The organism is Bacillus sp. PAMC26543 (genome assembly GCF_014250375.1).
GTDB lineage: Bacteria > Bacillota > Bacilli > Bacillales > Bacillaceae > Bacillus > Bacillus halotolerans.
On record NZ_CP060193.1, the window covers coordinates 2,770,061 to 2,825,843 of the forward strand.

The following is a 55,783-nucleotide window of genomic DNA, read 5'->3' on the forward strand; positions in this document are numbered from 1 at the left end:
AAAAGCTCAGGATGATCTTGGAACATGAGGTCGTAAAAACGTCCTGTAATAGATTCTCCGTGCTGCTGTAATACTGGTACAGTGCTTTTTATGATTTCGATTGTTTTGTTATCTAACATCGTTTAACAACCCTTCCGAAAAGATGTATTTAAAATATATCTTTAAAATACATGATCTTACCTTTAAAAGATATATTCAAAATGAATCTTTAATAAAGTTGTCACAAAATTATCAATTTAACGTGACAATTGTTGCTTTTTTATAGAATCCCCTAGCAAAAACGGACTAACCTTTGTAATGATCACCATTATCAGCAAATTAATAGAAGGCACAAAAAAACCCAAAACAACGTATGTTTTGGGTTTCATGTTTTACCAAGGCTTGTCTGTTCCAAGCGCATTTGCCAGCGCCTGACTGTGTTTTTTTCGGTTTTTCCGTTCACTGGCACGCTGAACCGCTGTGTTATGCAGCATGATTTCCTCTTCTGTTTCCGGTACAACTCTCGGCACAGGCACCGGCTTGCCGTTTGAGTCTAATGCGACAAAGGTCAAAAAGGATGTCGCGGCGAGCTCCCGTTGACCAGTCATCAGATGCTCTTTGATGACTTTCACAAACACCTCCATGGAAGATGTGCCGACCCAAGTCACATATGATTCCAAGCAGACAGACTCCCTTTGCCCGATCGGTTTCAGAAAATCGACAGAGTCCATCGAAGCCGTTACCGTATCACGTCTGCAATGGCGCGCTGCGGAAATAGAGGCAATATCATCGATATAACTCATCAGTTTTCCGCCAAACAGCGTATTATGATTGTTCGTATCGAGAGGGAATACCCTGCTGGTTTTCACAACCTTTGACTCTTTACAATATTTTGTTTCCTGTGCTTCCATACCTTTCTCCCCTTTGATGTCTGATCGATTAGTAAATGCACTCATATTCTCCTATTAAACAATATTCTCATCCATTTGTCTAAAATTTAAAATGATTGGTCTGTCAGGTTTTCTTTCTTAAATGTTTAATGATTTGGCTGACGAGGGAATAATATACGTATTCTTCACACGGTCAGGAGGAGAAACAAATGGATGTATCCGTTCCAAAACATCAGCACAAAACGGTATGCCAAACAGAATATGACACCTTGAAGAAAGTTATTTTATGCAAACCCGAGCATATGACAATTAAGGACGTTATTAATGAAACCCAAAAACATTTTGAAGATGACAATATTCAGGTCAAATCCGCCAAAGAGCAGCACAAACGCTTAGTAGAAGAGCTCAGGTCACACAGCATTGAGGTCATCCTTTTGCCTGTTCAGCACGGACTGCCTGAGCAGGTATTTACCCGGGATATCGGTTTTGTCATCGGGGAAAAAGCCTTTCTTTCCAGCATGACTGAGCCCATTCGCCAAGGGGAAGAAGCTGTGATAAAAGAATTTTTCCACAATCAAGGGATTCCTTATACCCGGATGCTGGATACTAGCATTGAAGGCGGGGACGTCGTCATAGATGGTGATACCGTTTATGTCGGAATCAGCCAGCGCACGGACATCTCAGCGGTCGGCCAGCTGCAAGAAGAGCTTCCTGAATATACCATCATCCCAGTTCCGCTCCATGAAAAATTTCTGCATCTGGACTGCGTATTTAATATTATTTCTGAAAGCGAAGCATTAATCTACCCTGAAGCCCTTCCGCAGCAGGAAGTCGATATGCTGGCAGAGCGTTACAATCTCATTGAGGTACCCGAAAACGAACAATTTACACTTGGCACCAACGTCCTGTCTATCGGCAGAAAAACCATCATCAGCCTGCCGGGCAATCGTCATGTGAATCGTGAATTATCCAAAAGAGGCTATCACATCATCGAAATTGACTTGTCAGAAATTATCAAATCAGGCGGTTCCTTCAGATGCTGTACGATGCCGCTCATTCGAGGCGAATGAAGAATATTCCCCTTTTTCATGTTTTGAACAGCGTATTTCTTTAAGATACGTTAATATAGAGATGACATCATTTTTAAGGGGGAAATCGCATGACAAAGTACATAGGATATGTCGGAACATATACAAAAGGCGGAAGTGAAGGCATTTATTCATTCGAGCTGGATACTGAGAAAAAAACACTCAGCGAGCCAAAACTTGCCGCAAAGCTGGGAAACCCCACATATGTGACGCCGAATAAAGACAACACGATTCTTTATTCAATTGAAAAAGCAGACGGTAAAGGCGGTATTGCTGCCTATAAAATCGATAAAAACAGCGGCGAATTAACATTTCTGAATCATCAGTTAATCGATGGCCCATCGCCATGCCACGTGAGCGTCGATGATCATCAGCAATTCGTATTGACAGCCAACTATCACAGCGGGAAGGTGCACGCTTTTCCGGTTCAACAAGACGGAGGTTTGCAATCTCCCGCTTCAGAAGCCGCCCATACAGGAAAGGGTCCGCATGAGAGACAGGAAAAGCCGCATACACACTATGCGGGCTTTACACCTGAACATAATTATGTCGTAGCGGTTGACTTAGGAACAGATAAACTGTACACCTATAAGCTGAAAGACGGTGAATTAACTGAATCCGGAAGCCATTCCTTCGCTCCCGGTGCAGGCCCTCGTCATATCGCTTTTCACCCGAAAGAAAAATACGCATATGTCATGACAGAATTAAGCAATGAAGTGATCGCGCTTGAATACAATCCGACAGCCGGCGAATTCAGAGAACTTCAAGTCGTCTCTGCCATCCCTGATGATTTCACAGATAACAGCCAGGGAAGCGCCATTCACGTCACTCAGGATGGGCGTTTTGTTTACGTTGCAAACCGCGGCCATGACAGCATCGCTGTGTTTGAAGTGAATCAATATTCAGGCGAGCTGGCATTTGTGGAAAGAGTATCGACTGAAGGAAACTGGCCTCGTGACTTTGTGCTGGATCCAACGGAGACCTTCCTCGTTGCTTCAAATGAAGAAACAGGCAATCTCGTATTGTTTGAAAGAGACACAGAGACAGGCCGGCTGACGCTGCTTCCTTCAACCGTTTCTGTCCCTTATCCGGTGTGCGTAAAATTTTTACAGCAATCATAAAAGAAAGCTGGCTCCCAACAACGGAGCCAGCTTTTTGTTTATCTTACCTTTTCTTTCGTTTCAGCATTTCGATATAAATGGCAGGCAACGAAACGGCCGGCTTCGATTTCTTGAAGCAAAGGGCGTGATTCTCCGCATTCAGGCATCGCCTCCGGGCAGCGCGTCCGAAACACACAGCCGCTCGGCGGATGTACCGGACTCGGCAGCTCCCCTTTTAAAATGATGCGCTCACGCTTGTCCTCTAATTCAGGGTCCGGAATCGGAATCGAGGACAGCAGCGCCTTCGTATACGGGTGCAGCGGTTCACGATACAATGTGCCGCTATCTGTAATTTCCATCATGTGGCCTAAGTACATAACGCCGATCCTGTCGCTGATATGCTTTACCATCGATAAATCATGGGCAATAAACAGGAATGTGAGCCCTTTTTCTTTTTGAAGCCGCTTCAGCAGGTTGACCACTTGCGCCTGAACCGACACATCAAGCGCAGAAATCGGTTCGTCCGCTACGATAAACTCCGGATTCAATGAAAGCGCTCTGGCAATCCCGATTCTCTGCCTTTGACCGCCGCTGAATTCATGCGGGTAACGGCTGCCGAAATCCGGGTGAAGCCCCACTGCCTCCAGCAGCTCGTCCACAACGAGAAGCCGCGCTTTACGGGTATTGTAAAGATTGTGAATTTCCATCGGCTCTAGAATGATTTCTCGAACGGTCATCCGCGGATTGAGCGATGCATAAGGGTCCTGAAAAATCATCTGCAGTTTGCGGTTATAGGCAAACTGCTCTTTCTCACTGAGGGCGTGAAGATTTGTTCCGCGGTATTTGACGCTTCCTTCTGTGGGATGGTAAAGACGCATCAGCACTCTTCCCAAGGTTGATTTCCCGCAGCCGGATTCTCCGACAAGCCCGAACGTCTCCCCCTCATGAATCTGGAAGGTTACCCCGTCGACCGCTTTGACTGTTCGCTTTTTCCCTGCGTCAAAATGCATTTTCAGCTGACTGACCTCTAGCAGTGGTGTCATGTGTCTCCCTCCTCATTCTGAAAAACAGCGGCGTGCCGCACAAAGCTCTTTTTCATATCCTGTATCTTTCAGCGTGATGATTTCGATCGATTTCCCTGTTTTAGGAGAATGGAGCATTTTTCCGTCTCCTATGGACAGGCCAACGTGATGAATTGCTCCTTTTCCTTCCTCATATGCAAAAAACAGCAGATCACCGGTACCGATGTCGTGAAGCGGCACTTCCTTCCCTGTTTTCGCCTGGTCTCCCGCATCTCGGGGAATTCTGTATCCATTTGCTTTAAATACGCTGTACATAAAACCAGAGCAGTCAAATCCAAACCCGCTTATACCTCCCCATAAATAAGGAAGCCCGAGAAAACTTGCCCCTGTCTGAATGATGTCTTCCGCCGTTCCTTTCTTATTCCGAACAAGCGCCGCATCAGTTTGTCGCAGGAGCCTATCTCCAAAAGGAGTCGATACCTTGAAAAAGCCGTCCTCTTCCCCAATGAGAGGCAGAGCAGTTAAGAAGCTCAGTTCAATTTCCTTATCTCCGGTATCCCCATACAAAAAAGCTGTTGGTTTGCTGACCGCCACGGTGTGATTCGATTGTGTGAGATTTGTGTTTTTCAGCTGGTTCTTTTTCATCCAGCCCGGATAACCGCGTTTATCCTTGCGGGATGACTGGCCGGGCACCACGACAGACACCCATTCATCCTGTTCTGCCGTGACCAGCACCTCCTCGCCAAAAAGAACCTGCGTCTGGATCACATTATCTGTACACAACCCAAGCCGCTGATCATAGGTCATGCTCTTCAGCCATTTTCTGATCGACACGGTTTGATCGAGCATTGTTTGATCAAATGGACGAGGTGTATCAGGTGCTGTCCATACGTTGGCAACTGCTGATATTACTGTATGGTTCATGTCTCCATCCCTCCTTTCTGATGCACGACTCCGGTAATGCCAAGACCAGGTTTGTCAGGCATCGTAATCGTGCTGCCGCTGTAAATAATCCCGCCCTTGATCAAATCCGTTTTCAGCATGAGCGGGGCGTCGAAATCAAAGCGGGTAATGTTTTTTTTGCTTGCCGCGAAATGCGCCGCAGCTGTTATGCCAAGCTTTGTTTCGATCATGCTGCCGACCATGCACTCCACCCCGCAAATCTCAGCCATGGCATTGATTTTCTCTGCACCGCTGATTCCTCCTGCCTTCATCAATTTAATATTGATCAGATCGGCGCTTCGGGTTTGAAGGACTTCGAATGCCTGTCGCGGAGTAAATACACTTTCATCAGCCATGATTGGGGTGTCCGTTGCATCCGTAACTTTCTTGAGCCCGGCAAGATCATCCTTATGGACAGGCTGCTCGACAAGCTCAATGTCCAGGCCGGCATCCTCCATTTTCCGAATGGCCGTTACCGCTTCTTTCGGCACCCATCCCTGATTGGCATCCAAACGCAGCTTTACCCCAGGCCCGACACGCTTTCTGATTTCTTGAATACGGGAGATATCTGTCTCAATGTCATCTCTGCCAACCTTTATTTTTAGCGTTTGAAAGCCTTGTTTAAGAAAGCTCTCTGCATCCGCCGCCATCTCTTCAGGCGAGTTCACACTGACGGTGTAGTCCGTTTCAAGTGTGCTTCGATATCCGCCGAGCATTTGGTAAAGCGGCTGTCCGCTCATCTGTGCCCAGCCATCGTATACAGCCATTTCTACAGCTGCTTTTGCGCTTTGATTCCCTTCCAGAAGATGCTGGATGTCATGCAGAATGGCCTCGCAGCCGGACAGTCTTCTTCCAAGCAGTGCCGGCTTTAAGACGTTGTGAATCGCACTTTCAATACTGTCCATGCTGTCTCCGGTAATCACAATCGTCGGAGGCGCTTCTCCCCATCCGATTGCGCCATTATCATAAGTGATCGTTACGATAACAGATTCAGCCGTATACACTGTGCGAAGCGCCGTTTTAAACGGCTTTGTCAGCGGCACGGCGACCCGTTTCGTGTCTATTTTTGTGATCTTCATACTCAAAGCGCCCCTTCAGAAACGCCCGCCTCAATGACGACCGTTTTTTCGGCTGTATCCATGGCAGCGTGCGCACCGATCGGAACGGCAATACTCGGCGAACAGTGGCCGATCTTAAACCCTCTAAGAGCTGGCCTTCCGGCGGACACAATATAGTCTTCGAGCACCTGCTCAAGTGTCAAAGATTTCTCCCGCTTCACCGGGATGCAGTTATGAAAATCACAAACAAGAATACCGGCTGCGTCCGCCAGCTTCCCTGCCATTTTCAGCTGATTCAGCATCCGGTCAATTTGATACGGCTCTTCATCAATGTCTTCAATAAACAGGAGCTTTCCCCTCGTATCAATTTCAAACGGCGTGCCGAGTGTCGATGACAGCAAGGAAAGATTGCCGCCGACAAGCTCTCCTTCCGCTTTTCCCGGAACAAGCACCGTCAGCGGAGAAAGCTTTTCTGTATAGATGAATACTGTCTCTTGAAACAGCTGCTCATATGACGCTTTTGTCAGGGGATGAACGTCTTCCAGGCCTATATCTGAGCTGAGCATCGGCCCGTGAAAAGTGACGAGGCCTGTGTTTTGATGGATGGCGGTATGTAAAAACGTAATATCACTGTATCCCCAAAAGATTTTAGGATGTTTGCGGAGCAAGCTGTAATCAATGCCTGAAGCGATCCGTCCCGTGCCAAAGCCTCCGCATGCGCACAGCACCGCTTTCACCTCCTGGTCTTTGAACATCTCGTGCAGATCAGCCAGCCGCTCATCATCCTGTCCAGCTAAATAGCCGTGCTGGTTTTTCAGCGCCTTGCCCAGCTTTACCTGAAGACCGAGTTCCTCTAAAAACAAAAGCGCCGTTTCAAGCTTTTTCGGATCAGGCGGGCTTGCAGGTGCGATGACACCGACTGTATCGCCTTTTTTCAGTGCGTTCGGCTTGTGATTCAACTCCGATCAGCTCCCTTCATTTGCTCTGCACCCTACGTATACGTGCAAATAAGAGAAAAAATACCGCTCCTTCACATAAAGAGAGCAGTATTTTCTCAAGCGCCGCGTTAGTTTTTATCGGCCCATTTTAAATCGATGTAGCCGACAGGGTGCCGGACGATGTCCTTTACATGTTCGTTTTGCAGATTGACCTGATTATAGAAATAAACCGGAATGATCGGCGCTTCATTGATGAGAAGCTTTTCCGCCTTATGCATGAGTGAAAAACGCGTTTTTTCATCCGCTTCATTTTTCGCCTGTTTCATCAGCTGATCATATTCTTTGTTGGTCCAGCCTGTGCGGTTCATTGAATTTCCTGTTTGGAAGGCTTCCAGAAAACTGATAGGGTCCGCATAGTCAGGCAGAAATGAGCTTTGTGAGAATTGAAACTTAAGCGCTTTTTGCTCCTCTAAAAACACGTTCCACTCCATATTGGCCAGCTTCACATCGACGCCAAGGGTGTTTTTCAATTTTTGCTGGATGGCTTCAGCAATCTTTTTATGCTCCGGTTTCGTACTGTAAGTAAGCGTGACCGCAGGCAGCTTGTCATACTTCTCTTCCTTCATTCCTTTTTCCAGCAGCTGCTTCGCTTTGTTTTCATTTGGTGTGATCAGGTCTCCGCCCCCTTCCCGAAAGTCCTTGCCGTCAGGCTGTGTAAACCCGGGCGAAACAAAAGCGTGTGCCGGTTTTTCATTGTTTTTCGTGACGTATTTTACGATTTCCTTCTGATCAACAGCCATTGCGAAAGCTTTTCTGATGTTTTCATTTTGAAACGGCTCCATATTGACATTAAAGCGGTAAAAGTATAAACCCGCCTGATCAACGATGTGCACGTTGTCTTGATCCAGCAGCTGGTCACTTAGCTCAGCCGGTACGTATGCGGTGTCCAATTCACCGGACTGGAACATTTGGTAATCTGTATTTCTGTCACTCACCATTGCCCATTTCACTTTGTCAAGCTTCACGGTTTCTTTATCCCAGTACGTATCGCTTTTTTCCATTGTGATGCTGTCATCATGCTTCCATTCTGACAGTTTAAACGGGCCGTTTCCGACAAATGTATCGGCTTCAGCAAACCACTTTGGATTTTCTTTGTCGACTTTTTCGTTAACCGGAAAATACGCCGGGTTTGACACCACGCTCAGGAAATATTTTTGCGGTGCGGCAAGCGTCACTTCAAGGGTGTGATCATCCTTTGCCGTCACCTTCACATCGTCTCTTTTCCCTTTTCCGCTGTTATAGGCTTCGCCGCCTTCAATAAAATAGCCGAGAAACGCGGAAGAAGCTCCTGTTTTCGGGTCAAGCATCCGTTTCCAAGCGTATTCAAAATCTCCGGCTGTCACAGGGTCTCCGTTCGTCCATTTCGCATTTTCCCGAATCGTAAATGTGTACGTTTTCTTGTCTTTCGACACAGACCACTTCTCTGCCATCGCCGGCTCCGGTTCATTGTCTTTGCCGAGGCGCGTTAACCCTTCCATGATGTTATTTAACGGCTGCCAAGACACGTTATTAAAACCGATCGGCGGATCAAACGAGGTCGGTTCATTTTCATTATTTAAGTACAGTACCTTTTCTCCGCTTGTCTTTGCCTTATCTTCTCCGCTTTCTTTTCCAGCCTGCTCATTAGCTGTACATCCCATCAGCGCAAATGAAAGTCCCAGTGCAAGGCCCATTCCCCATAGCTTCTTCACTCTCTTCATCCTCTTCCCCCTTTTTCGTTATTCATCCTTCGCTCCCGGCAGCACCGCGTGCTCAGCCCGTTTATCCTGAAGCCAGCAGTGAACAGCGTGCGTGCCGGATCGAACGGTTTGATCAGGGTATACCCTGTCGCACACGATCATTCTGCTCGGACAGCGGGCGGCAAATGGGCAGCCCGGCGGCGGTGAAAATAAATCCGGCGGCGTGCCGTCAATCGGAATCAGCTCCGCGCCCTCAAGATCCAGCCGCGGGACAGAATTCAGCAGCCCTTTTGTATAAGGGTGCTGCGGCTTGTAAAATATATCTTTTCTCGTGCCAATTTCCGCTATTTTTCCGGCATACATAACAGCCACCCTGTCAGCAACCTGGGCAACCACGCCTAAATCGTGTGTGATCAAAATGACAGAAACCTTTGTTTTTCGCTGAATCTCTTTAAATAGTTCCAGTATTTGCGCCTGTATGGTGACGTCAAGGGCAGTTGTCGGTTCATCCGCTATTAAAATATCAGGCTCGCAGATCAGCGCCATCGCAATGACAATCCGCTGTCTCATGCCGCCGCTGAATTGATGGGGGTACTGCTTCAGGCGTGCTTCAGGATCCGGAATGCCGACCAATGCAAGCATGGACAGAACCTCTTTCTCAGCCGCCTTTTTCGTCATCCTTTTGTGACGAAGAAGCGCTTCCGCCAGCTGGTCGCCGACAGTCAGCGTCGGGTTTAGCGCCGTCATCGGGTCTTGAAAAATCATTGAAATGTCCGCGCCCCTTATGCTCCTCATTTCTCTGTCAGAGAGACGGCAAAGGTCTTTGTTTTTAAATAAAATGCTGCCGTCTGTCACCTTCGCTGAATAGGGCGGGAGCAGTCCCATAATGCTTTGAGAGGTGACGCTCTTGCCGCAGCCCGATTCACCGACAATGGCAAAGGTTTCGCCTTTGTACAAATCGAAGTTCACGCCTCTGACCGCCTGAACCGTCCCGCCGTAAGTCGTAAAAGAAACGTGCAAATCATTGACTGACAGAACTTTCTCCATACAGCTACCTCCTTAGCTTAGGGTCCAGTGCATCCTGCAATCCGTCCCCCAGCACATTAAACGCGTACATCGTTAACGAGATGAAAAAGGCAGGAAAGAACAGGCGCCACCAATGCCCAGACAAAATGGTCGGCAGGCCGTCATTCGCCATCACACCCCAGCTGGCAAACGGCGCTTGAATGCCGAGACCGAGAAAGCTCAAAAATGATTCTGCGAATATGGCGGTAGGTACAGTTAAAGTCATTTGTACGATGATCGCGCCCATTGTATTCGGCAGCAAATTTTTGCGGATGATGCGAAAGGTTTTTGCACCAAAGGTTTTCGAGGCGAGCACATACTCGTAATTTTTTATTTGCAGCACTTGGCCTCTTACAATTCTCGCCATGCCGACCCATCCCGTAACAGTCAGCGCTACGATAATGGTGCCGAGCCCCGGACCCATCAAGACCATCAGCAAAATGACAACAAGAAGATACGGCAGCCCGTACAGCACTTCAATAATCCGCATCATGACACTGTCTGTTCTGCCGCCTTTATAGCCGGCAATGCCTCCGTAAATGACACCGATCAAAAAATCAATCAGTGCGGCCATCACTCCGACAAATAACGAAATCCTCGCTCCGTACCATGTTCGTGTAAACACATCCCGGCCAAGCTCATCGGTACCGAACCAATGATCTGCAGAAGGCGGAAGATTTTGTTCTGTCAGCGATTGGCGCTCGACACTGTGAGGAGATAAAAAAGGACCAATTGCTGCCATCACAAATAGAAATAAAAGAATAAAAAGCCCGGCCATCGCTAGTTTATTTTTTTTCAGCCTTCTCCAGGCATCCTGCGCATAGGATAAACTCGGCCGTTTGACTGAATCGGTCTCTTGGGTCTTTTCCTGATTCGAAACAAACCATTCGTCCGGCACCTGAGCGTGCTGCTGCGGCTGGCGTTCATCTGTTTGTACAGGGAGATTCATACGCTTCACCCTTTCTTATGCAGTTTAATGCGCGGGTCCAGCAGACCGTAGGCCAAGTCGACCAAAAACAGCATTACGATCAAAATGACGCTGTAAAAAACGGTCGTTCCCATAATCACGGGATAGTCCCGCTGATTAATGCTTTCGACAAAATATTTTCCCATTCCGGGAATGGCAAAGATTTTTTCAATAACAAAACTTCCTGTTAAAATGCTGGCAACGAGAGTTCCCAGTACGGTAATGACGGGCATGAGCGCGTTTCTGAGTGCGTGTTTTACGATAATTTTGAGCGGAGACAGCCCTTTTGCTTTCGCTGTGCGGATATAATCCTGTGTCAGGACTTCGACCATGCTTGATCTTGTCAGCCTGGCGATAATCGCCATCGGTCCAACTGCAAGCGCTGCGGTCGGAAGCACCATATGGATCGGGCTCGTCCACGTAGCGGCGGGAAATAGTTTAAAATTGACGGCAAACTGCTGAATAAGCAACGTCGCCATAATGAAATTCGGGATGGAAATGCCGAGTACCGCGAGGCTCATCGCAGCGTAGTCCAAAAAGCCGTTGCGGCGCAGCGCGGCGGTTACGCCAAGTATCAGCCCTGATATCACAGCAATGACAATCGCTGCCATCCCAAGTTCGAAGGAAACAGGAAATCCGCGTTCCAGCATATCATTTACGCTGTCTGACGGTTTTTTAATAGAAGGGCCAAAATCGAATGTAATGATGGATTTTAGATAGATGATGTATTGGATAATGAGAGGATCGTCTAAGTGATAGTAGGCTTCGAGATTTCTTTGAACCGCTTCATTTGTGCCTCTCTCCTCATTAAAAGGAGATCCGGGAATGACCTTCATCAGAACAAAAGTCAGGGTGGTAATGACCAAAATCGTAGCTGCCATTGCCCAAAAACGCTTCATTATATATCTTGCCAAAGCCTTAACACCCCTTTAGCAGAATGATGTTCGCATTGCCAGTTCAGTCATGACAAGCATAGCCTGATAGGCTTCAAGCATATCCTTCGCCTGAAATTGAACGGTTGTGGTTCCCGGTTTGATTTCTGTACCCGGCATTAGATGAGCCCACTCAGCTTGGCCGTAATTGGCAAATTCAATGCTTAATACAGGCCTGTCAGGCGGTGTAAGCGGTTTAACTTTATCTTTGTTCTGCAAGGCATATGCGGTTTTTTCTGTCAGCAGCCGGCCGGCTTTCGCAGGCGACAGACATTTGACTGCAGACCTTGAAATCGTTTGTTTAACAGCAGCTGTCGTGACATTCGGGATGAGCTCTTCAGCTTCTTTGGCCGCCCGGTCATCACCGGCTACCATTATTACCGGGACATCGTAATAACCGGCAACGTAAGCATTTAATCCAAGCTCACCGACAGGCTGATCATTTATGTAAAAATGACGGACACCGAAAATCATGCTATGAGACATGACACCGGGAGTTGAGGCTCTTGCGTGATAACCGAGAAACAAAGCACCCGTGAAAGTATCATCTAGCCCCTGCACCATTGAAAATGGTTTAACATCGCCGGAGATCAAATCTGCCTCGGGATGAAGCTTTTCAATCATCAAATTATTCATTTTCGAATGGCTGTCATTCACCAGCACCTCCGTACACCCGCTGTTAAACGCTTCGGTAATACAGTAGTTTGCTTCTTCGGTCATGATCAGCCGTCCGCGTTCATAATTACGCTTGCCGGAATCAACAAAGGTATCATCCGGAAGACCTGAAATACCCTCCATATCTACTGACATGTACAGTTTCATAACGCTCCTCCTTTTTTACTAAATTATGAATATTCTAACAGATTATATTAAAAAAAGAGGAAAAATGCAATATAGCTGGGAAAAATCACTAACGTTCAGAGATAAAAAAGAATCCTCTTTCAAGGATTCATGTTTCTTTTGCTGCCTGTTCTGTCAGCTGCTCATATTTTTCGAGTGTTTTTTCAAATACTTGATCAAAAACATGCGGCACAGAGGCACGTATCACCGCCGCTCCCTCCCCTGTAATTCCGCCTTTCGTTGCAACACGGTTCAGCGTCTCCTCAAAGGACATCTTCTTTTCGATCAGCAGCTTGCCTGTCCCATACAGTGAGTGTATCAGGAAATCAAAGGCTTCTTCTTTTGTCAGGCCGCTGTTTCTCACAGCCGACAGCGCTAATTCTTCAAACACTGCGGCGATGAAGCCCGGAGCAGAGCTCGTCAGATTACTGGCGGCATCCAAATTTGATTCTTTTATTTCTCGCACACTGCTGAAAGCCGATAACAATTCATCCAAACGTTCTTTTTTCTGTGCCGCCAGTGCTTCACTGTGAACAACCAGTGAGATGCCGGCTTCCGCTTCAGATGTAATGGCCGGAATCAACCGTGATATTACAGCTGCCGTTTCAGCCTCTAAAAGCCGCAGAGGCACACCAGCCGCAATGGATACAATATGAGTATTCCGGTTCACATACGGGTGAAGCCGGCGTACTGTTTCAATGACATGGAGCGGCGGGACACATATAAAGATCAAGGCGCACTTTTCCGCCCATATCTCAAGCGGTTTTGCCGAAACGTCTGGATAATCAGCGAGCAAAGCCTGAAGCCTCTCTCCCTTAGTTCTTGTCTCAACAAACAGCTCATTTTCCTCTACTTGTTTATGCTTCAACAGCTGCCTGGCGATCATATCCGCCATGCTGCCATACCCGATCAATCCGATTGACTCCATCGTTTCAGCCCTTTCATGTACAATATTCCTTATAAAGTGTACCGTTTTTCGCACTTTTTCACAATTTCCCATAATGTTTTCATTTTTATCCCACAGTTTTTGTTTATGATAAAATCAAGTCATAAAACTGCCATAATCAAAATGTAATGAGTTGAAAATAGAGAGAAACGGAGTGAACATGATGGATAACTATCGTGACGAAAATAGAACAGAAGGACAAGAGAATGAGGTTTTTTTAACGAAAGAGAATGATCAAAACCCGTCTTACTCAGCCCGCAATGTGATTCATGATCAAGAGAAGAAAAAACGCGGATTCGGATGGTTCAGGCCGCTGCTTGGCGGAGTCATCGGCGGAAGTCTCGCCCTTGGCATTTATACGTTCACACCGCTTGGCGACCACGATTCTCAGGACGCAGCGAAACAGACGTCCAGCCAGCAGCAAACTCAATCTGTTACAGCTAAAAGCACATCCTCTGAATCAAGCAAAAGCTCGACAAGCTCATCTGCATTTAAGAGCGAGGATTCTTCTAAAATCTCAGATATGGTGGAAGATCTTTCACCGGCGATTGTCGGCATCACAAACCTTCAGGCTCAGTCAAACAGCTCTTTGTTTGGCTCTGGCTCTTCCGGTTCCAGCTCTGATTCAAGCGAAGATACAGAAAGCGGCTCAGGATCGGGTGTCATTTTCAAAAAAGAGAACGGCAAGGCTTATATCATTACGAATAACCACGTTGTAGAAGGCGCAACTTCACTTAAGGTGTCTTTATACGACGGCACTGATGTGACAGCTAAGCTCGTAGGCAGTGACTCTTTAACAGATTTAGCCGTTCTTCAAATCAGTGATGACCACGTAACAAAGGTAGCAAACTTCGGTGATTCATCAGATCTCAGAACAGGCGAAACCGTCATTGCGATTGGAGATCCGCTCGGAAAAGACCTGTCTCGCACAGTAACACAGGGAATTGTAAGCGGCGTGGATAGAACAGTTTCAATGTCAACCTCAGCCGGTCAAACAAGCATTAACGTAATTCAAACTGATGCCGCGATTAACCCGGGTAACAGCGGCGGTCCATTGTTAAATACAGACGGTAAAATTGTCGGCATTAACAGTATGAAAATCAGTGAAGATGATGTTGAGGGCATCGGATTTGCCATTCCAAGCAATGATGTAAAACCGATAGCTGAAGAATTGCTGTCTAAAGGGCAAATTGAACGTCCGTATATCGGTGTCAGCATGCTCGATTTGGAACAGGTGCCGCAAAACTACCAGGAAGGCACACTTGGCTTATTCGGCAGCCAGCTGAATAAAGGCGTATACATCCGTGAAGTCGCTTCAGGCTCCCCTGCTGCAAAGGCCGGGCTGAAAGCTGAAGATATTATCATCAGCTTAAAAGGAAAAGAAATCGACACAGGCAGCGAATTGCGAAATATCCTATATAAAGACGCAAACATCGGCGACACCGTCGAAGTGAAAATCCTCAGAAACGGCAAAGAAATGACGAAAAAAATCAAACTCGATCAAAAAGAAGAAACACCTTCTTAAGAAAAGCGCCTCAGGCCGCAAAAGCGGTCTGAGGCTTTTTATTAGACAAAAGACCTATCTGCTCTATGAAACTTTCTGCCGAGACACCCGTATATGATACAGGCTGACATCATTCTAATCAGATGCTTGAAGCATTGTTTAAAAAGGAGGAATGACATGAAAACCGTAGGATTGAGCATAATTTGCGCAGGATTGGCTTTTCTGATGCTGAGCTTTCTCCTTCCTGAATCAACATTGGCATGGGGAGTTACACTGGGGACCAGTATTCTATTAAACATAACAGGCACTGCTGTGATTATGCGTTTCTTAAAAAACCCCTCAATCTAACAGCTGATTTCAGCTCGCGGTGAACCGCAGTGCAAGTTCACAGTCTCTTCTTCCTTCCCTATCAGCATCTTTTACTTTGATCACCATACAGCACATAAAAAACCCCTGTCCGTAATGGGCAGGGGTTTCAGGTTAGGACATATGCTGGTCTCTATAGAGTCTTTTATTTTCAATCCCGTACGATTTCTGTACGATGTAAAGCGGCCGGTCTTTGGCTTCATCATAGATTCTGCCGATATATTCACCAATCATGCCCAGTATCAGAAGTACGATGCCGCTGAACAGGAGCTGGATGACGATAAGCGATGACCAGCCGGTAATGGTGCTGTCGGTGAACAGCTTCAAATACAGTACGATAAACATATACAGAAATCCTGCGCCTGACATTAAGACCCCGACATAGCTTGCCAGTTTCAGCGGTTTATGTGAAAATGTCGTAATGCCGTCCATTGAAAGCTTCAGCATTTTCTTAAGCGGGTATTTCGTTTCTCCGGCAAGCCTTTCATCACGTACATACTCAACTGCTGTTTGTTTGAAGCCTACCCAGCTGACGAGTCCTCGGACAAAAGGATTTTTTTCCTTTAATTTTTTCATTTCATCACAGACTTTTCTGTCCATGAGACGGAAATCCCCGGTATCAATCGGGATATCAATATCTGTCATGCTGCTGAGAAGCCGGTAAAACATGGCCGCTGTCTGTTTTTTGAAAAAGGTTTCCCCTTTTCGTTTTGTCCGGACGGCGTATACGACCTCATAGCCTTCCTTCCACTTTTCAATCATGTCTAAAATTAACTCAGGAGGGTCCTGCAGATCGGCGTCAATGACGGCGATTGCATTCCCCTGTGCATAATCCATTCCCGCTGTAATCGCGATCTGGTGCCCAAAATTCCTGGAAAAATCAATGATTTTCACTCTCGGATCAATCAGACTGTGGTCTCTTAAAATCTCAATACTGCGATCTTTGCTGCCGTCATTGACAAATAGCAGCTCATAGTTTTCCTTCGTTTGATCCATGACCTCTTTTAAGCGCTGATAGGTTTCATGAATGACAAGCTCTTCATTATACACAGGTATCACAATTGAATATTGAATATGTCTGCTCATGTTTTTCCTCCTATTCATCAGCATGTAGTTCGTATAATGCAGCTGACTGGTTCATTCCGCCAGGCCCGCCGCCCATTTTGCCGGTTTGGCCTGAAGCGTTGCTCTCGCTTGACGTACCTGATGAATCAGTCTGATCAGGTGATGTCTGCTGATCAGCGCTTGACTGCCATTTATCAGAAGAAACTTTCTTGCCGTTTTCTTGAACCCATTCGACAATTTCATTGTTTCCGCCTTTCCCCATTCCTGAAGCCAAGAAGTATTTCACTTTTCCTTCTTTTACGAGCTTTTTAAATTGAGTCAGCGTGATGGCCGGGTCAGAACCGCTGAATCCGCCGATCGTCATGACGGCCTTTTTCGTTTTGATAATATACGGAGCCGCTGTGTTTGAATCAGTTGTGGCGAATAAATATTCCGCTCCGGAGTTGTTTTCTTCTAAATACTCAATTAATTTTTCATTTACACTCGACTCGTTCATTCCCATGCCTTTTCCGCTGCTTGAAGAGAGCTGCGGCCCTGTTTCAGGAAGAGAGCTGTTTCCTCCGTACAGGAGAGGTGTGCTTGCCCAATAAATCGGCATCACAAGCAATACGAGAAGACCTGCAAGTGATATATAATATGTGAGCGGTTTTTGGCGCTGTTTAAAAATCAAAAGAGCAATGGCAGATAACGCACCGATAACCCCTACGCCGATACTCCATCCAACACCGATTTGATCGTTGTAGTTTCTCAGAATAAACAATTCAAATCCTGTTGTGGCAATCATCGCCGCCGGCAAAAGCCAAGACTTCCAGCCTGTATGGTTTCGGTATAACTGAACGAGCGCAACCCATCCAGCTCCGACAAGTGCAGCAATCGGCGGCGCCAGCATAATGAGATAATAATGATGGAAAAATTCTGCTACGCTGAAGAATCCGGCAATCGGCACAAGCCATGCAACCCAGAACACCGTCTCCTTCTGCTCAACAGATAATCTTCTTCTTTCTCTCGAGCCTGCAATCAGCAAGCCTGCCATTCCAAAAAGCGCAAATGGCAGCAGCCAGCTGATTTGATCAGATAGTTCTTGTTGGAAGAGCCGAAGCGGGCCAGGTGTTCCCGTTCCGAACATTCCTGTACCTGATTGCATTTTCGATCCGCCTGAACCGCCCTTACCTCCGTCGCCGCCAGGTCCGCCTTGTCCGCCATCTCCTCCGCCGTTTGGAGGGCCTCCTTGACCGCCGCTTGGCATTTCCCCATTGGATGGCGGTGCCGTCATATTGCCATTTGCAGATTTGTCATCGTTTGATGTACTGCTGCTTGATGACTGATTAGGCGGTGCTTGAGCGTCAGATGAACTGTTCTCCGCAGAAGGCATTTCTTTTGCTGTGTCTCCGCCTGACCCGCCCTGACCGCCGCCGGAATTTTGTCCTGTCAGCCGCTGAATTCCGTTGTATCCGAAAGCCAATTCCAAAACAGAGTTGGTCTGGCTGCTTCCGACATAAGGGCGTTTGCTGGCAGGGATATTGTCAACGATGAGCGGCCATGATAACGAAACTGCCGCTAACACGACTAATGCGCTTCCTAAAGAAATGATTTTTTTCTTGATTGTGGCATTTGCCGCAATCAGGTAGAACAATAAGAAAGCCGGTAAAATCATATAAGCTTGAAGCATTTTTGTGTTGAAACCTGCACCAACGACGAAAAATGCTGCTAACAGCCAGATCAGCTCTCCTTTTCTGATGGCTTTAAAGAGAAGCCATGTAGCCAGCAATAAGAAAAATACCAGTAATGCATCAACATTGTTTGTCCGGGCCACAGCCACCGCAATCGGTGTACATGCCATGATGAAAGAGGCAATTCTTGCTGCCGTCTTACCGAATGTCGGTTTTATTAACAGATACATTAAAAGGACAGAACCTACACCAGCAAGTGCCTGAGGCAGGATGACGCTCCAGCCGTGCATACCGAATATAAGTGCGCTGATGGTTTGTATTTGGAACGTAATAGGGGGTTTATCAACCGTTATAAACCCCGCCGCGTCGAATGAGGCATAGAAAAAATTATGAAAGCTTTGCATCATACTTGAGACTGCAGCGGTGTAATAAGGATTCACCGTATCATCATTCCAGATGTTATAGATATTTAAAAATGCAGATGCGAGCAAAATGAGAATCAGGAAGATGTCCAGCTCGCGTTTTTTCTTTTCCACGTTTGTCTTCACTCCTTTTCGTCTAACTTTGAAATAGTGTAACAAGCAAATATGAAAAAACTATTAATAAACAAAGGCAATATTTTTGCCAAAACCAATTCATACGATCAGTCCATAAAAGCAAAAGTTTTCGGGTCTTTATCCTGATCTAAATCTGATATTTTGTACCTAATATCCATATGTAAGCCGTTTTTGAACAAAAATAGCCTTCCGGTGACGCCGGAAGGCAAAGAATCACAATATATCGTTATTGAATCGGCTTCAGTCTTGCTTCGATTTCCTCTCTTCTATGCTCAAGATATGGCGGAAGAGCGATGGTTTGGCCAAGCTCATCAATTTCTTCATCAACCATAAAGCCCGGACCGTCTGTAGATAATTCAAACAGAATGCCGTTCGGTTCTCTGAAATACAGCGCCTTGAAATAGTAGCGCTCAACGATGCCTGAGTTGCTAAAGCCTTCCCGGCTGATGATGCGGTGCCATCCGGCAAGCTCTTCTTCGTCTCTCACGCGAAATGCGACATGATGGACACTTCCTTTTCCTTGACGTTCGCGCGGAAGATCATTTCTTTCAATTAAATGGATTTCTGTGGCCGCACCGCCTTCTCCAGATTCTAAAATGACCGCTGTTCCCTGTCCTTCAACCGGCTCTCGGCTGACCTCTGTAAACCCAAGAATATTGGTTAATACATGTAATGTTGGTTCAGCGTACGGCACTGTCAATTCAACAGGCCCTAACCCGCGAAATGAAAATTCTTCCGGAATGCCGCTTTGTTTAACAGGCAGACCATAACCTTTGCCTTTCTCATCAGCAGTCAGCACAAGGCGCTGTCCTTCATGATCTTCGAACGCCAATATGTCACGTCCGGCTCTTTGGGCGATGCCGCTATGCGCTACCTGATGCTCTTCAAAACGTTCTTTCCAGTAATGCAGCGCTTCTGTGCTTGGAACACGTAATCCAATAGAAGAAATACTGTTTGTTCCCGCATGAAACGGCGCAATGCGGGGAATCTCAAAAAACGTCAGTTCCGTTCCCGGATTTGCCACTTCATCTCCGTAGAATAGATGGTACATCGTTGGTTCATCTTGGTTTACGGATTTTTTGACGAGTTTTAATCCTAATACTTTACTATAGAAATCTAAGTTTTTTTGCGCGTCAGCTGTTAATGCGGACACGTGGTGAATGCCGTTGACTTTCATATGCTGTCCCTCCAGGTCAATTTATCTCGATTTCGAGATATTATATCAAAGATGTATATTTATTTTCCTAATTACAAGGTATTTTATTCACATACGAAAGTCAACATATCAGCTTCATCTAGGTCCGGCATCCTGCTAAGTCCCGATGTCAGCCGTTTAATGTGCTCATTCTCCGCTTGAACACCTTTCGCAAAACACGAACTTTAGATAAGATTACACTCAATTTCATTCGTTTCAATAGATAGTAAATAGACGATTTCACAGATTTTACGAATGGAAATAAAGCAAATATCGAAAATCAGAAAATTTATTTTATTTCACTTTTCTAAAATAGGGTTTACAATATGAAAAATAGATTCTTCATCACGAAGCTTCATCATAGGAGGTTAAGGACATGCATACTGAAGAAAACGGTTTAAAAAAAGAGATAGGCCTCTTGTTTGCCCTTACTCTTGTTATTGGAACCATTATCGGTTCCGGCGTTTTTATGAAGCCCGGTGCTGTGCTCGCTTATTCAGGAGACTCAAAAACTGCGCTATTTGCGTGGCTGTTGGGCGGTATATTAACGCTGGCAGGCGGACTGACGATTGCAGAAATCGGTACGCAGATTCCGAAAACAGGCGGACTTTATACGTACCTTGAAGAAGTATACGGCGAGTTTTGGGGATTTTTATGCGGCTGGGTGCAGATCATTATTTACGGCCCGGCGATTATCGGGGCACTCGGTTTATATTTTGGATCCTTAATGGCGAATCTTTTCGGCTGGGGTTCAGGACTATCAAAGGTAATCGGTATTATCGCAGTTATCTTTTTATGTGTAATTAATATTATCGGTACAAAATACGGCGGTTTTGTTCAAACGCTGACTACGGTCGGAAAGCTGATTCCGATTGCTTGTATCATTATTTTCGGCCTTTGGAAAGGCGATCAGCATATCTTTACAGCCGTAAACGAAAGCATTTCTGATATGAATTTCGGTGCAGCCATTTTGGCCACATTGTTTGCTTATGACGGATGGATCCTGCTTGCGGCTCTCGGCGGAGAAATGAAAAATCCTGAAAAGCTTCTGCCTCGCGCAATGACTGGCGGACTGTTAATCGTAACAGCCATTTATATCTTCATTAATTTTGCGCTGCTTCACATCCTGTCCGCAAACGAAATTGTGACACTTGGAGAAAATGCGACAAGCACTGCTGCCAGCATGCTGTTCGGTTCAATCGGCGGAAAGCTGGTCAGTATAGGAATTATTGTCAGCATCTTCGGCTGTTTAAACGGAAAGGTTCTTTCTTTCCCGCGTGTGACCTTTGCGATGGCAGAACGAAAACAGCTGCCTTTTGCTGAGAAATTGTCCCGCGTGCACCCGACATTCCGCACACCGTGGATTGCGATTTCTTTCCAAATCGCTGTGGCGATCATCCTGATGCTCATCAGTAATCCTGATAAGCTTTCTGAAATCTCTATTTTTATGATCTATATTTTTTATGTGATGGCCTTTTTTGCAGTATTTATTCTTCGCAAACAAACAAAGGGAAAAACACGTGCTTACAGTGTTCCGCTTTACCCGTTCATGCCGATATTGGCGATCGCAGGTTCATTCTTTGTATTGGGAAGCACAATCATTACAGACACATTAAGCTGCGGATTATCAATTCTCATCGGCCTGGCCGGACTCCCTGTGTATTATTGGATGCAAAAACGAAAAGCCAGCTAAAAAAACGGTTCCCTTGTTTAGGGAACCGTTTTTTAGTGAATCAGAAGATAAATGTTGACAAAAAAAACACAACTTTTGATATACTTTTTACGTTAACCAGAAAGATTTTGCAAACTTGGTTCGTTTTTTTGAGGTGAAGTAGGCCAAAATAAGGAGACACGTTTTATCGAAAAAGTCAAGCCGCGTTTTTTTCGACTTTTCCTGTTTTTTTTCGACAAAAGGCTATATAATAATTTGATGTGTGCATTGTTCATTCAAACTATGGAGGGTTTTTAATGATAAGAAGAAAAAAAGATAAGTTCTCACTCCTTTTAACAGAAATTGCAAAGAACATAGACGAAACTGCAGAATATTTTTTGAATTTTAAGGTCACTAACCAAACGACGCTTAAAGAGTTTGCAGATACGTTAAAGGAATATGAAACAAAAGGTGACAATCATGTTCATGTCATGATCAAAGAGCTTAACAAAGCATTCATCACTCCTATTGAGCGCGAGGATATCCTTCAGCTGACAAACAGCCTGGATGATGTGCTTGACGGAATCGAACATTTCTCTGCCATGATGGAGATTTTCTCAATTACTTCATCAGACGAGCATATCGATAAATTCAGCGGATACATCAGAGAATGCGCGAAAGAAATTTTGATTACAATTGAGCTGCTGGCAGAAAACCGCTTAAAGGATATTCAGCCTCACGCGATCAAAATTAAAGAGTATGAGCACAGCTGTGACAACCTGCACAGAAAATCATTAAAGAATCTTTTCGGAAATGAAACAGATCCAATTAAAGTCATTCAATATCGTGAAATTTACGAAACACTTGAAGAAATTGCCGATTCGTGCCAAAGTGTTGCCAATAATCTTGAAACCATCATTATGAAAAACGCGTAACGAGGGGTAAAAATGGATATTCTATTTATATTAACGATACTAATAGTCATTTTTGCTCTGGCGTTTGATTTCATCAACGGGTTTCATGATACGGCGAACGCAATTGCGACTTCAGTATCAACAAAAGCGCTGAAACCGCGCCATGCCATTATAATGGCGGCAGTGATGAACTTTGTCGGAGCAATGACGTTTACAGGTGTTGCCAAAACCATTACGAAAGATATTGTAGACCCTTATACTTTGGAAAATGGCTCTGTTGTTATTTTGGCTGCTTTAGTCGCAGCAATAGCGTGGAACCTGCTCACTTGGTATTACGGCATCCCAAGCAGCTCATCCCATGCCATCATCGGGGCGATTGCCGGTGCAGCCGTTGCGGCAGCCGGATTTACTGCGTTAAATTATAAGGGCTTCATTAAAATCATTGAGGCACTCATCTTATCACCAATTATTGCCTTTGTCCTTGGTTATATTCTTTACAGCATCGTCAAGCTGATCTTCAAAGACAGCAATTTGGCGAAAACAAACAAGCAATTCCGCAGAGTGCAGATTATAACTGCTGCCCTGCAATCCTATACACACGGAACAAACGATGCGCAAAAAGCAATGGGAATTATCACAATGGCTCTCATCACAGCAAATTTACATACTTCTGCTAATGATATTCCAACCTGGGTGCAATTCGCCTGCGCGACAGCCATGGGTCTCGGAACTTCAATCGGCGGATGGAAAATCATTAAAACCGTTGGCGGAAAAATCATGAAGATTCGTCCGGTAAACGGTGTATCCGCTGACTTAACCGGGGCAGCCATTATTTTCGGCGCCACATTTATTCATTTGCCGGTCAGTACAACCCACGTCATTTCTTCATCAATCCTTGGCGTCGGTGCATCACACCGGGTAAAAGGCGTAAACTGGGGCACAGCTAAGCGGATGCTCATTACATGGGTCATCACGCTTCCGATTTCAGCGACACTTGGTGCTATCGCCTACTTTATTTTAAATATGATTTTTTAATGTGGAACCGCTTCTTAACAGAAGCGGTTTTTTGATGGAACAGGAAAACCAGCCGCATCTCTCGAATACAATAATCAGAACCTATTACAGATGCGAGGGATTGATGTATGCTTTTATTCTTTCAAATCATGGTCTGGTGCACTATGGCCGCTTTAGGCTTATACGTATACGCCACATGGCGGTTCGAAGCGAAGGTCAAAGAAAAAATGTCCGCCATCCGAAAAACATGGTATTTGCTGTTTGTTTTGGGCGCCATGATATACTGGACATATGATCCCTCTTCCCTGTTCACAAACTGGGAACGGTATGTCATTGTCGCTGTCAGCTTTGCTTTAATTGACGCTTTTATCTTTTTGAGCGCTTATGTGAAAAAACTGGCCGGCAGTGAACTGGAAACAGACACAAGAGAAATTCTCGAAGAAAACAACGAAATGCTCCACATGTATCTCGATCGGCTGAAAACATACCAATATCTATTGAAAAACGAACCGATTCATGTTTATTATGGAAGTATAGAAGCATATGCTGAAGGAATTGATAAACTGCTGAAAACCTATGCTGATAAAATGAATCTGACGGCCAGCCTTTGTCACTATTCGACACAGTCTGATAAAGACCGGTTAACCGAGCACATGGAGGATCCCGCTGACGTGCAAACGAGGCTGGATCGAAAGGATGTCTATTACGACCAGTATGGAAAAGTAGTGCTCATTCCCTTTACAATTGAGACACAGAGCTATGTCATCAAACTGACGTCTGACAGCATTGTAACGGAATTTGATTATTTGCTATTCACATCATTAACGAGCATATATGATTTGGTGCTGCCAATTGAGGAGGAAGGTGAAGGATAATGGAAAACGCGTTTCAAAACGGATGCCATCCGCGGGCAAAGAAACCGTTTAAAATCCTGAAAAAACGTTCAACCACCAGTGTCGCAAGCTATCAAGTCAGTCCGCACACAGCAAGAATCTTCAAAGAAAACGAACGGCTGATTGATGAGTATAAACGAAAAAAAGCATGATCACACTAAAAGGACAAGAGAAACAGCTCTTGTCCTTATTCCTTTTCTTAAGGGGTTACATATAATAAAACAAACAGAGGATAATGTCAGGTGATACAGTGAAAAAATTGGTGCGGCGTGTGAAGGTTATTGATTACGGGAGGTTTGGCTTTTCCGGGTATTCGCTTCGGGTGAGGGAGCGGAGTGCAGGAATTTTAAAAAAATTGAAGAAGAAAAAATAAATCCCGGAGCAACTCCGGGATTTTTTGTTCTACCATCAGCTAACTTGAGCTGAGATCTTCGCTTTTGTCGCAGGTCCGTAGATACCGTCAGCGGGTAGACCGTTAACAGACTGAAAACGCGCAACCGCGTCTGCTGTTTTCGGCCCGTAAATGCCGTCAATTCCGTTGTTCACAGCTCCTTTATCAGGATAAAAGTAGAGAGCCGCCAGCGCTCGTTGCACCTGAAAGACGTGTTCGCCTGAGGTATATGGTGTTGTCAGCTGAATGCGTCAGGGAGCGGATAGAGTTCTGGCTCTGCAGCGGACGATGGAGCACTTACAATTAACACTTGACCAACCTGAATGAGATTCGGATCTTCGATATTGTTCCACTCTTGCAGCTGAGCAACAGTAACACCGAACGCTCTCGCTATGGATGTAAGTGTGTCACCTTTTTTTACGACGTAAGTTTGGCTCCCGCCACCGCCAATTCCCGCTTTAAACGAGTCCCACGTATCCAACAGTTTGCGAGGGCATTCCTTCCCTGACCAATATTTGTGAGGCACGACGTTAGCGAGGCTGATACCGTGTTCATCCATCAATGTTTTGATCAGCCACTGGGCATTAGCTGTTGCTTGTGCAAAGTCGCCATCCGCATTTTCACAAATTTCAATCCCAATAGAAGCCCGATTGCCGCTTCCGTTCCCGTCTCCTGCATGCCAGCCGTTTTCATTTAACGGCAGATGCTGATAAATCTCTGTATCATCAACTGTAAAATGCCAGCTTGTTGCCGTATCAGGGTTTTTCAAATAGCGGGCATGCGCTTGGGCATCGGCGCCTGCTGCCGTATTCGCTGTATTGTGTACGGTAATATAAAGTGGTGTCATCGCGTAGCCTGGACGATTATTTGCACCGACCGGAATAAAGTCTTGAATAATGTTAACCATTTTCATCTCTCCTTATTTCGTCAGATTATTTTCCTTTAACAAGTCGCGTTGCTTTTTCCCTTTTTCTGTTACATAGTTGTTTTTAAACCAAGCTGCCAGTGTTGTCCCAATTGTGAAGATCACTGATCCTGCTGAATACAGAGCATCTGCAAGCTGATTCACCTGCTCTTCCTGTATGTCCAATGGTGATTTGCCAAACATCAGCATGCTCTGGTTGATGAGCGCAAGCAAAAGAAGCACCGTCCTAGTGACCGTGCCTTTATCATACGTTTTCATGATAATCCCCCTTAATGCTGCAGCAGGTTGTACATAATGGCGATCGCTCCGCCAATGATCCCTGTGCACACTGCTGTAATGATGGCACCTGTAATGGTGCGCTTAATCCATGTTGTATTTTCATCAATTTTGTTTAATTTTTCGTTCAGCGTCATGATTTGCTGGTCTTGCCGGTCAGACACGCGTTCCAATGCCGAAACTCTCTGTTCGAGCGCTTTTTGCTCGCCTTTCATGTCTGCTAAATCCTGCTGAAACACATTAACATCTATGTCTTGCTGCATCATTCACTCCTCCTTTACATGCGGATCACCTCCTTTCCGAGGCCAATTGCAATGGTTAAGAGACCGCGGTTCCTTTAATTGATAGACTCCCGCCGGTCATGCTGGCAATCTCCATTACGATCTCCTTAAAGCCTTTAATATCAAAGGACCAAGCCTCATCCTTGCCTAAGGTGCTGCAAGCGGAAGAAGCATCATCCGATTTCACGCCTCTGATTGGAAGTTTCTGTCCTGACACAGATTTCCCCCAAAATTTCACCTCACTCGTTTCCGCTGTGCCGAATACTTCAACGAGTAAATGCGCGGCACCGTCCACGGGTAAAGCAGTACCTTCGCCGGCGGACTCGGCATTTTCATGAAAAACAAAGTCAAACGTTTTGCCAGCTTCCACTTTCAGCCGCCCATCGTCTGTTTGGTTTTCCTTCAAATCGATTTGCAAAGGAAGATTTTCATTTAAGCGTACGTCCATTTCACCTGCGCCGACTGATTGGTATAACACAAACTCTGATTGCTGGAGATTTCCGTTAACATATCGGAATCGGTAATAGCGTTTTGTGATATACACCCATTCAGTCGCTGTCAAAACACCTGCTGCGACATTAACTACTGCTGTCGTTGTCCAGACATTGTTATTGTCGCTTTCTTCTATAAAGAGCGTGCCTTCACGATCTGCATACGCCCAGCCCTTTACTTTAGAAATCAGAACTGAGCCAAGCCGGTCTTGTCCGAGCTGACTGTATGCCTCAGTGGCCTTTAACGCGGCATTTGTTAAAATCTCCGCTACACCTGAGAGATTTGAAACAGGTGTGACAAAATCGGTTTTTTTTCCTCTATACGGCTTTACAGCTCCAGCTTTTCCAGTCTTATCGAGAGGAAACTCATATTGATACTTGACCATTTTTATCCTCCTTTTCATGTAAAAACGAGCAAAATAAAAAAGCCTACATGGCTTTACCGGTAATTTCTTCATACTGGCCAGAAGTGATCAGTTTTTTGTTCACGCCTTCTGCCAGATCCTCAAATGAACAGTCTTGATATGCGATGGCCTGTTTCACCATATCCGTTGTCGCCCACTCATAGTAGAGGGCAAGCACCCAATAATTCATTCAGCACGCTCTCCTTTCAAAGATAATAATGAAAGCTTTATATCTGACAGCTCGCTCCCCAACGTTTTGTTTAGCTCTTCAAGCTGCTTGCGTGCCAGCTTTTCCTGCGACAATTCCTGAGCAAGCAACCCCACCTGATCAGGCGGCTCGTACGGAGGATTTTTTTGCAGCTCCTCCCACCAGGATTCAAGCTCTTTTTGAGTTGGGATGGGGGCGCGCAGGTTCCATTTTTCAATGTAGGAACCATTTCCGTCATTCCGCAGCTCGAAATCCTTTCTTGGCACAGCGTCAGGGTATTTGTACATGATTGCATCGTATAATATCATTTTGCACCTCCTATAGTGTAGGGAAATTTCGGCCTCCGAGTTCTAGGATATCAAAGTAATTTTTACTAACGGACGTATCATCAACAATATACCGAGTTTCTGTACCTGTGTACCCCACATAAACGTAGATTTCGACATAATCACCCGCATTAAGCGATACCGCAACCGATCCTGTAACAGTTACATAAAATTCTTTTGAATCACTATTATCTTTAGGAGCTGGCGTTCTAAACTGATTCATTAATTTATATTGCGAACCATTCACATACGTATACAACTCAAAATTGGAATACTGTAATGTATTTTGAAAATATAAGCTGGCATTAACCAAATACATACCAGTGTGACTTGCTACAAATCTACTGTTCGATGGATCATACAGTTTATTGCTATCCTTCAATACATTTTTAAATAATATTTTATTTTGTTCCCCTTTATTCAGTGCTTGTTTACCTGTTGTTTTTGCAATCATATGCCCGAAACCAGAGATTTTTTCCCAAGGAGTCCATCCTGAACCAGACCACCAGTGACGTATCCAAGTTCCGGTACTATTTGCATATACACTTGTTTCATTACCTGTGCCATAAAAATATTGTGTAAAACGATAATCACTATATTTTTCATTTTTCACAATTCCATACCCTAGCGGATAACCTGTTGTATTTCCTTGGCCAATATCCATTAGTGTTAACCCCGGAGGATAATCATTCCCTCCAGTTCTTGCGTCTTGTATTGCATTAGAGCCTGTAAGAATGGTTAACTTTTGGTTTGTATAATTTGTGTCAACATAGTTTTTAGCATCAGCCAAAGCTTTATCAGCTTTGGTTTGAGCACTTACCTCAGTCTCGATCTTATTCCATCCTTTAAACACGCCATCTGTATGAATCGTTGCCATCCAAAAGGTTCCGTCGTAACTTCTAGATGCAAAAATGGTTTTTCGCCCGCCACCTCCTGTTTCGATAACATCATAGTTATACCATGATCCATCTCCTGAAACAGGATTGTTTGTTATGACATTCCCTAATGCATAATAAAAACCAGAGGGCAGCGTTAATAAGTCAGTTCCATCTGGGATTTTAGTCCGGCAGCCCTGAGTATCAGTTAATTTATATAGTTGTGCATTATTCCATTTGTCCTTATCGGCTTTTGTTACGTGGATATCTGTTTTATTGGCATGTGCATCTATTTTGTCCTGTGAACCTTCAACCGATTCGATCTCTCGCCAAGGTGTCCAAGCCTCTGAATTAGCCACTTTATTCCTCATGAATTTCCTTCGGCCAGTAGATATTGTGTCAATGCTACTATAAGACGTGTATTCTTGATATGCATACGTGCTGTAGTTATAAACCATTAAATAACCATTGTTATCCACTGGAGCATTTAATGCTGTAGTCACACCACTCATGTAATAGAATCCTGTTTCGGTGATCGTATTGAAATCTGCACCTTTACGGTACTTTGCGACACCGTTATCCTGAGTTATTTTAAAGAGCTGTGAGTCGTTCCACTTGTCTTTATCGGATTTTGTTACGTGAATATCTGCTTTATTGGCATGTGCATCTATTTTCTTTTGAGACCCCTCTGTAGTTTCTGATTCAATCCATGCCGTCCATGTTGTAGAATCATTTTTTCTTATTCTAAAAAGTGATTGTTCTCCCTTAAATCCGTCATAAGCTATTTGAACAAGTGTGTTTTTATAGCTCATCACAAGGAGAAAGCACATGTTTAGGCCCGGACCGTTCAAGCCGTCATTGTATATCAAGTACATACCAGTATCGATTAAATCATTATAATCAGTAATTTCGTTCACACTCTTGTAGAAGACTCTACCATCATCGCCTGATATCTTACTTAACTGCGCGTTGTTCCACTTTGACCTGTCAGTAGCAGTAATGTGTATCGTATCGTCATTCACATGCAGTTCAAAATCTTTTTTTGGTGCCTGCTGCACATTATCCACATTCCCCAGCCCGACTTGCGCCTTTGTTGTGTTGTGGGGGTTGTTCATGTCGTTTTTGTGGGCAGCCAGGTCGGTGTGGGCGTCTTTTATGCCTTTTTCCCAGCGGTTGACGTCGTCCTCGTTAATTGGATCATCCGGAAGCCAGTCTGTTTTTTCTTCGTATGCCATGTTTACACCACCTCAAAGGTAAATCTGAAATCGAGTGTTCTGTTTTCACTCACGTCCAGGTCTGTTTTTCTTTCTGTAATGATGTTGCCCAGCTCGTCTAAAATTTGTACCGTTTCTATATGTTTAATATCTTCCTCACGTTTTGTCAGAACGGTCACTGTTGCTCCTTCAATGGTGAGCTCCACTATTTCTGTTTCTTGGCCGTTAAGCAGCACGTGATGAATCCTGCTTTTGAGATCGGCAGCTGTACGTTCTCTGTATATGGTTGAAATCAAGTTAAGACCACCTCATTATTGTTAAGGGTGACAGAATAACCGACCTTCAGCTCACTGGCTGTTCGGTATCTTCGGTGATTCAGTATGACTGTGTCCTTTATTTGGAGCGTCTCATTCAATCCGCCTCTGAGCGTATACGCCAGATGTGCCGGCTTCATATTTTCCAATGCTTCGATCAGCTCATTCATGTGCTGGAGATCATCAATATTGATGTCTACATTAAAGCGGTATTCACCGGGCAGCAGGCGGACTTGTGCCGACGGTTTTTTTAAGAAACGGTTCACCGCCTGCTCAATGGCCCTGTAGGTGATCGGCGGGATGTTCGACATCTTCGAAATGAGCCGTAATCGCCTGATTTCATCGGTGTCTCCCGATTCCCGCGGCACGTTTAAAATCTTTTCCCAGCGGCTAAGCCCCCATGTTGCTGTCGGGACAAATAACTGGTCTGTCAGATCAAATATGCTGTTATTTTGCTGATCAAACTCAGGTGCTTCCGCTTTCAGCAGCTCCGACATTTCTTTTAAGCTGGTGAGAAACGGCGGCAGATATGAAATCATGTCATCTTGTTTGCTCAATGATCTTCACCTGCCCAAGCTTAGGGATTTCTACGTCGCTCAGCACTAAATTTTCGGAAGTGCCGTTGATTTTAATATTTGAATAATCACTGACAGACGGCGAATTATAGACGATGTTATTAATTTGAGAAAGGCGGATAATGTTATCTTCGAATGCCATTTTCTTAAAGAGATTTAAAACGCCTTCTTGAATTTCTGTCTTTACTTCATCAATCGAGTGATTGACTTCTGGAAGCACCTCGGCAGAAATCTCAACTTCCTTCCAGACCGCGCTTTCCACTGTGACAACGGCTCCGATTGGTGCCTGTCCCTCGCCCTGACCGGGCTCAGGGTCAATATAGTCTTTCACTTTTTGAATTAAGATTTCAGAAGCAGGTTCAAGGTTGGCATTCGTGACGACAATTTTAACCGTCCCATCTCCGTTCCAAAGCGGGAAGATCTTTGCCTTTCCAACACCGTCCACTTCTTCAGCCCACTCTTTATAATGCATTTTATTGGCGCTGACAGCCTCACGCCGAACCCTCGTAAAATACCGTTCTCTTAAACTATCGTCTCCTTCTTCTTCACGCCCCGGAATCAGGATTTCTTTGACAATGGCTTTTTCCAATCCCGGGATGGTATCCAGTGACAACAGATTGCGTCCGGTCAGATTGGCGTTTCCTGCTTCTCCCGGCGTTTCACAGACAAGCGTCCCGTCTCCTGTATATTGAAAATAAAGATTGTCCACATAGAAGCGGGAGCCTTCAGGAATTCTGACGCCAGCTGTGAACTCCCCTGCTCTCACGGCCTTTGTTGCAGCTGTCCGTTCAATCCCCGCTTCCGCAGCGCGCCGGTCCAAAAATTCTCCTTGCGCAGTATCAGAAAACACAAGCTCAAGCACGGTATCAAGCCATATATACGACTTCGCAAGCTCGGCTGCCGCTGGGGCTAATGCGTTATAAATAACACTGCCTTCTCTCGTGTCAATATCTGCGGAGATGCTGTTCAGCATACGCTCCATAATCTCTTCAAAGGTCTGATCCTCAAACATCTTCGCCAATCACCTCCTCAATCTCAAGCGATCCTTCATCTGTCTCGACTACAAAGGAAACATGAAACGCATCGCCTTGTTTTTCTATCTCAAAGTCTGTTACAGCGGAAATACGGTCATCATAAACAAGTGCCTCTTCTATGAGCCTTGGAATCTCCATTTTTTTGTAGGCATCAGTCGTCTCATGATCTGTAAGCACGTCCTGAAGCTCATTTCCGACATTATGGCTGTAAACTGAATACGCATATCGTTCAGTTTGTAAGGCGATATACACAAACTGCCTGATTGCTTCAAGCCCGGTAATCAGCTCATTTGTAATTCTTCCGTTTTCAAAATCTATTTTGTAGGTTTGCGAGGTTTCAATGACTTCGCCGTCATCTTCAATATCCTCAAACTCCACTTCTGGTGTCAGGGCCATGATGCCCCCTCCTTTATACATGCTAAATAAAAAACCACTTCGTCCGAAGCGGTTTTGTTTACAGTTTATCTAAAATAAAAAACGATTGCCCGCCTGTCAGAGCTGCAGTCATGATGCGATCCCCCAACTCGAGTGCATCATCTCCTCCGGACTGCAACCGTTTTGGGATGATGAGGGCGTCAGCCGGTATAATCAGTTTGCTGTTTTCTTTTAATTTGATTTCAGCAGGAGAAACCGAAACCACCTCAGCTGGGAGCAGCTCCACCGGAGATTCAGCATCAACCGCACCGACGGCCAAATGTTTGATGGCTTCACTCAGTCTCATCAGGAAACCCCTTCCGGCATCGTATTCTTTTCGACAACATCAATGGTCATCGTATGTTTCGTTCCTTTAAACTCATGCCGGTCTGTATCTACCCAATAGGTTTTTTTGATACCTGCCTCCGGAATGGATATAAAGACAGGCAAGCCGCTCTGTACTTCTGGAATGCCGATGGCCTGAATATTTTTCAGTTCTTTTTTTACGCCCTTTTTTTCAGCAAGTCGTACGTCGGCCCTCTGCTGAAGCTGCGCCTGGTTAATTTCGTCTGTTACGGTCTCCGTATATTGAAGCACGCCGTATTTGTTTAAGCCTGAACTGTCCTTCGCAGACGCTTTATACGTCTTATTATCCTTCTGGCGGCGCAGCACCACCCGTGTTGCCGTGTCGTTTATAGACGTGCTGTATTGGTAGCCCGTAATATTGACGCCGGTTTCCAGCACCCATACCTCTGACGGATCTGGCCAAGCGCGCAGGCCCAGCTTTCCTTTTTCCGAATACAGCTGATAATTCCGGCCTGTCTGGCTCTTTGTCTGTTTTAAAGCCTTCAATATGATGTCGTACAGGCTCGTATCATTTTTAATCACAAGGCTTTTGATCGTATGACTTGTGTTCGCAATAGAGGTTGTCGGAATTTGAAAATCATTGGCGATCCTCCTGATCATCTGGTCAGCACGCTGATTGGAAAACACGTACACATCCTGATTTTTGACCAGATATTGCAGCATATCGTACGCACTGAAGGCAAGCGTATGTTCATCAGGCGTTCGGGCGAAGACGATCCCGCGGAAAAGCTCTTTTCCCTTCCACTTAAACAAGACGGTATCTCCTTCTGTGACGCTGTAATACGTCTGGTCGCCCTGTTTAATGACGATGGTCGCTTCTATGGAGCGCGGCGCTTGATATCGGTGCCCCTCCAGCGACACGCTTTCCGCTACCAGTTCAAGCCATTCTGTATCTTTAATGACGAACAATTCTATCATCATACATCACCTGCTTCATTGCGGTATCTTTAATTTTTGACCGGGAAAAATCCAGTGGCCCGGCTGCCTGATATTTCGTTTACTTCGCTTGATCATCGCTGTTTTATTGGCGTTCCAAATTTTGCGCCATTGCGTGCTGTTCCCGTAAAATCTGCCGGCAATGTCCCAAAGCGTGTCTCCCTTTTTCACTGTATAGGTTTTCGGAGAAGCCTTTGACGGACGTTTTGCCTTTGTTTTTTTCTTTTGCTTGATTTTTCGGGGTGAGGCGGTTTTGTATTCTTTTAGTACAATATCAAAATCCCTGTCTCCTATCTCTTTGTCACCTTCACTGTATTTAAGGCTTTCAATGCTGCATGTCATATTGATTTTTGTTCCTGTAATTAAAAATTGAACAGGCTTTTTAGCCTTCATCCATTTTTCAATTTTAACAATGGCGTTCTCTGGAGAAGGGATATTCTGATATTCAGCTATCGGGCTGTATTTCTTCGGAAAAAACGAAGAGAACGAAATTTCTTTCGCTCCCTGTTCGTCAATAAATGTAAGGTCACCGAACTTAGCTACTTTAACCGTCTCATTCTGAACCGTATTTGAAATATTCAGCTGGTCGGGAAGTACGGGGAGCCGCAGCTTGTCCTTCCCTTGTGAAATCCAAAATTCATATACGGATTTAGTCAAATGCAACGACTCCCTTCGTTCCAATATTGATATCCTTTTGCAGTTCGTCTATAAGCGCCTGCTTGATTTTCGCTGCAAGAGTTTCAGCGTCTTGTCCATTATGGAAGTGCTGGTCACCATTAAATTGAATATAAATTTCTTTTGATCCGGATACTGCTGTCGTTGGCCGGCTTGCCGAAGTAACAGCGGAGACTTGGCCTGATGAAAGCTCAGACTGCTGGGATTGAGACGGATCTGTCACTTCCATACCCAGAGCTTGCGCTGCTCTCTGAAGGAGGTAGCGGCCGCGTATGCCTCGCTCCTCCGGAATGATCCATTCCCGCTTGTTTCCTTCACCGACACGGGCGATTTGTTCTTTTGTGATCAGTCCGCCGTTGGCATAACCGACATAGGGACCTCCACGTTTTAAGCTTTTAATACCAGGTACATTATCAATTGAGCCGTATCTGCTTTTGATATAGCCGATAGCGGCAGCAGCGTTGTGAATCGGATTTCTAATGTTACCCATGCCCGGTGCTTTATGAGCATTAAATGTGGTCGGGACTGTCTGCATGAGTCCTTGTGATGGATTTCCCGCCTTCGCGTTGCTATCCCACAGGTTAATAGAGTTCGGGTTGCCCCCTGATTCATACTGAGCAATCGTCATCAATCCTGGAAGCCAGCTTAATGGTGTCTTTGTGGCCATCATTGCAGCCATAAGCCACTGCTTCACATTTCCCCCTACTGCACCCATTCCGGAATAAGCAGCTGCCAGTGAACCGGCTTGCTTTTCAGCGTATTTTTTCACATCGACAGAATCCAATCCTTTTACTACACCGACAGATGCAAAGCGACCGAGACTCATCATAACTCGAGAAGGCGAATGGATATCTAATTCTTCACGGAAAGCCGTCTCAACTTTTTTCGCGAGTTCCTTGGCGGCTTCATGGACTTCACTTGCCTTTGAAGTCATACCTGAAACAAAATTCCCAATCATGCCGCTTCCCCAGCCGTTTGATGATTCTTTAGAACGGACAAACGGTTTATTCACATGAGTGTTAACGTACTGATCAGTGCCTGTTTGCGAACTATTTTGTCCGGAAGCAAACCCTTTGATTGTACTGCTTCCCCATGATGAAGATTTGTTTACAGTAGCTTGGAACGGTGTTTTGACTTTTGATTGTAAAAAGCCGTCTGTTCCGGTTGCTGTGCTGTTCTGACCGTTGGCATAACCATTGATCACCTGTTTTCCGTAATTCGGAGAGTAGGAGATCAAATTTTTCATAGGCTGGCCAACGTTTTTCTGTTTCCAAGCGTCCATCGAAACGACGTTATCGCCAATACCTTGATCAAAGCCCTGCGTGAACTGTTGACCGAAAGAAGCAGCCTGTTCATTAAGGCTCGATGTGTCAACGGTAGGAGATACTGTAGCGGAAACCGTTGATCCGCCAGCTAATGGAGAAACAGCAGCTTCTCCACCTGCTGATGAAGCAGAAGCCATGTCATCAACAACGCTCATCCCCAGTTTTGAAGCTGCCTGAGAAAGAAGCATTTTACCGCGGCCCTTGTTGTTATCAACAGGGATCACAAACTCTTTACCCGCTTCACCAATCCATGAAATGGTTGGTTTCGTAATATAGCCGCCCGTCGCATTCGTTTCAGTTTCAAGAACGCTTTTTTGTTTAGGAAAAATACTTGTTGGCGCTGATGACTGAGACTGGACAAGACCAGCAATTCCTCCGCTACCGCTAGAATTTTTACCGGATGAAGACTTACCGGTTTCCTTTGTTGTTATTCCAGTAGCTTCCTCACCTCTACCGATAAGGTTATTTATGAACCGTCCTCCAGCGCCGGCCAATTCTTGGAGTTTAATGACCCACCAGAAGGTATCTTCAAACTTCGTCTTAATTCCATCAGCTATTTCGCCTAACGGATCACCCACATTTTTTTGGAACCAATCCTTAATACCTTTCCAAGCGTCTTTAACTGCTGTTATAGCTGAATCAAATTTTTCGGAAATGGATTTTTTGGCATCTTCCACTTTTGAAACAATTGGATTCCAAACATTTTCACTGAACCAAGTTGAAACTGCACTCCACTTGTCAGATATCCATGTCCATGCTTCGTTAAGCTTTGTCCATATCCAGTTTGCTGCATTAGTGACTGCATCACTTACCGGTGTCCACACATTTTCCATAAACCAAGTTGAGACTGTAGACCATAAATCCGAAATAAATGTCCATGCTTCGTTGATCTTCGTCCAGATCCAATTTGCCACGTTACTAACAGCTGTACTGATCGGATTCCAGACGTTGTTATAGAACCATGTCGCCACTTGAAGCCATTTTAATTGGATCCAGATTCGCGCATAATCAATATGTGCTTGTATCCAGCCAGCCACAGTCGCCACTGCATTACTAATCGGATTCCACACGTTATCCATGAACCAAGTTGAGACAGTAGACCATGTATCTGAGATCCAAGTCCAGGCGTCATTTATTTTTGTCCAAATCCAATCAGCGGCATCAGTGACACCGTCAACTAATGGATTCCAGACATTATCCATGAACCAAGTAGAAACAATACTCCAGAGCGCTTGGATACCATCCCAGGCAAATAAAAAAGCACCTACTACTAAATTTATGATCGGAACTGCCGTGTTATAAATTGGTGTCCACACGTTATCCATAAACCAGGATGATACGTCATTCCAGGTATCAGTCAGCCATTTCTTAGCATCCTCGAATTTTTCGGTGATCTTATCAATCTTATCTCCGGCCCAATCACTAACAGGAGTCCAGACATTATCCGTGAACCAATCCGAGAAATCAGACCAAGTATCGCTGATCCAATCGACAGCATTTTTTGCGCCGTCAACAATTCCATCCCAAGCTTTAGAAGCGCCGCCATCATCAAACCATTTGCCAATAGAGGATCCTAAATCAGAACCCCCTATACCGCCTGCGATACTACCGACAACTCCGCCAACTGCAGTGCCGACTACAGGGACAACAGAACCAATGGCTGCTCCCGCGGCTCCACCTGCAGCAGCTCCTCCAAGATTCCCCGCAAAGGAACCAACTTTTTCACCTGCATTTTCTTTGTTCATCCCGAGCAAATCGGTTGCCGCTAATGCAGTTCCCAAAAGAGGGATACCTTTCGCAAATTTCCCCAAACCTTTTAAAGGCGTTAAAACTTTCCCCCATTTTGATGAGTCGGTGGCAGTGGACCTCATGCTTCCGAGCCAGTTTCTGAACTTAGAACCAGAATTTCTTCCGCTTGTGGCATTTTCTCCTGATGCACCGCTCTGACGTCTTCGTAATACCTCGCCTGGAACTCTCAGTGTTCGTCCTGAAGTCCTTGCACTTGTCGGACTTTTTCTTTTTTTATATCTTTTGTTGGCTTTGCTTCCAGAGCTATTACCTCCGCACCCGCAGCAGCAGCAACAGCATCTCTGCCCGGTGTTGCGTTTATCAACTTTCTCGTTACTCTGCGTATTCCCAGGCGCATGATTTGGGGTATTTTCTTCATTATCATTTTTTTTAAACCAAGGAATTTTTTCAAATAACGAGTCAAGAATCTTTTCTATCACTTTATCTTTAAAAGCTGTTCCGAAGTCTTCTAATGTTTGCATAAACCAGTTCTTTTTTTCTTCCGGTTTCTTCTCGTTGATCTTATCAGCAGTTAATTTTTCTTTAGCGATAATATTAACTGTATATGTTTTTTCAAAATCTTTTAAAAGGGCTGTAATTCGATTAACGGTTTTTGTTATTTCATCAATCACTTTTAATTTAACTGTATATGTTTTTTCAAAATCTCCTAAAAGGGCTGTAATTCGATTAACGGTTTTTGTTATTTCATCAATCACTTTTAATTGAACTGAATACCCGTTTTTAAGGTTCTTTTGCAAATATCCCAATATTCGTTTTGTAGCTAGGGTGATTTGATCATTGACGAAAAGACCGACTGAAAACTGATTTCCGCTCAACATTTTTCTTATTTTTTTATAAGCATCTGTTACATGTTCAATTAGACTTACAGTAATGTTTCTTTCTTTCGGGAGCCGTTTCAGTTTATGCTCAATAACATTAAGCCCGGCAGTCGCCTGATCATCAAGAACCACTTTAACTTCAAGTGATTTTGCGAATTTCAAAACAATATAGTCATTGATCTTCCTCAATCTGTAAAAGGCTTGGTCCTCTGCCTTAATACTGATTTTGATTTGTCGATTAATGGTTTTCACCTTTTTTTCGACCATTTGGAACCCTTTATGAATTCGTTTTAACTTTTTAGAAACTTTATCTTCCAGGTCAAAACGAGCTGTCAATTTAGCGATATTATGTACCTCCTTTCCTCGATTCTTTTTCCATTAATTCAAGCTTATACCCAATCAGCCCATACAACAGCGCCTTAAAGTTTCTGGGCGCTTCATACAGTTCTAATAAATCTGATGGAGAATAATGAAGCTCGTGCATCGCATAATAGAGATACACGGCTTCTTTATGCCCATCTTTTATTAGTTTTTTGCTTCTTCTTCCAGGTCTTCTAATTCATCTTCGAATCCATTAATCTCAATCGCTTTGTTGAGCCAGTTTGCGTATTCGCCTCCTACAGACAGGACACGTTTTGCAACTTCTACCGGGTCGGCCGTTTTGTAAGCTTCTCGAAGATCTTTTGAACGGAAGTCCGGATAGACTGTCGATTCCACTGCGATTCGGGCATAAAAGCGCTGGCTGTCTAAATCTTTTACACGGCCTCTGCCTTTTACATTTTTATAAGTTGTTGTTTCTTTCTCCAGTTCGTCAATGCGCTCTGTCGTGATCGCTTTGAAAATAAATGGTACGATATTTCCTTTTTTATCAACAAAACGTTTAGAGATCGGCACTTTGATTTCTTCGGCTTCGATTGTTTTTCCCGGCATAAAAAAGGAAAGATCATATACGTTTTCGTTCTTCTCGCTCATGTAAAAAACTCCCTTATCTTTAAATTGATTTCATCATTTAAAAACAGACCTTTCTCAGAAAGGTCTGCTTATGGCTTGTTCAGTTTTGATTAAAACGTGTCAGAAAGCTTTTCAGGCACGTCGAAGTCTTCAAATGTAAACGGAACTTCTTCCTCTAATGCTTCTGAATCGACATCGAGGCTGGCGATTTTTGCGGAGTCGAAGTTTACGTCGTAAAGCGTGACTCTTTCTGTTCCTCTTCCGGAAGATTTATCATCTAACACAGCCTGCAGGGTGAAATAAGGATCGCTGCCTTTTTTGACGTAATCCATCATAAGGATCACAAATTTTGATGTGACTTTGTAAAACGTCGCTGTGCCTGTTCCGTTTGCGCCTGTTGTTTTATGGCCTGTCATGCGGCGGCCCATAATATTTACTTCAGACTTGTTTTTCTCCACATTTGCTTCAAATGTTTTGATATGCGCCATTTCTTCGCCATCGAGAAATAAGCGTCCTTCTTTACCTGAAATCGTGTTTTGTGCTTTTAATGCCATATTAGTTTACCTCCACATTAAAGTAGAATTTTTCTGCTGCGTCGACAGGCTGTACAGCAAGGTCAATCAAGAAGCCGTCACGGTCTTCATTCATTGAAATTGTGATATCTTGATCAGAATCAAAACCGGTAATACCGCCCGCATCCTGAAGCGTTGTCATGTATTGCGTAATCATCGTTTTCACATACTGAAGCCCGTCTTCAGAGGCCGGGATGTCGCTTCCGCTTCCCTTTCTTGATTTGATTAATGCTTTCAGCTCGCGTGTTAAATCGTTATTGACGGCGTCTAAGACACGGACGATTTTGTTTTTCGCAAACTTCTTGTTTTTCTCAGCCGTAAACGTGACAAGTGAGTTAATGTCTTTTTCTACGCTTACCGATTTATCGCGGGCGTCAAATGTGAATAAAAATTCGCCTTTTCCTAAGCGTTCCACAATCGCGTCGTGGTCAAGGCGGTTTAAGACATCAACGGCACCTTCATACTCCACAAATGTGAGAGATTGGTTAAAGGTTGCTCCCGCACTTGCGCCGGCTACCCACGCCGTCGCTTTGTCCGGTGTCACTTCTGTTCCATCTTCCAGCAGCACACCTTCTGTCACGTTGATGATGCCTTCATAGTCACCGCTGTAGTTGGCTGTTACCCCTTGGACTTTTTGCCCTTGACCGTCACGCAGACGCTTAATGAATGCGGCAAAGGTCGCCTTCAGCTGATCTCCTTCTGCAACCGGCAAAGCGATGACATCAAAGCTCTCCGTTTCAGCCGCAGCCAAGAAATCAGTATAGTCTGAGTTGACCGGCGCTTTATCTGTACCGCCGGATAAACGGATACCCGCAGATGCGTTCAGCGTCTCGGCAGCCGCGTCTCCCTCTGATCCAGTCAGCGGAATTGAAGAGGAAAGGTCTCCCTTTCCGGTAAATGTCACATAGCCGTTTGCTGTTAATTCTTCAGCTTTTTTGACAGTCTGTTTATCCACTTCTGATTCATCCATATACGTTGTGACATCAAATGACGCTGCATCCAGTACATTTTCATTAATGCGGATGATGATGTCATTCCCTTTTGATCCTCCGTATAGAGCAGTCGCTTTAACGCCTTCGGCAATATCGGCAGATGCTCTGACGCCTTCAGTGAGGCGGTACATCAATACCGTTTTCGCGTTTTTCTTCGCTTCACGCAACAGTAATAAAGATGGATCGTCGATGCTGAGACCCACTTTTTTGTTTAAATCCTCCACGCTTGAAATGGAGACGAATGTTTTCGCTTCGCCCCAGCTTGATGCTACCGGAAGTGCGACCGTCCCCCGTTCACCGAGTGACACCCGTTCCTGTGCCGTCGTTTTAAAATTGAAATAAATGCCTGCACGGTCCTTTTCTTTTCCTGCTGTAAATGTTCCGCCATTCATTATTGCATGACCTCCTTAGTTAAAAATGTTTGTATCAATTGACTTGCCTCTGATTTCGTCAGGCGTGTTTTGTCCACGCCAAATAAAGCCCCCTGAAGGATCTCCGGCTTAACGCCGAACAGTTCCTTTGCGTGCTTGATCAAATCCGCTGTATCAAAAAGAGCTTCCCGGCTCTCTGTATGTACAGCCTTCGCTTGTTTCTGCTTTGCCACCGCTATTTCACCCCGCTGTTCATATCGATATCCTGTAAGACAGGCTGTTCTGTTTTATGATAATAATATCGGCTGCTCCACCTGATCACCATGGCCGCCTCGCCCCTGTCTCCCACCCTCGTCTCAATTCGGGTGATGCGAAGCATATCTCCTGTCTCGTCACCGGATTCACTGAGCAGCGGAACTATATTTCTCGCTTCTCTGATGGCATCCGCGAGCCTGTCCGCTTCATCCAGCGCCTGTACGGAGTCAAGATGAAACAGCTTCACATTGAGACTGTAGGTTTTTTTAAATGTGGAGACTGTATCTGTTTCTTCAAAAACAGATGGCGCAGGGACATATAAAGACGGCACTTGAAACTGATCAGGCAGCTCGCTTTCATAAATGGGAACAGACCACTGGCTGTACAAAAAAGCCATGATCGATCCTGTTTCGCTGTTCATCCGGCTCCTCCTTTACATCTTTTTCAGCCACTGGCGCAATTTATGTTCCATTGATTTTGCAAACAGCTGTTCATATAGAAGCAGTGCATGCTCCCAATAGCTCGTGCCGGGTATCCATTTTTTCTTGAGTGCCATGCCTGTGGAAGAAGCCGGATCATAGATAAACCGTGAGCCTTGAAAATGCCCCGGCACCCATCTCACATCGTCCGCTTTCGATGTCCAGTGGCCGTCATTGAGAAAAGAGGCATATTCAAGCTGGGTCCCGACCTCAAGTGAGAGTCCGCCGCTTTGTACCTTCCAGAGGTTATCCTCTGAGCCTTTCTGAAAGGAGCTGAGCAGTTTTTCTGTATCTATCGTTTGCGTGCTGATGAGTTCAGATTGTACGATCTCCAGAAAATCTTGCCCGCACTCTTCAAGCCACCGGGACGCCTCGCGGGAAAAACCGCCGGATGCCGCTTCTTTTAACGATGCGTTCAGCTGTTTAAGTCCCGCTATCTTCATAGACTTTCATCTCTGACAGCGATGACTTCCCAATGATGGTGTCTGATCTTTTTTGGCAGCTTCAGAATATAGCTGTTGTGTTGCCAAATGATTTTGTCGTTCATCCGGATATCCGCAGAGAATGGAAAATGGACAAGCAAGCTGTGATACACGGTTTGATCAGGCTCCTCCTGAATCAGCTGCTGCGTTTTTTCTGTAAAGTAGCAAGGGACATTTTCTTCATCAGGTGTATTCGGATATGAAAAGACCGGCTGAAGCTTGTCCGCCGGAATTCCGAATCGTCCCGCCGGCGGCGGCTGCGCTGTTTCATGATAAATATCACAGCGATGGATCAGCATCTGCTGATAACTCATAACGACCGCACCTTCAATCTGGCAGACTCCGGAACATAGTCCGGTGCGATAAACTCTTCCAGCAAATGATATACATCGGGCTTTTGAATGCCGGCTTCACCGGAAACCGTGTAGGAGTAATCCCCCATTTTCTCAGACTGATATCTTGATGCGGCTGATTCGTCGCTGTTTACTAGCGCAAAGTATTGGGCGAGCTTCAGTAAAGCTAATCTCGCCTTTTCAGGGAGCGGGTCGTAGATGCTGTCTGTAAAGCTGTGCCCTGTAATGAGGGCCGCTTCCGATTCCGCCTCGATGATATCCTGCGCCAGCAGTTCTTCCGGCCTGTTTTTCACCTGGTCATAGACCGAATAGGCGGTAACGTCCGTCGGTTCGATGAGCATATAAGCTGGCCACCCCATTTCGATTATTCTTTAACGTTAATTAATTTAGCGCAGGCATCCTCTTCCTCGAACTTGCTGTCCAGCTTCGCCGTTAAGACAATGATGAACTTACGGGAGCGGATATCCTTGTCGACTTCAATTCGAATATTGCGTGAGAAGCCGAGAATGATATTTTTCGGATGTGTCAGAATGATATCGGACGCATCATATTGCGCGTCTCCCTCTCCGACTGCGTACGGCTGGATATTGGATACCCCTTTTACCGGTACGCCGAATGCTGTGGACAAGCCGCCCTGAACAGCCTGGTCCCCAAGATTTGTCTGGCGGTCCGCCACGCGGTCCTTCCATTCAACTTCTAAGCCGTGCGATGTATAGAATCTGAATTCCTGAGGGATGCGCAAATATTTTGGCGGAACAGCCTTTAAGCCTTTTTTAAATGTCGCTCTGGACAGTTCTTCACCGTTCATATCGACGATGTGTGACACTGCTTGTTTACGGATGCCGTCCAGCTGCGCCAGGTATGGATCTGCTGATGCAGTATCTCCGTTTACGATCAGCTCTTCAATATCAACTGCCGCCCGCTCTGCTAAAATTTGCATGATCGTTTGCTGCAGTCCGCCTTTTTCAATATTGTTTTCGAGCGTGTCGTACGTAATGTTAATTTCCGCAATGACTTCCTTTGTGTTCAGCTGGACAGTGCTTGTCGTCGGAACCGTCAGTTCGTCTGCTGTCAGCGCCTTTCCTTCTTGAGCCGCGCGCAAAATACGCTGGCCGAAGCCGATTTTCTCAAATTTTTGCGAATCGTTTTCCATTTGAATCACGCGGGATTCACTGAAAATCGTCGGCGTGTTTTGCACCATGCGGATAAAAGCTGATGCTTGTGCAGGGTTCATGAGCCCGCCGCTTTTTAAAGCAGAAAGCGACATTTCCGCTTTCCGAATGATCTCTTGATTTCTCAATTGATTTCCTCCTCTTTGACTGGTTTACAGCAGTCCGCTCCAGATTGATTTTTTGACTTGCTCTGTATTGCCGGCCGCATCGTCCGCCGTCTGTTTAGAGGCTCCCCGAGCTTTTTCCAGGGCCTCAATGCGTTCGATCAGCGGGGCAATCATGTCCTCAACGAGCTTCTTCAGGCGCTCGTCATCTCCCGTCTGCTCCGGTTTTTCCTCTGTTTCTGTGTTTTTTTCAATTGTCTCCAGCCGTTTGAGCAACGGATACAGCGCATGCTCGATTGATTCCCTCATGTCTTCTTTCCTCATTTCTTCAGTCTCCTTTCCTGTTTTGTCGGCCAGCAGCTGCTTAAATACGCTTAGAAATCCGGCTTTTTCAACCGGTTCTTCTTCATATACATCAGCAGTGCCCGCCATGCTGTAGCCGGTGATGATGCCGGCTTTGATTTGTTCCCACACCTCATCTGACGCTCTTGTCACAAGCACCCACGAGCCCTTTGTAATCCGTTTTGTTCCGATGATAAAATCATCGGGCGCCACATAGGATTCAACGACCACGCCTGTGCCGCCTTCAAAGCTGTGATTGATATCAATCTCCCGCGCGTCTGCAAGAAAGCCATGCGCCGCTTTTTCAATTTCTTCTGCGGTCATATAGTCGCCGTGGGCATCTGGAACATCAGGCTCATACACAATTCCGTATACGAGCTTTTGTTCATCCTGCTCGCTTTTCGTAAACAGCCGAACTTTTTTTTCAAATGACGGAGGTTCGGCTGACTTCGTAAAGAAAAATTCTGTCTGGTTTGCCGCCTTGTCCACATAGCTGACAAAGCTGATTTTGGCATTTTTCAATTCCCGCGCCACCTGCTTGATTCACCTCCCTTCAGGACGTTTTGATATCTTCGATGCTGTCCTTCAGCTCCTGCATAAGTGCTGTCAGATTTGTCTTTTCAGCATCCTGTCCGGCAGGGCGTTTGTAAATGTCCTCCGGCCACTCCTCAAGCGTTTTGCCGAGCACCCGTCCGGCAAGGTCTCGCAAATCATTCGGCGAAACGGCTCCAGCTGTAATAAAAGGACCGAGCACTTTCGCAATCTCAAGCGGATCACGAAAGTCCGGTCCTTTTAATGTCAGCCTCACATCATGAAGATTCAGCTCCGGCAAAAGCAGTGTGTTCAATTTGTTGACAAGCGTTTTCCGCTCTGGCTGAAACACCTGCTCCTCCGTAATTTTTCTCGCTGTATCAGCCGTAGCCCGGTTGTATTCCTGAGCTTCTCCCGTATAAAGCGGCGGCAGACGGAAAGCAGAGCGCAGCTTATTTCTGCTTTTTTCATCATATTCAAGAAACAAGGCGTCGTTTTGCAGGATTTCCGCAAGGGATTTGATTTCCACAGAAACCGGCGTGATATCTTCACCGCCGTGAAGATCCTTCTCCTTCGCGATGCCTTCCGCCTCAATCAGAAGAAATTTATGGGCGTTTTCCACACCTTCAAGGTCATTCATATACTCCTGCAGTTCCCGGTAAGAAGCTTCAGACAGCATCCCGTTTTCCACCGTAATCGCCGCGGGTACGTGACGCCCCTGCTTAAAGTACATAAAATTGAGCTCTTCCGCTTTCCGGGCGCCGTATAAATTGACGATATTGCCTACCCAGCGGGGCACGCCGTATACGCCGCTTCCGATTTTAAGATGGATCACTTCGTTTGCTTGGTGCTTTTCAGCCAGTGTGCTGACATATTCGCCCGTGCGCATGTCCATTTTTCGGGGATCGCCGTATTCTTTGAAAAATACTTTTTTTCCATTGATCATCTGCACAAATTTCCGAAACCGTTTTTGCCTTTTGATTCTCTTCACTTTTCCGTTTTCTTCATACATAAAAGATACTTCAACAGGCTCGCCGGCTCCGCATACGCGCATATATTTCACATCCAAATATTCAATGCCGGCCGGTTTTCCCATCCCGTCGCGAAGTACTTCCATAAAGCCGTTTCCGGTTTTTTCCCTGTCTTCAATGGCATAGCCTAAAATCATTTCAGCAGATTCATCAAAGTGAAGGCATTTGTAAAAGGCTTCAAGTCTGGCCCAGTCTTTTTCTGCTTTTTTCTTTTTCTCCTGGTCGACATCAGTGGCGTTGACATCAAACGTGTACTCCACATCAAAACCAAAACCAGTAATATTCACTCTGTACGCATCAATGCATTGCTGAAGAATGGTTGAGTATTCAGCAATTGTTTTGAGCTCGGTGATATTGTAGGGCGGAGCGATGATATCCTCTCCGTACAAATCAGAAAAGTCGTCTTCATAAATTTGCTTTGTCTGAGGAGCAGATGCATTGGCTTTTAAAACCGTTGCTCTGACTGTTTGATTGTGCGGCATTTATGACCTCCTCCTTTCTCGGTTCGGACGGATTCGTTTTTGCGCTGTTTCCTTCACATCTGCGACCTCATAATCATCGAGCGCATACCAAATAGCAGAAAGCGTATGCGGGTCAATCGTGAATTCATCTTCAATCAGCGCGCCGTTTTTATCTTTGGCGTACGTCAGTGTCTTGAGCTCATAGATGACATTTTCACAGCGGTCCGAACAGAAGATCTTTTTGAATCGTTTCACCTTTTTGGTGTATTGAAGCCTGGAGCCGGGAAACTTCCTGGCTCCGACCATCCGAAAACCCTGCTGGCGGAAATATTGAATGCTTTTCGGCTCAGCAGAGTCGGCTTTGATCATTTCCTGTGTTTCAGCCAATTCCCGCAGCTCCTCAGCCGTCTTGTCATCTGTCATTTTGTTTTTATAATACTCCCAATAAATGTAGAGATATTTCTTATCAGGATCGACGGCGAGACGGACGACAGCATTGTAGGATTCTTCAAAACCAAAATCCATGCCTGTGCGAAGGATCGGCTGGCTGATGGCGGCAATACGTTCTTCGATACGGTCGTGCGGGAGCACCTCAAACTGCGGCAGCACCCTGATTCCATTGACGCCGAACCTGCCTTTACGGGCAATTCGGTATAAGTCAGGATCATATTCCTTCAGTCCGTCAAGCTGCCTGATATAGCTTTTCGGGAGAAAGAGGTTGTCGTTTGCCGTGGAATGATGGTAATACGTATCTCTCCTGACAAGTGTCCGCTTTTCGTAAAGCTCGCTGTCATCCAGCACAAACCGCTGATTGCGTTCATCCCGAAAAAAATGCCGGTACGTCCAATTGGAGGTGCCGACGGGATTGGTGGTGCAAATCATGTGCAGCTTTAGCTCAGGGTGGCGAAGACGGCCGATTAATTCCTTAAAGCCTTCATACTTCACCTCAGAGCACTCTTCAATCCATATTAAAGAAATGTTGTGAACAGATTTCAGCTTCGCCGGGTTGTCCATTCCTTTGAACATGATCCGGCTGCCGTTTTGAAACCGCAGCTGAAGCGGGGAAGAAAGTGCTGCGGCTGCCTTCGTGAGACCAAGCTCTCCAATCACCTCTTCAAATAAAGCGAAGGTCGAATCCCGGTGGGTATCGAACACCTCGCGTATGACGAGCGCCGTCCGCTTTTCCTTCAACAGCTTTAACACGATTTTCAGCGCCGTATGATAGCTTTTTGATGAGCCGTAGCCGCCGACGAGAAACTGGTACGTCTGCTCCCAATTGAACACGTAATCTTCAAAATGAGGATTGATTTCTTTTACAATCATGCCTTGTCCTCTTTTCGTTTGATCATGATTTCAATTGGCTCGCGGCCGTCATCAGTTTTTTCCGCTTTTTGTTTCGCGAGCTTTAACTTCTCATTTTCTATTTTTTGTTTAAATTGATCCGGAAACAAATCAAAGTATAATGACAGCTTTTCAAGTGCTTTCATCTTATCGGCAAGCTTAATGGCGATGCCTTCCTTGCCGAGCTTTGCCTCCGTGACAATTGTGCCGTCAACGAGATCGGAGTCTTTGACGTCGACAAAGCTGATTTCCTTCATGATCGGGTTATCATCTTCATCAAACAGCGGTCCCGACTTTCCGACGGCCTGCACCTCTTTTTTGCCAAAGGTCACATAATCCGTGATATCGGCGAACGCGATTTTGACATATACCTGCAAAACGTCCATCGCTTCAATAAACACTTCATTCACCATTTCTTTTTTTATCCGCCTGATTTCAGCGGCAACCTTTTCATTCTTTAACAGCCTGCAGCCCGTCACATGGGCGCTGTCCGGAGAATAGCCCGCCTTGATCGCTGACTGTGTCGCATTGAAGCTTTTTACGTAGTACAGGCAGAACAGCCGCTGCCGTTCATTTAATTCATCGTTTTCTATGCGGCGCTGCTTATGTCCGTTTTCAGAAAACAAGGCTTCTTTCCATCCGTCCTGTTTTTTCCAGATGCCGATTGTTTTCGCCGAAACGCCGATTGTGTCTGCAATGGCCCGGTTTGTGATATTTCCCTGATGGTGCTGATAGATTGCTAATGCTTGTTCTCTCTGTTGTGTTTTCATGCTACGGCATCACCGCCACCTCCAGCATGGATTTCTATTCATAAAAACGGCTGGTTATGCCGTCCGCTTATGTGTCATGCTCTTTTCACTTATAGGTGGCAAACGTATGACAAGCATTCAGGCAAGCGATCGGTTTATTTCCTCCTGCTGTCTTTGCATCTTTAATAAAGCCCGTTTGATTGTTGTCTGCACAGTTGATTTTTTGACGCCAAGAAGATCGGCAATGCGTTCATAAGAAAAGCATTCCACCTTGTGCAGCAAAAACATTTCTTTCTCCCTGTCCGTTAAAAGGGATAAAGCTTCTCGGATTCTCTCCCTGTCTTCCTCAGATACCTGTCCGTCCGGCTCAAACATCATATCGCAAGAAAATGATTCTATGATTCTTGGATCTTTGATCATCAGCCGCTGATACGCATCACGCCGGTCAATTGCCCGTCTGATGCCGGGCTGTCTTCCTTTTTCAAGCCATTCTGTTACATATTCAAGGTCTGTGATGATGTTTCTGATAATCTTTTTATCCTTCATGTCCTCAGCTGAGAGCACTGATTCATCTGCTTCAGCGAGCGGTTTATATTGTGTTCTTGTTTGTTTTAATGTGCGTTTATATTCAAATAATAAGTCTTGCATTCTATGATTCCTCCTCATTTGTGCAATAAAAAAGCGGACACCAATCAACGCACAAATGCTGTGCATGTTGATCAGTGTCCGCAGGCTTTCCGTCTTGGACGTATTCTTTTTTCGCTTTAATTTAATTTGTAGCCGATTTCAAATTCTACGCGGGCAAGGTCTCCCTTTCTCGTTTCAACAAGCGTTTTCCCGTGCTCCGGAGCTTCTGTGATCCAGGCTTCTTGCTTTATGCCGTCGACTATAATAACGCGGATTTTCCCATCCTCAAGCTGGCTGTCGAGCGTTATGGAATCAATATTTACGAGTTTTTTAGGGTTGATCATATGTCATTTCCTTCCTTTCGGGTTCAGCGCTTTTGTTGGCTGCTTCTAATACCTTTATGATGTGCTCCTTTGAATGAGCGGAATTCCCGTTCAGAAAATCCAGCGCCGCTTTAGCCGCTTCCTTCAGCTCAGGTGCGGCTGCCATCAATTTGGCATTGCTTATTTGCGAAAAAGAGCTGAGGTCAAATACAGCGGCGATCAGCCGGCCGTTTGAATAAGGGAATCTCTCTTTTTCTTCTTCACTGTAAGCAGAATAGATATAAATTGGCTTCTCATCCCCGCATGCGACAGCACGCCACGGCGCAGGACTCATTTCAAATTGTTTTGTTTCCGGCATCTGCTTCACTTCCCGTCATCCTTGTACCATTGTTCGATGTTTTTTTCTGTCCGCTTCGCCCGAAACAGCAACGCGAACAGAGCAGCCAGCTGTTTAATCACGGGCATTCAGCCCCGCTTTTCCGGCTGTCAGCATTTGTTCCAGCTTTTGAATAACCGGCGTTAAATCATTGCCGGACCGGCAGTTCGGACATGGATGAAAAACCGCTCCGATCCCGGTATGTTCAACAATTACTTTCTTTGACTTACAGAGCTTGCACATTATCTGATGCCCTCCAATCTATGATTCAGGTCATACGCTGTTCCTTTGATAATCACTAAATAATCACTGCACATTTCATAGATTCTCGTGCCGATCGCTTCATCAACCCGGACGAGCGTTTCAATCGTAAGCTCGCTTGAAAGCAGAATCGGTTTATGATTTAAGTAGCGGTAGTTCAAAACGGAATACATTTGTTCCAGCTGCCAATCAGTGGCGCGCGGTTTGCCGTTTACCGGTTTAAAGAGATCATCAATGAACAGCACGTCTGCCTGCTTTATTCGGTTCAGCTTGGCTTCCAAAAGATCAAAATCATTTTTTAAATCAGTAAAGCCTTCGACGAACGGAAAATAAATGACCGGCACATGGCGCTTTCTCATCAGGTCATTGGCCGCAGCGGTAAGAAGATGTGTTTTCCCGGAACCGGGCTGACCCAAAAGGGCGATACTGTTTTTCCGGCTGTCCTTGATTTGTTCATAATCCGCCACAAACTCTTTGGCGCATTCAAACGCGTCCTTGACGGCCTGTGGCTTCCCTTGGGTGCGGAATTCATGAAAGCCAAGCTGTCTGAAGGCAGGAGTAATTTCACTGACGCCAAGCAGCCGTTTTACTTTTCGTTCTGCCATACAGCTGCACATTGTCCACACTTCCAGACCGTCTTGCCGGCTGAGATATCCTCCCTGATCCTTGCATCGCTGGCAATCATACCGGCTTGCGTCTGATTCGGCCGGTTTGTCCGCCAGTAATGGACGTCTCCCTTTTCTCAACTCGTCTAAAATCTGCTCGATTGTATGTTTTGTCATTACTTTCATTCCTCTCATGGTGTATTGCGGCGGTCTTTTTGGCTTGCTGCGCGAAAAATCGGTCTTCGATGAATTTCGAACAGTAGCGAAAGGCCTTTATCGTTTCTGAAGCAGCGGTTCGCCGGTTTTCAAAAGCTTGAAAACATTCCTCAAGCCATTTGATTGTTTGCGTTACAGGAACGCCAATGGCGACAATACGGGCGATGGCTTGATAATCTCTGGAGGAAGGATACACGGTGCGTCCTTCTTGAGCCGACCGTAATTGTGTAAACCGCTTCGCAATGTGATCCACTGCATCATCAGCAGCAGTATATGTTTTTGTTTTATCTATATTAGAGCGGTCTTCTTTGTCCTGTGCCAGCGGCGAAAATGACCGCTCATTATCGCTGCGGTGTGCAGTTTTGTCCGATCTGAAGCTGAATTTTTTAGAGTGCTTCACAGAAATCATGAGTCCGTATGGCGCGCGGGCAGCCTTTATGTATCCATGTCTTTCAAGAAGTTCCAGCCATCTTCTGACTGTTTTTTCACTTACACCGAATACTGCCGCCATCTCTCTTGCTTTTAATGGCTTATGGCCGAGCACAATTCCCCAGCTCACGCCGTCCTTTTCATTTTCTTTTGTCGTTGAGCTGATAAACCAGAGAAACAGCCACAGGGCCGAGCCTATTTTGTCATAATGTTCTGAATTCAACAGCCCTGAATACATAGGAAAAGGATAGCTTTTATCCATTTTCATTGCGTTTCACCTCTTCTTTTAACAGCAAGTACGCTTGAAATTGTTCTCGATTTTCAAATTGGAATACCGGAAGGCCGCATGCCGTAAAAGAAATGGAGCCGCCGGATTGTCCGAGATGGCGCTGATCTATCGGATGTTCACTAAAAACGATTTGAATCGGATGCATGTGATCACTCCCCCGATTTGTTCTTGATACAATTCGTATCAACTGTTACCAAGTATAAACGATACATTATGTATCATCAAGTTATTTTTGATACTTTTTTTATCATAACTTTATTTTGATACAGATTGTATCTATAATCATAAGTAACTTAGGGAGTTTAAAAAAGAGAGGTCATAGTATGATAGGCGGCAGATTGAAGAGTCTCAGAGGGAAAAGGACACAGGAAGAAATCGCATCTCACATCGGTGTATCGCGCGCACGATATTCTCATTATGAAAACGGGCGAAGCGAACCTGATTACGACACACTGCAAAAGCTGGCTGATTACTTCCAAGTGACAACGGATTACTTATTAACAGGAAAAGAAAAAAAATCTGATGATGATATGTTTTCTGATCCGGACTTGCAGCTCGCATACCGGGATATGCAGGATTTTTCCCCTGAAAGCAAACAGCAGGCCATCGAATTTATCAACTATTTAAAAGAAAAAGAGAAAAACCGGAAACCGAAAAACAAATAAATATTTCTCTGTTCTCTAAAACATATAAAAAATAGACCGATATAAAGAAAAGTGTTTATTTTTTAAAGAAAAGGGAAAGATTTCAACACACTTTTTAGTCCTAAACGGGCTTTTCTTTCTCGCTACAAACAGAACGTATGTTCGAAAGGGAGTATTCAATTGGGCGATTACTTATCACATCTGGAGGAATACGTAAAAAATTTATACAGCCGGCTGGGCATCACCTCTCCCCATCACATTGACATGCTGAAAATCGCAAACGATCTTGATATATGGGTTCATTTCGAGGATATGGGAAGCATGATGGTGAAATACGACGGCATGTACAGTATCATATTGAACCAAAGAAAGTCCCAGGAAGAGCAATGGGAGGATTTTGGCCATGAACTGTGCCACGTATTAAAGCATGCAGGCAATCATTTTCAGATGAACAAGCTCTTCAGGGAGCTGCAGGAATTTCAGGCGAACCAATTTATGTACCACTTCTGTGTGCCAACCTTTATGCTGTTGCAGATGGAACTGCCGCAATGGAGAAGTCAGGCTCTTGCAACCATTGCGACGGTATTCCGGGTGACAAAGGACTTTGCTGAGAAAAGACTTGAAATGTTTGAACGGCGTAAAGCAGGTATTCAATTTCAGAAGCGGCTTGCTTATTTATTATCTGATAAGCGGCCAAAAGCGGAATATGAGGAAGATCAGCCCCCATTACAGGTAGCGGAAGCAAAAGCACTGTACAATATCAGAAGGCGCGGCTGACATGAAAACGGTCTGGGGACATATGTCCTCAGACCGCAGAGAAACTAGCATTTTGACATGGGAGGCATCGTATCATGCAACCACTTCGGTGCCGGTTTAAGATGAGGTTCCGGACCAAATGCAATCGGAGCCGGTATATATCTGAATTCTCCCCGGCCGTCAAATGATTCGCCATGAGCCCACCTTCCCTGTGAGCTTTCATCCCCTCTGGAAAAGTTAAATAGGTCATAGGATACTTCCTGCTTTTCTAGCTCACGCTCACGCGGAAATGTCGTGGGAACGACAATATCCCGTTCTCTTTCTTCCAGCTCTTTAATCGCTGCATACCACATATTTTGATGATAAGTATCCCTCGCAATCAAAAATGACAGCATATCTCTTACCCCGGGATCATCAGTCATGGCGTAAAGCCGTGTCACCTGAAGGCGCCCCTGAGCTTCCGCATTTAAGTTTGCACGGAAATCCGCCAGCAGATTTCCGCTTGAGATAATGTATTTTGCATTCCACGGATAACCCTCACTATCTGATGCCATCGCACCCAAGCCGGACACAATAGCGTGCTGAGGATTCATCCCTGACATCACTGCTGCAATAGCGGGGTTGCTTTTGTAAGCATTCTCCTGTACATCAGCGGGAGCATCATCCAGAAGCCTGGAAATCATCGTAGCCAACATTTCCACATGTCCGATCTCTTCCGTCCCCACATCACATAGCAAATCTTTATACTTGGCATCCGCCCTGCAGTTAAAACCCTGAAACAAATATTGCATCATCACACTAATTTCACCAAATTGGCCGCCCAGCACCTCTTGGAGCTTTTTCGCATAAACAGGATCCGGATGGGAAGGCTTTGCCTGATACTGAAGCTCTTTAATATGATAAAACATCGTTTATTCCTCCCTGCGCATTCAAACAATCACAGCATATGAAGGAATAGGCAGTTATTGCAGGTCCTGCTTGCTTCTTCCATAAAAACCAAGCTTAACGGCATTCACATATCGAGAAAAAAGATTGTTTTCTATGTATTGTCCCTTACGGCAGCCAAAATTGTGAAACAGCGCGCTCCGCTGCGCCGTACTCAATTCCAGCTGCAGCCCCATCTCCCTTTTCGTCCGATTGACGATATTTTGCGGATGAACACCTGCCAGCCGGTCTTTTTCACTGACCAGTTCCGCACTGAAACCTGCCTCATTCAGCAACTCGCAAATGGCTTCTGCTTTTATCCGATCCGCGCCCCCGACCAATGTATGCGGCTTTTTCAGATCATGATAGCCGTGAAATGCCAGCGCGAATCGGTGGGCGTTTACTTTTTCTATGGCAAGCGGTTCATCAAAACGAGTGCTTGTCAGGTGGAGCGAACGGTTGTTGCGCTGCTTCAATCCTTCAAAGATATAAATGGAACTTTGATCAGCAAATGCCCGCACCAGTTCGCTGACGCCCGGCTCAATTCTTCCGCCGTGAGGGCCGATGACAATATGCTCGCTCCCGCTGTTCTCTTCATAAATAATCCGGTATTCCGATTCAGACGCAGAAAGAGATAAAAAACTGTCATACATATCTTTCATGTTAAGCGCTCTCCTTTATCAGTCAGCACCAGTTTACTCTACTCATCTATGAATGAAAACCTTTTTATCGTATTTCCATATCAGGAGATATATGAAGGGATTTATCGATATCTTGCTGGAATGTGTCAACTCTTTCAACAGCTGAGGCGATAGAAAAGTAAGCACTTATTTTACTAGAAAGAAAAACTGCGGCGTTTAAATGGGGGCCTTATGCGGTCGATCTACAGGTGGATTAAGTATAAATGTTATAAATCATTCTTTTAAAAGGCTTATGTAAGCTGGCACGCTATCCATTTTTATCAGTTTGTTTTTGAAAACAGCCTTTTTTTGATAACGAATACATTTGACCATACCATCTCTTTTTTAATCCATATAATAAAACTGATCAAACATTAAAGGAGGCGTTAGTATGGGTTATTATAAAAAATATAAAGAAGAGTATTACACTTACAAAAAGAAGTACTACAAGAAGTATTACGACCACGATAAAAAGTATTATGATGATCATGAGAAAGATTATGATTGCGACAAAAAATACTATGACCATGACAAAAAATATTATGACCACGGCAAAAAGTGTTATGATCATGACAAGCATGACTATGATTACAAAGTAGAATATAAAAAGTATTACTAAACCTTTAACGTTCTATTTCTTTTCCCCGGTGATCACCGGGTCTTTTTATTTTCTATTTTATTGCTCGAAGGTTTTTTGCTTTTCTAGATTTCTTGTTAACTTTATGCCTAGCAAATTGTTCATAACTCTTAACATCCTATTGTGGCACGGCACTCTCCTGCTGTGCCAAATCAGTCAAAAGGTTCTTGCTGCCGTTTGTATGTAAGGTAAAAAAGGAAGCTCCATCCAAGTGAAGCTTCCTTTTTTCATTATAGTTTTTGTTCAATTTCAGCTTTCGTTTTCGGCCCGTAAATGCCGTCTGCCGTTAATCCGCTGACAGATTGAAAGCGTTTGACAGCATTTGCTGTTTTTGGCCCATATACACCGTCCACCCCATGATTCTTCGCCCCTTTATCAGGATAAAAATAAAGAGCTGCCAGCGCAGTCTGAACCTGCTTTACTTTTGTGCCTTTTGTCAGCGGGCTCGTTACTTTGATTACCCCCGATGGCAGCGGATAAGAGGATGCGGCATGGCTTTTAGAGGAAGAGGCAGTCCCGGAAAGCTTGATCTCCTGTCCGACTTTAATGTAATTTGGATCAGTGATGTGATTTAAGCTTTGCAGAGTTTTCACACTGATACCGTGTGATGCTGCAATGCCGGACAGCGTATCTCCTTTTTTCACATGATACACTTGCGCAGAAGGAGAAACCTTTTTCGCTGAGGCGCTGCCGTTTAATTCCGCTTCAATTGCCGCCTTGACTTGCTCCCAGCGCCCCTCTGATAAAATGCGGTGCGGGCAGTATTTTCCGTTCCAGTCTTGGTGCTTTCTGACTCGATCAATTCCCCAGCCCCGCTCCTTCAAAAGCTGTGCCACAA

66 protein-coding genes and 2 pseudogenes (2 of these 68 cut by a window edge) are annotated in these 55,783 nt (G+C 45.2%); 13 read left to right on the forward strand and 55 right to left on the reverse strand.

The features are described 5' to 3' along the window. Positions 1-119 carry the beginning of an NO-inducible flavohemoprotein gene (hmpA, locus tag H7F27_RS13880; protein WP_185848034.1) on the reverse strand. The gene continues 1,084 nt to the left of window position 1, outside the view, so the window shows 119 of its 1,203 coding nt (coding positions 1-119); the start codon lies at positions 117-119; its stop codon lies beyond the left edge, outside the window. Between the two features lie 252 nt (positions 120-371). Then, positions 372-890, reverse strand: a complete 519-nt coding sequence (locus H7F27_RS13885) for an acyl-CoA thioesterase (protein WP_185848035.1) — start codon at positions 888-890, stop codon at positions 372-374. Between the two features lie 188 nt (positions 891-1,078). Between H7F27_RS13885 and H7F27_RS13890 the strand changes: the two genes are divergently transcribed. Both H7F27_RS13890 and pgl read left to right on the forward strand, forming a co-directional pair. Further along, positions 1,079-1,939 (forward strand): dimethylarginine dimethylaminohydrolase family protein, encoded by an 861-nt coding sequence (locus H7F27_RS13890; RefSeq protein WP_185848036.1) that lies wholly within the window; start codon positions 1,079-1,081, stop codon positions 1,937-1,939. An 89-nt stretch (positions 1,940-2,028) separates the two neighbouring features. Then, positions 2,029-3,078, forward strand: a complete 1,050-nt coding sequence (gene pgl / locus H7F27_RS13895) for a 6-phosphogluconolactonase (RefSeq protein WP_185848037.1) — start codon at positions 2,029-2,031, stop codon at positions 3,076-3,078. Positions 3,079-3,116: 38 nt separating this feature from the next. On the opposite strand, the gene H7F27_RS13900 is transcribed toward pgl, so the two are convergent. The 10 genes from H7F27_RS13900 to proG all read right to left on the reverse strand — a co-directional run bounded on the left by H7F27_RS13900 (position 3,117) and on the right by proG (position 13,488). After that, the gene (locus H7F27_RS13900; RefSeq protein ID WP_105953624.1) at positions 3,117-4,100 is read right to left on the reverse strand and encodes an ABC transporter ATP-binding protein; all 984 of its coding nucleotides are present in this window, start codon (positions 4,098-4,100) and stop codon (positions 3,117-3,119) included. Between the two features lie 12 nt (positions 4,101-4,112). After that, a complete protein-coding gene (locus H7F27_RS13905) occupies positions 4,113-5,003 on the reverse strand; it encodes a gamma-D-glutamyl-L-lysine dipeptidyl-peptidase (protein ID WP_185848038.1) in 891 nt (296 codons plus the stop codon). Further along, positions 5,000-6,100, reverse strand: coding sequence for an L-Ala-D/L-Glu epimerase (ykfB, locus tag H7F27_RS13910; RefSeq protein ID WP_105953626.1), 1,101 nt, complete (start codon positions 6,098-6,100; stop codon positions 5,000-5,002). Before ykfB ends, H7F27_RS13905 begins: the two co-directional genes overlap by 4 nt. Positions 6,101-6,102: 2 nt before the next feature. Beyond that, entirely contained in the window at positions 6,103-7,038 is a 936-nt protein-coding gene (locus tag H7F27_RS13915) for a S66 peptidase family protein (RefSeq protein WP_185848039.1), read from the reverse strand. A gap of 107 nt (positions 7,039-7,145) precedes the next feature. Next, positions 7,146-8,777 (reverse strand): dipeptide ABC transporter substrate-binding protein DppE, encoded by a 1,632-nt coding sequence (gene dppE, locus H7F27_RS13920; RefSeq protein WP_038954184.1) that lies wholly within the window; start codon positions 8,775-8,777, stop codon positions 7,146-7,148. An 18-nt stretch (positions 8,778-8,795) separates the two neighbouring features. After that, positions 8,796-9,803, reverse strand: a complete 1,008-nt coding sequence (locus H7F27_RS13925; RefSeq protein ID WP_185848040.1) for an ABC transporter ATP-binding protein — start codon at positions 9,801-9,803, stop codon at positions 8,796-8,798. A 4-nt stretch (positions 9,804-9,807) separates the two neighbouring features. Then, complete coding sequence (gene dppC / locus H7F27_RS13930; protein ID WP_024121102.1) at positions 9,808-10,770, reverse strand: dipeptide ABC transporter permease DppC; 963 nt, start codon at positions 10,768-10,770, stop codon at positions 9,808-9,810. A gap of 5 nt (positions 10,771-10,775) precedes the next feature. Next, positions 10,776-11,702: a dipeptide ABC transporter permease DppB gene (gene dppB, locus H7F27_RS13935; protein ID WP_044156207.1), complete on the reverse strand. Its 927-nt coding sequence runs from the start codon at positions 11,700-11,702 to the stop codon at positions 10,776-10,778. A 15-nt stretch (positions 11,703-11,717) separates the two neighbouring features. Continuing rightward, on the reverse strand, positions 11,718-12,542 hold the full coding sequence (gene dppA / locus H7F27_RS13940) for a D-aminopeptidase DppA (protein WP_024121100.1): 825 nt from the start codon (positions 12,540-12,542) through the stop codon (positions 11,718-11,720). 127 nt (positions 12,543-12,669) lie between these two features. After that, the gene (proG, locus tag H7F27_RS13945) at positions 12,670-13,488 is read right to left on the reverse strand and encodes a pyrroline-5-carboxylate reductase ProG (RefSeq protein ID WP_185848041.1); all 819 of its coding nucleotides are present in this window, start codon (positions 13,486-13,488) and stop codon (positions 12,670-12,672) included. Positions 13,489-13,669: 181 nt separating this feature from the next. Here proG and htrA point away from each other — a divergent pair, with 181 nt between their 5' ends. Both htrA and H7F27_RS13955 read left to right on the forward strand, forming a co-directional pair. Further along, on the forward strand, positions 13,670-15,031 hold the full coding sequence (htrA, locus tag H7F27_RS13950) for a serine protease HtrA (protein ID WP_105953632.1): 1,362 nt from the start codon (positions 13,670-13,672) through the stop codon (positions 15,029-15,031). Between the two features lie 156 nt (positions 15,032-15,187). Further along, positions 15,188-15,358 (forward strand): hypothetical protein, encoded by a 171-nt coding sequence (locus H7F27_RS13955; RefSeq protein WP_185848042.1) that lies wholly within the window; start codon positions 15,188-15,190, stop codon positions 15,356-15,358. A gap of 132 nt (positions 15,359-15,490) precedes the next feature. Here H7F27_RS13955 and H7F27_RS13960 read toward each other — a convergent pair whose 3' ends face one another. The 4 genes and pseudogenes from H7F27_RS13960 to H7F27_RS13970 form a co-directional block, all read right to left on the reverse strand. Beyond that, the gene (locus H7F27_RS13960; RefSeq protein WP_103671570.1) at positions 15,491-16,462 is read right to left on the reverse strand and encodes a glycosyltransferase family 2 protein; all 972 of its coding nucleotides are present in this window, start codon (positions 16,460-16,462) and stop codon (positions 15,491-15,493) included. A gap of 10 nt (positions 16,463-16,472) precedes the next feature. Further along, positions 16,473-18,647, reverse strand: a complete 2,175-nt coding sequence (locus H7F27_RS13965; RefSeq protein ID WP_185848043.1) for an ArnT family glycosyltransferase — start codon at positions 18,645-18,647, stop codon at positions 16,473-16,475. A gap of 8 nt (positions 18,648-18,655) precedes the next feature. Then, a pseudogene (locus H7F27_RS20920) lies at positions 18,656-18,751 on the reverse strand (hypothetical protein); the annotation flags it as partial. 143 nt (positions 18,752-18,894) lie between these two features. Beyond that, a complete protein-coding gene (locus H7F27_RS13970; RefSeq protein ID WP_024121094.1) occupies positions 18,895-19,845 on the reverse strand; it encodes a ring-cleaving dioxygenase in 951 nt (316 codons plus the stop codon). A 394-nt stretch (positions 19,846-20,239) separates the two neighbouring features. Between H7F27_RS13970 and steT the strand changes: the two genes are divergently transcribed. From steT to spoIISC, 6 genes are all read left to right on the forward strand, one after another. Continuing rightward, positions 20,240-21,556 carry a serine/threonine exchanger gene (steT, locus tag H7F27_RS13975; protein WP_185848044.1) on the forward strand — a complete coding sequence of 439 codons (1,317 nt, stop codon included), beginning with the start codon at positions 20,240-20,242 and terminating at the stop codon, positions 21,554-21,556. Between the two features lie 275 nt (positions 21,557-21,831). Beyond that, complete coding sequence (locus tag H7F27_RS13980) at positions 21,832-22,449, forward strand: DUF47 domain-containing protein (protein WP_010333926.1); 618 nt, start codon at positions 21,832-21,834, stop codon at positions 22,447-22,449. Positions 22,450-22,461: 12 nt separating this feature from the next. After that, positions 22,462-23,463, forward strand: coding sequence for an inorganic phosphate transporter (locus H7F27_RS13985; RefSeq protein WP_024121092.1), 1,002 nt, complete (start codon positions 22,462-22,464; stop codon positions 23,461-23,463). A 107-nt stretch (positions 23,464-23,570) separates the two neighbouring features. Further along, positions 23,571-24,317, forward strand: coding sequence for a toxin-antitoxin-antitoxin system toxin SpoIISA (gene spoIISA / locus H7F27_RS13990; protein ID WP_024121091.1), 747 nt, complete (start codon positions 23,571-23,573; stop codon positions 24,315-24,317). Continuing rightward, positions 24,317-24,487: a type II toxin-antitoxin system SpoIISB family antitoxin gene (locus H7F27_RS13995; RefSeq protein WP_024121090.1), complete on the forward strand. Its 171-nt coding sequence runs from the start codon at positions 24,317-24,319 to the stop codon at positions 24,485-24,487. The genes spoIISA and H7F27_RS13995 overlap by 1 nt, the downstream gene beginning before the upstream one ends. Positions 24,488-24,570: 83 nt before the next feature. After that, positions 24,571-24,708 carry a three component toxin-antitoxin-antitoxin system antitoxin SpoIISC gene (spoIISC, locus tag H7F27_RS14000; RefSeq protein ID WP_125825426.1) on the forward strand — a complete coding sequence of 46 codons (138 nt, stop codon included), beginning with the start codon at positions 24,571-24,573 and terminating at the stop codon, positions 24,706-24,708. Positions 24,709-24,743: 35 nt separating this feature from the next. On the opposite strand, the pseudogene H7F27_RS14005 reads toward spoIISC, so the two are convergent. From H7F27_RS14005 to H7F27_RS14180, 36 genes and pseudogenes are all read right to left on the reverse strand, one after another. Continuing rightward, a pseudogene (locus H7F27_RS14005) lies at positions 24,744-25,633 on the reverse strand (N-acetylmuramoyl-L-alanine amidase). Between the two features lie 12 nt (positions 25,634-25,645). Then, positions 25,646-25,909: a phage holin gene (locus H7F27_RS14010; RefSeq protein ID WP_024121086.1), complete on the reverse strand. Its 264-nt coding sequence runs from the start codon at positions 25,907-25,909 to the stop codon at positions 25,646-25,648. 11 nt (positions 25,910-25,920) lie between these two features. Continuing rightward, positions 25,921-26,190 (reverse strand): hemolysin XhlA family protein, encoded by a 270-nt coding sequence (locus tag H7F27_RS14015; RefSeq protein WP_024121085.1) that lies wholly within the window; start codon positions 26,188-26,190, stop codon positions 25,921-25,923. 55 nt (positions 26,191-26,245) lie between these two features. Further along, positions 26,246-27,085 (reverse strand): phage-like element PBSX protein XepA, encoded by an 840-nt coding sequence (locus tag H7F27_RS14020; RefSeq protein WP_185848045.1) that lies wholly within the window; start codon positions 27,083-27,085, stop codon positions 26,246-26,248. A gap of 43 nt (positions 27,086-27,128) precedes the next feature. Then, entirely contained in the window at positions 27,129-27,293 is a 165-nt protein-coding gene (locus tag H7F27_RS14025) for an XkdX family protein (RefSeq protein ID WP_185848046.1), read from the reverse strand. Continuing rightward, positions 27,290-27,619, reverse strand: coding sequence for an XkdW family protein (locus H7F27_RS14030; protein WP_024121082.1), 330 nt, complete (start codon positions 27,617-27,619; stop codon positions 27,290-27,292). Before H7F27_RS14030 ends, H7F27_RS14025 begins: the two co-directional genes overlap by 4 nt. A gap of 10 nt (positions 27,620-27,629) precedes the next feature. Further along, positions 27,630-29,747: a pyocin knob domain-containing protein gene (locus H7F27_RS14035; RefSeq protein WP_024121081.1), complete on the reverse strand. Its 2,118-nt coding sequence runs from the start codon at positions 29,745-29,747 to the stop codon at positions 27,630-27,632. A gap of 2 nt (positions 29,748-29,749) precedes the next feature. Continuing rightward, a complete protein-coding gene (locus H7F27_RS14040; RefSeq protein ID WP_095713489.1) occupies positions 29,750-30,022 on the reverse strand; it encodes a hypothetical protein in 273 nt (90 codons plus the stop codon). Then, on the reverse strand, positions 30,019-30,597 hold the full coding sequence (locus H7F27_RS14045) for a YmfQ family protein (RefSeq protein ID WP_044156235.1): 579 nt from the start codon (positions 30,595-30,597) through the stop codon (positions 30,019-30,021). The genes H7F27_RS14040 and H7F27_RS14045 overlap by 4 nt, the downstream gene beginning before the upstream one ends. Continuing rightward, positions 30,581-31,627: a baseplate J/gp47 family protein gene (locus tag H7F27_RS14050; protein ID WP_185848047.1), complete on the reverse strand. Its 1,047-nt coding sequence runs from the start codon at positions 31,625-31,627 to the stop codon at positions 30,581-30,583. Before H7F27_RS14050 ends, H7F27_RS14045 begins: the two co-directional genes overlap by 17 nt. Next, a complete protein-coding gene (locus tag H7F27_RS14055) occupies positions 31,620-32,045 on the reverse strand; it encodes a DUF2634 domain-containing protein (protein WP_024121077.1) in 426 nt (141 codons plus the stop codon). Before H7F27_RS14055 ends, H7F27_RS14050 begins: the two co-directional genes overlap by 8 nt. Positions 32,046-32,103: 58 nt before the next feature. Continuing rightward, a complete protein-coding gene (locus H7F27_RS14060) occupies positions 32,104-32,370 on the reverse strand; it encodes a DUF2577 family protein (protein ID WP_185848048.1) in 267 nt (88 codons plus the stop codon). After that, positions 32,370-33,347, reverse strand: coding sequence for an XkdQ/YqbQ family protein (locus tag H7F27_RS14065; RefSeq protein ID WP_185848944.1), 978 nt, complete (start codon positions 33,345-33,347; stop codon positions 32,370-32,372). The genes H7F27_RS14060 and H7F27_RS14065 overlap by 1 nt, the downstream gene beginning before the upstream one ends. Positions 33,348-33,362: 15 nt before the next feature. Further along, on the reverse strand, positions 33,363-34,022 hold the full coding sequence (locus H7F27_RS14070) for a LysM peptidoglycan-binding domain-containing protein (protein ID WP_185848049.1): 660 nt from the start codon (positions 34,020-34,022) through the stop codon (positions 33,363-33,365). Beyond that, positions 34,015-38,328, reverse strand: a complete 4,314-nt coding sequence (locus tag H7F27_RS14075; RefSeq protein ID WP_185848050.1) for a transglycosylase SLT domain-containing protein — start codon at positions 38,326-38,328, stop codon at positions 34,015-34,017. The genes H7F27_RS14070 and H7F27_RS14075 overlap by 8 nt, the downstream gene beginning before the upstream one ends. A 10-nt stretch (positions 38,329-38,338) precedes the next feature. Continuing rightward, on the reverse strand, positions 38,339-38,476 hold the full coding sequence (locus H7F27_RS14080) for a hypothetical protein (protein WP_072566146.1): 138 nt from the start codon (positions 38,474-38,476) through the stop codon (positions 38,339-38,341). Between the two features lie 41 nt (positions 38,477-38,517). Then, a complete protein-coding gene (locus H7F27_RS14085; RefSeq protein WP_014663652.1) occupies positions 38,518-38,964 on the reverse strand; it encodes a phage tail assembly chaperone in 447 nt (148 codons plus the stop codon). Between the two features lie 89 nt (positions 38,965-39,053). Beyond that, entirely contained in the window at positions 39,054-39,497 is a 444-nt protein-coding gene (locus H7F27_RS14090; protein WP_003220592.1) for a phage tail tube protein, read from the reverse strand. A gap of 1 nt (position 39,498) precedes the next feature. After that, entirely contained in the window at positions 39,499-40,899 is a 1,401-nt protein-coding gene (locus H7F27_RS14095; RefSeq protein WP_101860757.1) for a phage tail sheath family protein, read from the reverse strand. Further along, positions 40,899-41,111, reverse strand: coding sequence for a YqzN/YkzM domain-containing protein (locus tag H7F27_RS14100; RefSeq protein ID WP_059336109.1), 213 nt, complete (start codon positions 41,109-41,111; stop codon positions 40,899-40,901). Before H7F27_RS14100 ends, H7F27_RS14095 begins: the two co-directional genes overlap by 1 nt. A gap of 2 nt (positions 41,112-41,113) precedes the next feature. Next, positions 41,114-41,554 (reverse strand): phage portal protein, encoded by a 441-nt coding sequence (locus H7F27_RS14105; RefSeq protein WP_101860758.1) that lies wholly within the window; start codon positions 41,552-41,554, stop codon positions 41,114-41,116. 12 nt (positions 41,555-41,566) lie between these two features. Beyond that, on the reverse strand, positions 41,567-42,055 hold the full coding sequence (locus H7F27_RS14110; protein ID WP_103671557.1) for an HK97 gp10 family phage protein: 489 nt from the start codon (positions 42,053-42,055) through the stop codon (positions 41,567-41,569). Beyond that, positions 42,052-42,408 (reverse strand): YqbH/XkdH family protein, encoded by a 357-nt coding sequence (locus tag H7F27_RS14115; RefSeq protein WP_095713499.1) that lies wholly within the window; start codon positions 42,406-42,408, stop codon positions 42,052-42,054. Before H7F27_RS14115 ends, H7F27_RS14110 begins: the two co-directional genes overlap by 4 nt. Further along, complete coding sequence (locus tag H7F27_RS14120) at positions 42,405-42,788, reverse strand: protein YqbG (protein WP_024121067.1); 384 nt, start codon at positions 42,786-42,788, stop codon at positions 42,405-42,407. The genes H7F27_RS14115 and H7F27_RS14120 overlap by 4 nt, the downstream gene beginning before the upstream one ends. Before the next feature lie 23 nt (positions 42,789-42,811). After that, on the reverse strand, positions 42,812-43,747 hold the full coding sequence (locus H7F27_RS14125) for a phage major capsid family protein (RefSeq protein WP_024121066.1): 936 nt from the start codon (positions 43,745-43,747) through the stop codon (positions 42,812-42,814). 24 nt (positions 43,748-43,771) lie between these two features. Then, the gene (locus H7F27_RS14130; RefSeq protein WP_024121065.1) at positions 43,772-44,599 is read right to left on the reverse strand and encodes an XkdF-like putative serine protease domain-containing protein; all 828 of its coding nucleotides are present in this window, start codon (positions 44,597-44,599) and stop codon (positions 43,772-43,774) included. A gap of 19 nt (positions 44,600-44,618) precedes the next feature. Then, a complete protein-coding gene (locus tag H7F27_RS14135; protein ID WP_024121064.1) occupies positions 44,619-46,109 on the reverse strand; it encodes a phage portal protein in 1,491 nt (496 codons plus the stop codon). Beyond that, positions 46,110-47,411, reverse strand: coding sequence for a PBSX family phage terminase large subunit (locus H7F27_RS14140; RefSeq protein ID WP_185848051.1), 1,302 nt, complete (start codon positions 47,409-47,411; stop codon positions 46,110-46,112). Beyond that, the gene (locus H7F27_RS14145; RefSeq protein WP_185848052.1) at positions 47,408-48,199 is read right to left on the reverse strand and encodes a terminase small subunit; all 792 of its coding nucleotides are present in this window, start codon (positions 48,197-48,199) and stop codon (positions 47,408-47,410) included. Before H7F27_RS14145 ends, H7F27_RS14140 begins: the two co-directional genes overlap by 4 nt. 117 nt (positions 48,200-48,316) lie before the next feature. Next, positions 48,317-48,826 carry a sigma-70 family RNA polymerase sigma factor gene (locus H7F27_RS14150; RefSeq protein ID WP_024121061.1) on the reverse strand — a complete coding sequence of 170 codons (510 nt, stop codon included), beginning with the start codon at positions 48,824-48,826 and terminating at the stop codon, positions 48,317-48,319. A gap of 116 nt (positions 48,827-48,942) precedes the next feature. Further along, entirely contained in the window at positions 48,943-49,149 is a 207-nt protein-coding gene (locus H7F27_RS14155; protein WP_024121060.1) for an XtrA/YqaO family protein, read from the reverse strand. Beyond that, positions 49,136-49,486: a phage portal protein gene (locus tag H7F27_RS14160; protein WP_253295357.1), complete on the reverse strand. Its 351-nt coding sequence runs from the start codon at positions 49,484-49,486 to the stop codon at positions 49,136-49,138. The genes H7F27_RS14155 and H7F27_RS14160 overlap by 14 nt, the downstream gene beginning before the upstream one ends. A 93-nt stretch (positions 49,487-49,579) precedes the next feature. Further along, positions 49,580-49,747 (reverse strand): hypothetical protein, encoded by a 168-nt coding sequence (locus tag H7F27_RS14165; protein WP_185848053.1) that lies wholly within the window; start codon positions 49,745-49,747, stop codon positions 49,580-49,582. Continuing rightward, positions 49,747-50,547, reverse strand: coding sequence for an ATP-binding protein (locus H7F27_RS14170; protein ID WP_185848054.1), 801 nt, complete (start codon positions 50,545-50,547; stop codon positions 49,747-49,749). Before H7F27_RS14170 ends, H7F27_RS14165 begins: the two co-directional genes overlap by 1 nt. Then, on the reverse strand, positions 50,447-51,283 hold the full coding sequence (locus tag H7F27_RS14175; RefSeq protein ID WP_095713504.1) for a phage portal protein: 837 nt from the start codon (positions 51,281-51,283) through the stop codon (positions 50,447-50,449). The genes H7F27_RS14170 and H7F27_RS14175 overlap by 101 nt, the downstream gene beginning before the upstream one ends. Continuing rightward, positions 51,270-51,449 carry a hypothetical protein gene (locus H7F27_RS14180; protein ID WP_095713505.1) on the reverse strand — a complete coding sequence of 60 codons (180 nt, stop codon included), beginning with the start codon at positions 51,447-51,449 and terminating at the stop codon, positions 51,270-51,272. The genes H7F27_RS14175 and H7F27_RS14180 overlap by 14 nt, the downstream gene beginning before the upstream one ends. A 178-nt stretch (positions 51,450-51,627) precedes the next feature. On the opposite strand from H7F27_RS14180, the gene xre reads away from it, so the two are divergent. Together xre and H7F27_RS14190 are read left to right on the forward strand one after the other, a co-directional pair. Next, entirely contained in the window at positions 51,628-51,969 is a 342-nt protein-coding gene (xre, locus tag H7F27_RS14185; RefSeq protein ID WP_024121054.1) for an HTH-type transcriptional regulator Xre, read from the forward strand. Between the two features lie 159 nt (positions 51,970-52,128). Continuing rightward, entirely contained in the window at positions 52,129-52,725 is a 597-nt protein-coding gene (locus H7F27_RS14190) for an ImmA/IrrE family metallo-endopeptidase (RefSeq protein ID WP_095713506.1), read from the forward strand. Positions 52,726-52,769: 44 nt separating this feature from the next. On the opposite strand, the gene H7F27_RS14195 is transcribed toward H7F27_RS14190, so the two are convergent. Together H7F27_RS14195 and H7F27_RS14200 are read right to left on the reverse strand one after the other, a co-directional pair. Further along, positions 52,770-53,612 carry a manganese catalase gene (locus H7F27_RS14195; protein WP_185848055.1) on the reverse strand — a complete coding sequence of 281 codons (843 nt, stop codon included), beginning with the start codon at positions 53,610-53,612 and terminating at the stop codon, positions 52,770-52,772. A 54-nt stretch (positions 53,613-53,666) separates the two neighbouring features. After that, positions 53,667-54,290 carry a poly-gamma-glutamate hydrolase family protein gene (locus tag H7F27_RS14200; RefSeq protein WP_024121051.1) on the reverse strand — a complete coding sequence of 208 codons (624 nt, stop codon included), beginning with the start codon at positions 54,288-54,290 and terminating at the stop codon, positions 53,667-53,669. Positions 54,291-54,699: 409 nt separating this feature from the next. Here H7F27_RS14200 and H7F27_RS14205 point away from each other — a divergent pair, with 409 nt between their 5' ends. Then, the gene (locus H7F27_RS14205) at positions 54,700-54,927 is read left to right on the forward strand and encodes a hypothetical protein (RefSeq protein ID WP_024121050.1); all 228 of its coding nucleotides are present in this window, start codon (positions 54,700-54,702) and stop codon (positions 54,925-54,927) included. A 248-nt stretch (positions 54,928-55,175) separates the two neighbouring features. On the opposite strand, the gene H7F27_RS14210 is transcribed toward H7F27_RS14205, so the two are convergent. Next, a protein-coding gene (locus H7F27_RS14210; protein WP_185848056.1) for an N-acetylmuramoyl-L-alanine amidase crosses the window boundary here: on the reverse strand, positions 55,176-55,783 show its 3' portion. Its footprint extends 340 nt past the window's final position; 608 of the gene's 948 nt are visible here — the last part of the coding sequence; its start codon lies off the right edge, out of view; the stop codon is at positions 55,176-55,178.

Excerpts from the sequence above, each read along its gene's own strand:
- H7F27_RS14175 (WP_095713504.1), bottom strand. The coding sequence starts at position 51,283 with ATGAAAATGGATAAAAGCTATCCTTTTCCTATGTATTCAGGGCTGTTG.
- H7F27_RS14010 (WP_024121086.1), bottom strand. The coding sequence starts at position 25,909 with ATGAAAACGTATGATAAAGGCACGGTCACTAGGACGGTGCTTCTTTTG.
- H7F27_RS14095 (WP_101860757.1), bottom strand. The coding sequence starts at position 40,899 with ATGAATGGCGGAACATTTACAGCAGGAAAAGAAAAGGACCGTGCAGGC.
- proG (WP_185848041.1), bottom strand. The coding sequence starts at position 13,488 with ATGGAGTCAATCGGATTGATCGGGTATGGCAGCATGGCGGATATGATC.
- H7F27_RS13890 (WP_185848036.1), top strand. The coding sequence starts at position 1,079 with ATGGATGTATCCGTTCCAAAACATCAGCACAAAACGGTATGCCAAACA.
- H7F27_RS14055 (WP_024121077.1), bottom strand. The coding sequence starts at position 32,045 with ATGGCCCTGACACCAGAAGTGGAGTTTGAGGATATTGAAGATGACGGC.
- H7F27_RS14060 (WP_185848048.1), bottom strand. The coding sequence starts at position 32,370 with ATGAGACTGAGTGAAGCCATCAAACATTTGGCCGTCGGTGCGGTTGAT.
- H7F27_RS13960 (WP_103671570.1), bottom strand. The coding sequence starts at position 16,462 with ATGAGCAGACATATTCAATATTCAATTGTGATACCTGTGTATAATGAA.
- H7F27_RS14020 (WP_185848045.1), bottom strand. The coding sequence starts at position 27,085 with ATGGTCAAGTATCAATATGAGTTTCCTCTCGATAAGACTGGAAAAGCT.
- H7F27_RS14170 (WP_185848054.1), bottom strand. The coding sequence starts at position 50,547 with ATGACAAAACATACAATCGAGCAGATTTTAGACGAGTTGAGAAAAGGG.
- H7F27_RS14195 (WP_185848055.1), bottom strand. The coding sequence starts at position 53,612 with ATGTTTTATCATATTAAAGAGCTTCAGTATCAGGCAAAGCCTTCCCAT.
- H7F27_RS14035 (WP_024121081.1), bottom strand. The coding sequence starts at position 29,747 with ATGGCATACGAAGAAAAAACAGACTGGCTTCCGGATGATCCAATTAAC.
- pgl (WP_185848037.1), top strand. The coding sequence starts at position 2,029 with ATGACAAAGTACATAGGATATGTCGGAACATATACAAAAGGCGGAAGT.
- H7F27_RS13980 (WP_010333926.1), top strand. The coding sequence starts at position 21,832 with ATGATAAGAAGAAAAAAAGATAAGTTCTCACTCCTTTTAACAGAAATT.
- H7F27_RS14090 (WP_003220592.1), bottom strand. The coding sequence starts at position 39,497 with ATGGCATTAAAAGCACAAAACACGATTTCAGGTAAAGAAGGACGCTTA.
- H7F27_RS14030 (WP_024121082.1), bottom strand. The coding sequence starts at position 27,619 with ATGATATTATACGATGCAATCATGTACAAATACCCTGACGCTGTGCCA.
- H7F27_RS14155 (WP_024121060.1), bottom strand. The coding sequence starts at position 49,149 with ATGATCAACCCTAAAAAACTCGTAAATATTGATTCCATAACGCTCGAC.
- H7F27_RS13995 (WP_024121090.1), top strand. The coding sequence starts at position 24,317 with ATGGAAAACGCGTTTCAAAACGGATGCCATCCGCGGGCAAAGAAACCG.
- xre (WP_024121054.1), top strand. The coding sequence starts at position 51,628 with ATGATAGGCGGCAGATTGAAGAGTCTCAGAGGGAAAAGGACACAGGAA.
- dppE (WP_038954184.1), bottom strand. The coding sequence starts at position 8,777 with ATGAAGAGAGTGAAGAAGCTATGGGGAATGGGCCTTGCACTGGGACTT.
- dppA (WP_024121100.1), bottom strand. The coding sequence starts at position 12,542 with ATGAAACTGTACATGTCAGTAGATATGGAGGGTATTTCAGGTCTTCCG.
- H7F27_RS14050 (WP_185848047.1), bottom strand. The coding sequence starts at position 31,627 with ATGTTTGAGGATCAGACCTTTGAAGAGATTATGGAGCGTATGCTGAAC.
- H7F27_RS14135 (WP_024121064.1), bottom strand. The coding sequence starts at position 46,109 with ATGCCGCACAATCAAACAGTCAGAGCAACGGTTTTAAAAGCCAATGCA.
- H7F27_RS13900 (WP_105953624.1), bottom strand. The coding sequence starts at position 4,100 with ATGACACCACTGCTAGAGGTCAGTCAGCTGAAAATGCATTTTGACGCA.
- H7F27_RS14015 (WP_024121085.1), bottom strand. The coding sequence starts at position 26,190 with ATGCAGCAAGACATAGATGTTAATGTGTTTCAGCAGGATTTAGCAGAC.
- H7F27_RS14150 (WP_024121061.1), bottom strand. The coding sequence starts at position 48,826 with ATGCAAGACTTATTATTTGAATATAAACGCACATTAAAACAAACAAGA.
- steT (WP_185848044.1), top strand. The coding sequence starts at position 20,240 with ATGCATACTGAAGAAAACGGTTTAAAAAAAGAGATAGGCCTCTTGTTT.
- H7F27_RS14065 (WP_185848944.1), bottom strand. The coding sequence starts at position 33,347 with ATGATAGAATTGTTCGTCATTAAAGATACAGAATGGCTTGAACTGGTA.
- H7F27_RS14115 (WP_095713499.1), bottom strand. The coding sequence starts at position 42,408 with ATGAGTTATCAGCAGATGCTGATCCATCGCTGTGATATTTATCATGAA.
- spoIISC (WP_125825426.1), top strand. The coding sequence starts at position 24,571 with ATGTCAGGTGATACAGTGAAAAAATTGGTGCGGCGTGTGAAGGTTATT.
- dppC (WP_024121102.1), bottom strand. The coding sequence starts at position 10,770 with ATGAATCTCCCTGTACAAACAGATGAACGCCAGCCGCAGCAGCACGCT.
- H7F27_RS14205 (WP_024121050.1), top strand. The coding sequence starts at position 54,700 with ATGGGTTATTATAAAAAATATAAAGAAGAGTATTACACTTACAAAAAG.
- H7F27_RS14140 (WP_185848051.1), bottom strand. The coding sequence starts at position 47,411 with ATGATTGTAAAAGAAATCAATCCTCATTTTGAAGATTACGTGTTCAAT.
- H7F27_RS13905 (WP_185848038.1), bottom strand. The coding sequence starts at position 5,003 with ATGAACCATACAGTAATATCAGCAGTTGCCAACGTATGGACAGCACCT.
- H7F27_RS14025 (WP_185848046.1), bottom strand. The coding sequence starts at position 27,293 with ATGAATTATTGGGTGCTTGCCCTCTACTATGAGTGGGCGACAACGGAT.
- htrA (WP_105953632.1), top strand. The coding sequence starts at position 13,670 with ATGGATAACTATCGTGACGAAAATAGAACAGAAGGACAAGAGAATGAG.
- spoIISA (WP_024121091.1), top strand. The coding sequence starts at position 23,571 with ATGCTTTTATTCTTTCAAATCATGGTCTGGTGCACTATGGCCGCTTTA.
- H7F27_RS14160 (WP_253295357.1), bottom strand. The coding sequence starts at position 49,486 with ATGCCGGAAACAAAACAATTTGAAATGAGTCCTGCGCCGTGGCGTGCT.
- H7F27_RS14120 (WP_024121067.1), bottom strand. The coding sequence starts at position 42,788 with ATGCTCATCGAACCGACGGACGTTACCGCCTATTCGGTCTATGACCAG.
- H7F27_RS13925 (WP_185848040.1), bottom strand. The coding sequence starts at position 9,803 with ATGGAGAAAGTTCTGTCAGTCAATGATTTGCACGTTTCTTTTACGACT.
- ykfB (WP_105953626.1), bottom strand. The coding sequence starts at position 6,100 with ATGAAGATCACAAAAATAGACACGAAACGGGTCGCCGTGCCGCTGACA.
- H7F27_RS13970 (WP_024121094.1), bottom strand. The coding sequence starts at position 19,845 with ATGAAAGTCAACGGCATTCACCACGTGTCCGCATTAACAGCTGACGCG.
- H7F27_RS14165 (WP_185848053.1), bottom strand. The coding sequence starts at position 49,747 with ATGTGCAAGCTCTGTAAGTCAAAGAAAGTAATTGTTGAACATACCGGG.
- H7F27_RS14105 (WP_101860758.1), bottom strand. The coding sequence starts at position 41,554 with ATGAACAGCGAAACAGGATCGATCATGGCTTTTTTGTACAGCCAGTGG.
- H7F27_RS14085 (WP_014663652.1), bottom strand. The coding sequence starts at position 38,964 with ATGAGCGAGAAGAACGAAAACGTATATGATCTTTCCTTTTTTATGCCG.
- H7F27_RS14180 (WP_095713505.1), bottom strand. The coding sequence starts at position 51,449 with ATGCATCCGATTCAAATCGTTTTTAGTGAACATCCGATAGATCAGCGC.
- H7F27_RS14110 (WP_103671557.1), bottom strand. The coding sequence starts at position 42,055 with ATGAAGATAGCGGGACTTAAACAGCTGAACGCATCGTTAAAAGAAGCG.
- H7F27_RS14145 (WP_185848052.1), bottom strand. The coding sequence starts at position 48,199 with ATGAAAACACAACAGAGAGAACAAGCATTAGCAATCTATCAGCACCAT.
- H7F27_RS14080 (WP_072566146.1), bottom strand. The coding sequence starts at position 38,476 with ATGCACGAGCTTCATTATTCTCCATCAGATTTATTAGAACTGTATGAA.
- H7F27_RS14200 (WP_024121051.1), bottom strand. The coding sequence starts at position 54,290 with ATGAAAGATATGTATGACAGTTTTTTATCTCTTTCTGCGTCTGAATCG.
- H7F27_RS13985 (WP_024121092.1), top strand. The coding sequence starts at position 22,462 with ATGGATATTCTATTTATATTAACGATACTAATAGTCATTTTTGCTCTG.
- H7F27_RS13885 (WP_185848035.1), bottom strand. The coding sequence starts at position 890 with ATGGAAGCACAGGAAACAAAATATTGTAAAGAGTCAAAGGTTGTGAAA.
- H7F27_RS13955 (WP_185848042.1), top strand. The coding sequence starts at position 15,188 with ATGAAAACCGTAGGATTGAGCATAATTTGCGCAGGATTGGCTTTTCTG.